At 60.3% G+C, this 57270-nt stretch carries 51 protein-coding genes and 1 pseudogene (1 of these 52 only partly in view); 19 read left to right on the top strand and 33 right to left on the bottom strand.

All coding sequences use genetic code 11. The features are described 5' to 3' along the window. The 5 genes in view from glgX to V7Q10_RS07060 are tightly spaced (at most 32 nt apart) and all read right to left on the bottom strand, a layout consistent with a single transcriptional unit that may run on beyond the window. Window positions 1-1132, bottom strand: partial view of a glycogen debranching protein GlgX gene (gene glgX, locus V7Q10_RS07080; protein ID WP_333868365.1) — the 5' portion only. It extends 953 nt beyond the left edge of the window; only the first 1132 of its 2085 coding nucleotides appear in the window; the start codon lies at window positions 1130-1132; its stop codon lies beyond the left edge, outside the window. Beyond that, window positions 1129-2571 carry a glycogen synthase GlgA gene (glgA, locus tag V7Q10_RS07075; RefSeq protein WP_333868364.1) on the bottom strand — a complete coding sequence of 481 codons (1443 nt, stop codon included), beginning with the start codon at window positions 2569-2571 and terminating at the stop codon, window positions 1129-1131. Before glgA ends, glgX begins: the two co-directional genes overlap by 4 nt. A 25-nt stretch (window positions 2572-2596) precedes the next feature. Next, on the bottom strand, window positions 2597-3868 hold the full coding sequence (gene glgC / locus V7Q10_RS07070; RefSeq protein WP_333868363.1) for a glucose-1-phosphate adenylyltransferase: 1272 nt from the start codon (window positions 3866-3868) through the stop codon (window positions 2597-2599). Between the two features lie 32 nt (window positions 3869-3900). Beyond that, the gene (gene glgB, locus V7Q10_RS07065; protein ID WP_333868362.1) at window positions 3901-6072 is read right to left on the bottom strand and encodes a 1,4-alpha-glucan branching protein GlgB; all 2172 of its coding nucleotides are present in this window, start codon (window positions 6070-6072) and stop codon (window positions 3901-3903) included. A gap of 21 nt (window positions 6073-6093) precedes the next feature. After that, window positions 6094-8502 carry a glycogen/starch/alpha-glucan phosphorylase gene (locus V7Q10_RS07060; RefSeq protein WP_333868361.1) on the bottom strand — a complete coding sequence of 803 codons (2409 nt, stop codon included), beginning with the start codon at window positions 8500-8502 and terminating at the stop codon, window positions 6094-6096. Window positions 8503-8779: 277 nt separating this feature from the next. Here V7Q10_RS07060 and V7Q10_RS07055 point away from each other — a divergent pair, with 277 nt between their 5' ends. Continuing rightward, window positions 8780-9211 carry an RrF2 family transcriptional regulator gene (locus tag V7Q10_RS07055; RefSeq protein WP_333868360.1) on the top strand — a complete coding sequence of 144 codons (432 nt, stop codon included), beginning with the start codon at window positions 8780-8782 and terminating at the stop codon, window positions 9209-9211. On the opposite strand, the gene V7Q10_RS07050 is transcribed toward V7Q10_RS07055, so the two are convergent. Then, window positions 9198-11576, bottom strand: a complete 2379-nt coding sequence (locus V7Q10_RS07050) for a heavy metal translocating P-type ATPase (RefSeq protein ID WP_333868359.1) — start codon at window positions 11574-11576, stop codon at window positions 9198-9200. The two genes, V7Q10_RS07055 and V7Q10_RS07050, sit on opposite strands and share 14 nt — an antisense overlap. Window positions 11577-11704: 128 nt before the next feature. Here V7Q10_RS07050 and V7Q10_RS07045 point away from each other — a divergent pair, with 128 nt between their 5' ends. Next, window positions 11705-11905 carry a heavy-metal-associated domain-containing protein gene (locus V7Q10_RS07045; RefSeq protein ID WP_333868358.1) on the top strand — a complete coding sequence of 67 codons (201 nt, stop codon included), beginning with the start codon at window positions 11705-11707 and terminating at the stop codon, window positions 11903-11905. A 370-nt stretch (window positions 11906-12275) separates the two neighbouring features. Then, a complete protein-coding gene (locus V7Q10_RS07040) occupies window positions 12276-12623 on the top strand; it encodes a TfoX/Sxy family protein (RefSeq protein WP_333868357.1) in 348 nt (115 codons plus the stop codon). On the opposite strand, the gene ndk is transcribed toward V7Q10_RS07040, so the two are convergent. Next, a complete protein-coding gene (ndk, locus tag V7Q10_RS07035) occupies window positions 12620-13042 on the bottom strand; it encodes a nucleoside-diphosphate kinase (protein WP_333868356.1) in 423 nt (140 codons plus the stop codon). The two genes, V7Q10_RS07040 and ndk, sit on opposite strands and share 4 nt — an antisense overlap. A gap of 212 nt (window positions 13043-13254) precedes the next feature. Between ndk and V7Q10_RS07030 the strand changes: the two genes are divergently transcribed. The 3 genes from V7Q10_RS07030 (at window position 13255) to V7Q10_RS07020 (ending at window position 16410) form a co-directional block, all read left to right on the top strand. After that, on the top strand, window positions 13255-15102 hold the full coding sequence (locus tag V7Q10_RS07030; RefSeq protein ID WP_333868355.1) for an ABC-F family ATP-binding cassette domain-containing protein: 1848 nt from the start codon (window positions 13255-13257) through the stop codon (window positions 15100-15102). Window positions 15103-15214: 112 nt separating this feature from the next. Continuing rightward, window positions 15215-15829, top strand: a complete 615-nt coding sequence (locus tag V7Q10_RS07025; RefSeq protein WP_333868354.1) for a MarC family protein — start codon at window positions 15215-15217, stop codon at window positions 15827-15829. A gap of 11 nt (window positions 15830-15840) precedes the next feature. Further along, window positions 15841-16410: a retropepsin-like aspartic protease family protein gene (locus V7Q10_RS07020; protein ID WP_333868353.1), complete on the top strand. Its 570-nt coding sequence runs from the start codon at window positions 15841-15843 to the stop codon at window positions 16408-16410. Window positions 16411-16458: 48 nt separating this feature from the next. Here V7Q10_RS07020 and V7Q10_RS07015 read toward each other — a convergent pair whose 3' ends face one another. Together V7Q10_RS07015 and V7Q10_RS07010 are read right to left on the bottom strand one after the other, a co-directional pair. Then, window positions 16459-16926: a DNA polymerase III subunit chi gene (locus tag V7Q10_RS07015; RefSeq protein WP_333868352.1), complete on the bottom strand. Its 468-nt coding sequence runs from the start codon at window positions 16924-16926 to the stop codon at window positions 16459-16461. After that, a complete protein-coding gene (locus V7Q10_RS07010; RefSeq protein WP_333868351.1) occupies window positions 16926-18398 on the bottom strand; it encodes a leucyl aminopeptidase in 1473 nt (490 codons plus the stop codon). The genes V7Q10_RS07015 and V7Q10_RS07010 overlap by 1 nt, the downstream gene beginning before the upstream one ends. 130 nt (window positions 18399-18528) lie before the next feature. Between V7Q10_RS07010 and lptF the strand changes: the two genes are divergently transcribed. From lptF to V7Q10_RS15620, 7 genes are all read left to right on the top strand, one after another. Further along, on the top strand, window positions 18529-19650 hold the full coding sequence (gene lptF, locus V7Q10_RS07005) for an LPS export ABC transporter permease LptF (RefSeq protein WP_333868350.1): 1122 nt from the start codon (window positions 18529-18531) through the stop codon (window positions 19648-19650). Further along, a complete protein-coding gene (gene lptG / locus V7Q10_RS07000) occupies window positions 19647-20729 on the top strand; it encodes an LPS export ABC transporter permease LptG (RefSeq protein WP_333868349.1) in 1083 nt (360 codons plus the stop codon). Before lptF ends, lptG begins: the two co-directional genes overlap by 4 nt. Continuing rightward, window positions 20729-22861 carry an LPS-assembly protein LptD gene (locus V7Q10_RS06995; RefSeq protein WP_333868348.1) on the top strand — a complete coding sequence of 711 codons (2133 nt, stop codon included), beginning with the start codon at window positions 20729-20731 and terminating at the stop codon, window positions 22859-22861. The genes lptG and V7Q10_RS06995 overlap by 1 nt, the downstream gene beginning before the upstream one ends. A 63-nt stretch (window positions 22862-22924) precedes the next feature. After that, entirely contained in the window at window positions 22925-24124 is a 1200-nt protein-coding gene (locus V7Q10_RS06990; protein ID WP_333868347.1) for a peptidylprolyl isomerase, read from the top strand. Next, the gene (gene pdxA, locus V7Q10_RS06985; RefSeq protein ID WP_333868346.1) at window positions 24121-25092 is read left to right on the top strand and encodes a 4-hydroxythreonine-4-phosphate dehydrogenase PdxA; all 972 of its coding nucleotides are present in this window, start codon (window positions 24121-24123) and stop codon (window positions 25090-25092) included. Before V7Q10_RS06990 ends, pdxA begins: the two co-directional genes overlap by 4 nt. A gap of 18 nt (window positions 25093-25110) precedes the next feature. Next, entirely contained in the window at window positions 25111-25953 is an 843-nt protein-coding gene (gene rsmA, locus V7Q10_RS06980) for a 16S rRNA (adenine(1518)-N(6)/adenine(1519)-N(6))-dimethyltransferase RsmA (protein ID WP_333868345.1), read from the top strand. Window positions 25954-26112: 159 nt separating this feature from the next. Beyond that, window positions 26113-26733 (top strand): pentapeptide repeat-containing protein, encoded by a 621-nt coding sequence (locus V7Q10_RS15620; protein ID WP_442885834.1) that lies wholly within the window; start codon window positions 26113-26115, stop codon window positions 26731-26733. Here the strand turns inward: V7Q10_RS15620 and V7Q10_RS15615 are convergent. From V7Q10_RS15615 to V7Q10_RS06940, 8 genes and pseudogenes are all read right to left on the bottom strand, one after another. Further along, window positions 26716-26898 (bottom strand): annotated as a pseudogene (locus V7Q10_RS15615) (DUF4167 domain-containing protein); the annotation flags it as partial. The gene V7Q10_RS15620 and the pseudogene V7Q10_RS15615 sit on opposite strands and share 18 nt — an antisense overlap. Window positions 26899-27115: 217 nt before the next feature. Then, the gene (prmC, locus tag V7Q10_RS06970) at window positions 27116-27949 is read right to left on the bottom strand and encodes a peptide chain release factor N(5)-glutamine methyltransferase (RefSeq protein ID WP_333868343.1); all 834 of its coding nucleotides are present in this window, start codon (window positions 27947-27949) and stop codon (window positions 27116-27118) included. Then, a complete protein-coding gene (prfA, locus tag V7Q10_RS06965; protein ID WP_333868342.1) occupies window positions 27946-29001 on the bottom strand; it encodes a peptide chain release factor 1 in 1056 nt (351 codons plus the stop codon). Before prfA ends, prmC begins: the two co-directional genes overlap by 4 nt. 54 nt (window positions 29002-29055) lie before the next feature. Next, window positions 29056-29622, bottom strand: coding sequence for a CHAP domain-containing protein (locus V7Q10_RS06960; protein WP_333868341.1), 567 nt, complete (start codon window positions 29620-29622; stop codon window positions 29056-29058). Window positions 29623-29747: 125 nt separating this feature from the next. Next, on the bottom strand, window positions 29748-30179 hold the full coding sequence (locus V7Q10_RS06955; protein WP_333868340.1) for a DUF1499 domain-containing protein: 432 nt from the start codon (window positions 30177-30179) through the stop codon (window positions 29748-29750). Then, window positions 30176-31141 carry an agmatinase gene (gene speB / locus V7Q10_RS06950; RefSeq protein ID WP_333868391.1) on the bottom strand — a complete coding sequence of 322 codons (966 nt, stop codon included), beginning with the start codon at window positions 31139-31141 and terminating at the stop codon, window positions 30176-30178. The genes V7Q10_RS06955 and speB overlap by 4 nt, the downstream gene beginning before the upstream one ends. Window positions 31142-31246: 105 nt before the next feature. Then, window positions 31247-32644 (bottom strand): aminotransferase, encoded by a 1398-nt coding sequence (locus V7Q10_RS06945; RefSeq protein WP_333868339.1) that lies wholly within the window; start codon window positions 32642-32644, stop codon window positions 31247-31249. Window positions 32645-32711: 67 nt separating this feature from the next. Then, window positions 32712-33875, bottom strand: a complete 1164-nt coding sequence (locus tag V7Q10_RS06940; RefSeq protein WP_333868338.1) for a M20 aminoacylase family protein — start codon at window positions 33873-33875, stop codon at window positions 32712-32714. 54 nt (window positions 33876-33929) lie between these two features. Here V7Q10_RS06940 and mazG point away from each other — a divergent pair, with 54 nt between their 5' ends. The 3 genes from mazG to V7Q10_RS06925 all read left to right on the top strand — a co-directional run bounded on the left by mazG (window position 33930) and on the right by V7Q10_RS06925 (window position 36882). Beyond that, window positions 33930-34769: a nucleoside triphosphate pyrophosphohydrolase gene (gene mazG, locus V7Q10_RS06935; RefSeq protein WP_333868337.1), complete on the top strand. Its 840-nt coding sequence runs from the start codon at window positions 33930-33932 to the stop codon at window positions 34767-34769. 79 nt (window positions 34770-34848) lie between these two features. Next, window positions 34849-35856 carry a Fe(3+) ABC transporter substrate-binding protein gene (locus V7Q10_RS06930; protein ID WP_333868336.1) on the top strand — a complete coding sequence of 336 codons (1008 nt, stop codon included), beginning with the start codon at window positions 34849-34851 and terminating at the stop codon, window positions 35854-35856. Between the two features lie 78 nt (window positions 35857-35934). Continuing rightward, the gene (locus V7Q10_RS06925; RefSeq protein ID WP_333868335.1) at window positions 35935-36882 is read left to right on the top strand and encodes a nucleoside hydrolase; all 948 of its coding nucleotides are present in this window, start codon (window positions 35935-35937) and stop codon (window positions 36880-36882) included. A 204-nt stretch (window positions 36883-37086) separates the two neighbouring features. On the opposite strand, the gene phoB is transcribed toward V7Q10_RS06925, so the two are convergent. The 8 genes from phoB to V7Q10_RS06885 all read right to left on the bottom strand — a co-directional run bounded on the left by phoB (window position 37087) and on the right by V7Q10_RS06885 (window position 45377). After that, window positions 37087-37776 carry a phosphate regulon transcriptional regulator PhoB gene (phoB, locus tag V7Q10_RS06920; protein WP_333868334.1) on the bottom strand — a complete coding sequence of 230 codons (690 nt, stop codon included), beginning with the start codon at window positions 37774-37776 and terminating at the stop codon, window positions 37087-37089. Next, on the bottom strand, window positions 37776-38480 hold the full coding sequence (phoU, locus tag V7Q10_RS06915) for a phosphate signaling complex protein PhoU (protein WP_333868333.1): 705 nt from the start codon (window positions 38478-38480) through the stop codon (window positions 37776-37778). The genes phoB and phoU overlap by 1 nt, the downstream gene beginning before the upstream one ends. A gap of 9 nt (window positions 38481-38489) precedes the next feature. Continuing rightward, entirely contained in the window at window positions 38490-39284 is a 795-nt protein-coding gene (pstB, locus tag V7Q10_RS06910; RefSeq protein ID WP_333868332.1) for a phosphate ABC transporter ATP-binding protein PstB, read from the bottom strand. Between the two features lie 15 nt (window positions 39285-39299). Next, window positions 39300-40616: a phosphate ABC transporter permease PstA gene (pstA, locus tag V7Q10_RS06905; protein ID WP_333868331.1), complete on the bottom strand. Its 1317-nt coding sequence runs from the start codon at window positions 40614-40616 to the stop codon at window positions 39300-39302. Then, window positions 40613-42061 carry a phosphate ABC transporter permease subunit PstC gene (pstC, locus tag V7Q10_RS06900; protein ID WP_333868330.1) on the bottom strand — a complete coding sequence of 483 codons (1449 nt, stop codon included), beginning with the start codon at window positions 42059-42061 and terminating at the stop codon, window positions 40613-40615. The genes pstA and pstC overlap by 4 nt, the downstream gene beginning before the upstream one ends. Before the next feature lie 59 nt (window positions 42062-42120). Further along, on the bottom strand, window positions 42121-43176 hold the full coding sequence (locus V7Q10_RS06895; RefSeq protein ID WP_333868329.1) for a PstS family phosphate ABC transporter substrate-binding protein: 1056 nt from the start codon (window positions 43174-43176) through the stop codon (window positions 42121-42123). A 249-nt stretch (window positions 43177-43425) separates the two neighbouring features. Beyond that, entirely contained in the window at window positions 43426-44223 is a 798-nt protein-coding gene (locus V7Q10_RS06890; protein ID WP_333868328.1) for an ion transporter, read from the bottom strand. A 128-nt stretch (window positions 44224-44351) separates the two neighbouring features. Further along, window positions 44352-45377 carry an ATP-binding protein gene (locus V7Q10_RS06885; protein WP_333868327.1) on the bottom strand — a complete coding sequence of 342 codons (1026 nt, stop codon included), beginning with the start codon at window positions 45375-45377 and terminating at the stop codon, window positions 44352-44354. 191 nt (window positions 45378-45568) lie between these two features. Between V7Q10_RS06885 and V7Q10_RS06880 the strand changes: the two genes are divergently transcribed. Beyond that, the gene (locus V7Q10_RS06880) at window positions 45569-45892 is read left to right on the top strand and encodes a hypothetical protein (protein WP_333868326.1); all 324 of its coding nucleotides are present in this window, start codon (window positions 45569-45571) and stop codon (window positions 45890-45892) included. A 3-nt stretch (window positions 45893-45895) separates the two neighbouring features. Here the strand turns inward: V7Q10_RS06880 and iolB are convergent, their stop codons facing one another. The 7 genes from iolB to V7Q10_RS06845 form a co-directional block, all read right to left on the bottom strand. Beyond that, entirely contained in the window at window positions 45896-46711 is an 816-nt protein-coding gene (iolB, locus tag V7Q10_RS06875) for a 5-deoxy-glucuronate isomerase (protein ID WP_333868325.1), read from the bottom strand. A 67-nt stretch (window positions 46712-46778) separates the two neighbouring features. Then, window positions 46779-47675 carry a myo-inosose-2 dehydratase gene (gene iolE, locus V7Q10_RS06870; protein WP_333868324.1) on the bottom strand — a complete coding sequence of 299 codons (897 nt, stop codon included), beginning with the start codon at window positions 47673-47675 and terminating at the stop codon, window positions 46779-46781. Window positions 47676-47687: 12 nt separating this feature from the next. Continuing rightward, window positions 47688-49511, bottom strand: coding sequence for a 3D-(3,5/4)-trihydroxycyclohexane-1,2-dione acylhydrolase (decyclizing) (gene iolD / locus V7Q10_RS06865; RefSeq protein WP_333868323.1), 1824 nt, complete (start codon window positions 49509-49511; stop codon window positions 47688-47690). Then, the gene (locus V7Q10_RS06860) at window positions 49508-51409 is read right to left on the bottom strand and encodes a bifunctional 5-dehydro-2-deoxygluconokinase/5-dehydro-2-deoxyphosphogluconate aldolase (protein ID WP_333868322.1); all 1902 of its coding nucleotides are present in this window, start codon (window positions 51407-51409) and stop codon (window positions 49508-49510) included. Before V7Q10_RS06860 ends, iolD begins: the two co-directional genes overlap by 4 nt. A gap of 89 nt (window positions 51410-51498) precedes the next feature. Then, the gene (locus V7Q10_RS06855) at window positions 51499-52332 is read right to left on the bottom strand and encodes a MurR/RpiR family transcriptional regulator (RefSeq protein WP_333868321.1); all 834 of its coding nucleotides are present in this window, start codon (window positions 52330-52332) and stop codon (window positions 51499-51501) included. A 66-nt stretch (window positions 52333-52398) separates the two neighbouring features. Beyond that, the gene (coaD, locus tag V7Q10_RS06850) at window positions 52399-52899 is read right to left on the bottom strand and encodes a pantetheine-phosphate adenylyltransferase (protein ID WP_333868320.1); all 501 of its coding nucleotides are present in this window, start codon (window positions 52897-52899) and stop codon (window positions 52399-52401) included. Between the two features lie 61 nt (window positions 52900-52960). Beyond that, the gene (locus V7Q10_RS06845) at window positions 52961-53875 is read right to left on the bottom strand and encodes a LysR family transcriptional regulator (protein ID WP_333868319.1); all 915 of its coding nucleotides are present in this window, start codon (window positions 53873-53875) and stop codon (window positions 52961-52963) included. A gap of 98 nt (window positions 53876-53973) precedes the next feature. On the opposite strand from V7Q10_RS06845, the gene V7Q10_RS06840 reads away from it, so the two are divergent. After that, window positions 53974-55473 (top strand): CoA-acylating methylmalonate-semialdehyde dehydrogenase, encoded by a 1500-nt coding sequence (locus V7Q10_RS06840; RefSeq protein ID WP_333868318.1) that lies wholly within the window; start codon window positions 53974-53976, stop codon window positions 55471-55473. A 120-nt stretch (window positions 55474-55593) separates the two neighbouring features. Then, a complete protein-coding gene (locus V7Q10_RS06835; protein WP_333868317.1) occupies window positions 55594-55800 on the top strand; it encodes a YgaP family membrane protein in 207 nt (68 codons plus the stop codon). Between the two features lie 37 nt (window positions 55801-55837). On the opposite strand, the gene uvrA is transcribed toward V7Q10_RS06835, so the two are convergent. Further along, window positions 55838-57270 (bottom strand): excinuclease ABC subunit UvrA (uvrA, locus tag V7Q10_RS06830; RefSeq protein ID WP_333868316.1); only part of this gene is annotated, 1433 nt, incomplete at its 5' end.

Below are 57270 nucleotides of genomic sequence, written 5' to 3'. Positions count from 1 at the left end.
CCGCCAGCACCGGATCTTGGCGCAGCGCATCAAAAAAGCCGCCCTGCGGGTCAAAGCCGCCCCGCTCGCGCCCCAGCACCGTGGCCAGATCAAAGCGAAAGCCGTCGATATGCACCTGTTCCACCCAATAGCGCAGGCTGTCCATCACCAGGCGCAGCACCGCAGGCTGGGTCAGATCCAGCGTGTTGCCGGTGCCGGTGTCATTGACATAGCGCCGCCCACCCTCGGCCAGACGGTAATAGCTTTGGTTGTCGAGCCCGCGAAAACTCAGCGTCGGGCCCCATTCGTCGCCCTCGCCGCTGTGGTTATAGACCACATCCATCACCACCTCGAGGCCTGCTGCATGCAGCGCCTTAACCATGGCCTGCATCTCGCGCAGCGGGTTGGCGCCACCGTAGCGCGGTTCGGGCGCGAAAAAGCCGATGGTGTTATAGCCCCAATGGTTGGACAGCCCCTTGGCCACCAAAAACCGCTCGTCCACAAAGGCCTGCACTGGCAAAAGCTCGATCGTGGTCACGCCAAGCCGGCGGTAATGTTCAATCATCACCGGATGGGAAAGGCCTGCATAGGTGCCGCGCAGCTGTGGCGGAATATCGGGATGCTGCTTGGTCAGGGCTTTGACATGGGCCTCATAGATCACGGTTTCGGCCATCGGCACCTGCGGGCGGGCATCGCGGCCCCAAGCAAAACTGGGGTCCACCACCACCGATTTTGGCACCGCAAAGGCGCTGTCACGGCTGTCAAAGCTTTGATCGGCGCGGCCAGAGCCAACCTTATAGCCCATCACCGCATCCGACCAGCGCATCCGTCCGGCAAGCCCGCGCGCATAGGGGTCAAGCAGCAGCTTATGCGCGTTAAAGCGCAGGCCCTGATCGGGCAGATAGCCGCCGTTGGCGCGATAGCCGTAAAGCTGGCCGGCCTGAAGCCCGCTGATGTGAATGTGCCAAATGTCGCCCTCGCGTGCAGTCAGCGGTAGGCGCGCAACCTCACGCCGGCCGTCATCTGAATAAAGGCACAGCTCGATACCGCTGGCATGGGCGGAAAACACCGCAAAGTTCACGCCGTCATCGGTCAGGCTGGCCCCCATCGGCCAAGCCCGTCCCGCCGAGACCGTGCCAAGCGGATAGCTCACTTGGCAAGCCCTTGATAAATTTCGGCATATCGCGCGGCCGAGGCCGCCCAGCCCACCTCTTGCGCCATGGCGTTTTTCTGCACCCGCGCGAACAGCTTTTTGTCGGCATAAAGTGCGATCAGCCGCTGCAAGGCTTGGCCAAAGGCCAAAGCATCCACCGGATGAAACACAATCCCCGTCGCCACCTTGGCCGAGATCGCCGCAGGGCTTGCGTCGATCACCGTATCGGCCAAACCACCGACAGCCGAGACCACCGGCAGCGTGCCATAAGCCAGCCCGTAGATCTGCGTCAGCCCACAAGGCTCAAAACGGCTTGGCACCAGCACCGCGTCGCCACCGGCAAACATGCGGTGGCTTAGGCCCTCGTCATAGCCGATTTTCACCGAAACCCGCCCCGCAAAGCGCTGGGCAAGCCCCTGCACCGCCGCCTGCAACGCCGGATCACCCGAGCCAAGCACCGCCAGACCGCCGCCCGCTGCGACAAAATCGGGCACCACGGATTCGAGCAGATCAATGCCCTTTTGATCGGTCAACCGGCTGACCAAAATCGCCAAGGGGCCAGGCACCTCGAGGCCAAATTCGGCGCAAAGGGCGGCGCGATGGGCGGCTTTGGCCTGCATCTTTTTGGCAGAATAGGGCATGACCTCGCGCTCTGGCGACCAAACTTCGGTATCAATGCCGTTCAGCACGCCAAAAACCGAAGCTGCACGCGCCGCGATCACGCCCTCCAGCCCCAGCCCAAATTCCGGCCGCACCAATTCGCGGGCATAGTTGGGCGAAACCGTGGTGACCGCGTCGGCAGTCACCAGCCCCGCCTTCAGGCTGGACAGCCCGCCGTAATATTCCAAGGCGGCGGGGTAATACTGATCGGGCGGCAACCGCAAGGCCGCCAGCTGATGCGCAGGCGCCCAGCCCTGAAACGCCATATTGTGGATCGTCATCACCGACGCCACCGAATCCGCGCCGCCATAGCGCAAATAGGCCGGCGCGAGCCCCGCTTGCCAATCATGCGCGTGCAAAACATCGGGCTGCCAGCCCTGCACGCCCTCGCGGGCAAGCCGTGCCGCGATCCACGACAGCGCGGCAAAGCGCTGGGCATTGTCGGGCCAATCGCCCGCAGGCCCCGCATAGGGCCCGCCGTCGCGATCATAAAGATGTGGCGCGTCCAGCAGCAAAACCGACAGGCCCGCGATCTGCCCCGCCATCACCCGCGCAGGGCCACCGAAAAGATTGGGGTCGGCCAGCACTTCATCCATCGCATCAAGATAGCCGCGCAAGGCTCTGTAAGCAGGCAATAAAACCCGCATCTCCCAACCCACAGCCGCCAAGGCAGCCGGCAAAGCCCCCACCACATCTGCCAGCCCACCGGTCTTGATCAGCGGCACACATTCCGAGGCCACCGACAAAACCCGACCGCGCACCGCGCCTGACACCTGCATCCGCCTCTCCTTCTTTTGCGCCGCTTTACGACAGAACCCGCGCCCGCGCATCCAGCATGTTTTGTGTGATCAGCACGATACCCGCATCGGTGCGCCGGAACCATTTGGCATCCATCTCGGGGTCTTGACCAACGACCAAGCCTTCGGGGATCACCACGCCCCGGTCGATCACGCAGTTCGAAAGCTCGGCCTTGCGCCCGACGATCACATGCGGCAGCGCCACGACATAGTCCATGCTGGCAAAGCTATGGGTGCGGCAACCGGTAAACAGCAGCGAATTGCGCACTTCTGACCCCGACACGATACAATCGCCCGAAACCAGCGAAGAAATCGCCATGCCGCGCCGCGTTTCTTCATCATGGATAAACTTTGCGGGCGGTAGAATCTCGGAATAGGTCCAGATCGGCCAAGACCGATCGTAAAGATCCAGCTTGGGCACGAAATCGGTCAGGTCAATATTGGCCTGCCAAAACGCATCAATGGTGCCAACGTCGCGCCAATAGGGCTCGGTTTCCAGACCAGAGGTGACGCAGCTGTCGGCAAACTTATGCGCCACCGCTTTGCCGTGCTTCACAATCTCGGGGATCAGGTCATTGCCAAAATCATGCGAGGAGTTTTCATCGGCCATATCGCGCAACAACAAATCGCGCAAAAACGCCCAATCAAACACATAAATCCCCATCGAGGCCAAGGAATGCAGCGGATCGCCGGGAATGGTCGGCGGATCTTTCGGCTTTTCCAAAAAGCTGGTGATGCGCATGTTCTGATCAACATGCATGACGCCAAATGCGGTGGCTTCGGCGCGCGGCACAGTTAGACAGCCGATGGTGACATCCGCGCCAGAGGCGACATGCTGTTGCAACATCACCTCGTAATCCATCTTATAAACGTGATCACCGGCCAGAACGACAATGTATTTCACGCCATAAGAATCAACGATATCAATGTTTTGCGCCACGGCATCGGCAGTGCCCAGATACCATTTGTTTTCCGCCACACGCTGGCTTGCAGGCAAGATATCCAGATATTCGTTGCGCTCGGCCCGGAAAAACCCCCAGCCGCGCTGCATATGGCGGATCAGACTATGCGCCTTATATTGCGTCGCAATCGCCATTTTGCGAATGCCAGAGTTCAGCGCATTTGACAGCGCAAAGTCGATGATCCGGGTTTTGCCGCCGAAATAGACCGCAGGTTTGGCGCGGGTATCGGTCAACTCGTTCAATCTGCTGCCGCGCCCGCCGGCCAGCACAAAGGCCATGGCTTGCGACGACAGACGGGTATTGGGTCTTGGTTGCATCACGTTCCTCCCTTGGGCGGGCAATCCCCGCCTTATCCCTGCTTAAGCCAGACCGTCGCCAAGGGTGGCAAAACCACCTCTGCCGACTGCGCCCTGCCCTGATGCGCAATGGCCTGCGCCATCACGCCGCCCAGATTGCCACGGTTTCCCCCTCCGTAAACCGCGGCATCCGTGTTCAAAATCTCGCTCCAATGCCCCAAAGCGGGCAGACCGACGCGGTAGCGCCGCTCGACCGGGGTCATGTTCACCAAGGCCACCACGGCCGGATCGCCCGCCGCCGCAAAGCGCGCCCAAGCATAGACACCCGCCTCGGCGTCATTGCTTTCGATCCACTCAAAGCCCTCGGGGCGGGTGTCATTGACATGCAGTGCGGCCAGATCGCAGTAAAGCCGGTTCAGATCACGCACCAGATTTTGCACGCCGCGATGCGCGGGCAGATCAAGCTGATGCCAATCAAGGCTTTGCTTGTGGCTCCATTCCGCGCCTTGGGCGAATTCGCAGCCCATGAACAACAGCTTTTTGCCCGGATGCGCCCACATAAAGCCGTAATAGGCCCGCAGATTTGCGAACTTTTCGTCACCATTGCCGGGCATTTTCGACAACATCGAGCCTTTGCCATGCACCACCTCGTCATGGCTGATCGGCAGCACGTAGTTTTCCGACCACGCATAATTCAGACCAAAGGTCATCTGGTGATGGTGGTATTTGCGGTAAATCGGGTCTTTTTCCATGTAACTTAGGGTGTCGTTCATCCACCCCATGTTCCATTTAAAGCCAAAGCCCAGCCCGCCATGATTAACCGGCCGCGACACGCCCGGAAAAGCCGTGCTTTCCTCGGCCACCGTCATCACGCCCGCCACCTCGCCGTAGCTGGTGATATTCATCTGTTGCAGCAGGGCGATGGCCTCGTAATTCTCGCGCCCGCCATCTTTGTTGGGCACCCATTGCCCCGCCTCGCGGCTGTAATCGCGGTAAAGCATCGAGGCCACGGCATCCACCCGCAGCCCGTCGATGTGATATTCCTCCAGCCAATACAAGGCGTTAGAGATCAGAAAGTTCGACACCTCGACCCGACCATAGTTATAGATCAGGGTGTTCCAATCTTGGTGAAAGCCCTCGCGCGGGTCTTGGTGTTCATAAAGCGCTGTGCCGTCAAAGCGGCCCAAACCATGCGCATCGCTGGGAAAATGCCCCGGCACCCAATCCAGCAAGACGCCCAAACCCTTGGCATGGGCCGCCTGCACAAAGGCGCGAAATTCCGGCGGGGTGCCGTGGCGAATGGTCGGCGCAAACAGCCCCACCGGCTGATAGCCCCAGGATCCGTCAAAGGGATATTCCGAAACCGGCATCAATTCGATATGGGTAAAGCCCATATCGGCGGCATAAGTGACCAATTGTTCGGCCAATTCCAGATAAGACAGCATCCGGTCGCCCGGCGCACGTTTCCAGCTGCCCAGATGCACCTCGTAGATCGAAATCGGCGCGTCAATCTGCTGTTTTGGCCCGCGTGTGGCCATCCAATCGGCATCGCTCCAGACCGCGTTATCAATGCGGCGCACCACCGAGGCATTGGCCGGCGCATGTTCCGAGCCAAAGCCCACCGGATCGGATTTCAGCGGCAAAAGCGCGCCTTGCGGGCCGCGCAGCTCGTAGCGATAGCTGGCGCCTTCGCCAATTGCGGGCAAAAACGTCTCCCAAACGCCGGTGCCACCGCGCCGCCGCATCGGGTGGCGCCGCCCATCCCAATGGTTGAAATCCCCCACCACCGAGACCCGCTCGGCATTCGGGGCCCAGACGGCGAAATGCGTGCCCTGATGGCCTTCATGCTCGATCACATGCGCGCCAAGAACCTGCCACAACCGTTTGTGGCGGCCTTCGCCTAACAGGTATTCATCCAACTCGCCCAAGACCGGACCAAAAGCGAATGGATCTTCACCTTCCCACTCCGCCCCATGCCCCTGCCAATGCAAACGGTAGTCTGATTTCTGCGGCAACTCGGCCACGAACAACCCAGCGCAGCCCGCCACCTGTTGCGCCACAACGCGGGTCTTTGCCAGCACCTGCAAGGCCTCGGCTCCGGGGTCAAAGGCCAGCAAAACCCAGCGCCCGCCGCGCTGATGCAGGCCCAGAACCGAAAACGGATCGCCATGCCGACCTTCGACGATGGCGCGGGCCTCCTCTGGGTGGATCAGCAGATCGGTCATGGCAACCCCTTGATTTCAGGCCTAAACACCCAATGCGGATTCGATAGACCAGATGTCTTTCATATAGCTGCGAATGGTGCGGTCCGAACTGAAGAAGCCCGAGCGCGCGGTATTCAGTGCCGCCATCTTCACCCAACGCGGGCGATCTGCATAGGCCTTATCGACCTCGGCTTGTGCGGCGTCATAGGCATCGAAATCGGCCGCCACGAGGAAATAATCGTGATGCCAAACCCTATGCACCAGCCCGTGATAGCGGTCGGGTTGCTCGGGGCTGAACGCCCCTTCGGCAATCGCCTGCAACACGCCCGGAAGTGCTGCGCTTGCCTCGATCGCCTTGCGCGATTGTTCGGGGTCTTCGCGCCGCTTCATCGCCTCGGCGGTGGTCATGCCAAACAGGAAAAAGTTATCCGCGCCAACCTCTTGCAGGATTTCCACATTGGCCCCGTCCAGCGTGCCAATAGTCGGCGCGCCATTGATCATGAACTTCATATTGCCGGTGCCAGAGGCCTCTTTGCCCGCGGTCGAGATTTGTTCCGACAGATCCGCCGCCGGAATCAGGCGTTCGGCCATCGAGACGTTGTAATTGGCCGGATAGATCACTTTCAGCCGGTCGCCCACCTCGGGGTCATTGTTGATAACCCGCGCCACATCATTGATAAGATGGATGATTTCCTTGGCCACTGCATAGCCCGGCGCGGATTTGCCACCAAAAATTTTGACCCGCGGCACATAATCGGCGCTGGGGTCGGCCTTGATGCGCTGATAATGCGCCACGGTTTGCAGAATGTTCAGCAACTGGCGTTTGTATTCATGAATGCGCTTGATCTGCACATCAAACAGCGCATCAGGCGAGACGGTGACGCCGCATTCGGTGTTAATCCAATCGGCCAAAGCGACCTTATTGGCGCGCTTGGCCGCGTCAAATTCCGCCAAAAACGCCGGTTTTTCGCAATGCGGTTCCAGACCGCGCAGCAGGTCCAGATCGGCCTCCCAGCCTTCGCCAATGGTCTTGGTGATCAGCGCAGAAAGCGGGCGGTTTGACATCTTCAGCCAGCGACGCGGTGTCACCCCATTGGTTTGATTGCAAATTCTGTCAGGATGCAGCGCGTTCAGTTCTGGAAACAGGTTTTTCTTGACCAAATCAGAATGCAGCGCCGAGACGCCGTTGACCTTATGCGCCATCACAAAGGCCAGCTCACCCATCCGCACCTCGTGGTGCTTGACGATGCCGATGTAATGCGGCGGATGGTAGGCGCTGCGGTGCCAGCTGTCGATGCGCTCGACGATCTGCATATGGCGCGGCAGCGTGGTGCCAAAGGTAAAGGTCGCCCACCGCTCCAGCGCTTCGGGCAAAAGCGTGTGGTTGGTATAGCCCAGACAGCCGCGCGCGGTTTCAAGCGCGTCTTGAAAGCTCAGGCCATTTTCATCGGACAACAGCCGGATCAGCTCGGGCCCTGCAATCGCGGGATGGGTGTCATTCATCTGGATGGCGACGTATTTCGGCAGATCCAGCAGGTTGGAATGCACGGTTTTGAACCGGCGCAGAATGTCTTGCAGCGCGGCAGAGGTCAGGAAAAACTCCTGCTTCAGGCGCAATTCCTTGCCCTGATAGGTGGTGTCATCGGGGTAAAGCACGCGGCTTAGGGTGCGGGCCAGTGCCTCGGGTTCGGCGGCGGCGGCATAGTCGCCCCGGTTAAAGCGTTCCAGATCAAACTGTTGCGTCGATTTCGCCGCCCAAAGCCGCAGCGTGTTGGCCCATTTGCCCTGCCAGCCGATCACCGGCGTGTCATAGGCCGAGGCCAGCACGGTTTCCGATGGCAGCCAAACCTCGCGTCCGGCTTCGGTCTTCACCTCGCCCTTAAACGGGATCACATAGGCGCTTTCGGGGCGGGCAAATTCCCAAGGGTTGGTCATGCTGAGCCAATCTTCGGGCATCTCGGCCTGCTGGCCACCCTGAAAGCTTTGCTTGAACAGCCCGTGTTCATAGCGGATGCCGTAGCCATAGGCCGGGCAGCCGACCGTCGCCATGCTTTCCATGAAACAGGCCGCCAAGCGCCCCAAACCGCCGTTGCCAAGCGCCGCATCCGGCTCGCCTTCCACCAGCCCGTGGAAATCTTGGCCAAAGCCCGCCATCACCTCTTCGGCGACCTCGCGCAGCCCAAGGTTGACGGTGGCATCCTCCAAAATCCGGCCGATCAGAAATTCCATCGACAGGTAATGCACCCGTTTGCGGTCTTGCGCCCAAGTTTGGCGGGTCGAGGCGAACCAAGGTTCAACAATCCGGTCGCGCACCGCAAAAGACAGCGCCATGCGCCAATCATAGGGGCTGGCATTGGCCGCATCCTTGCCCAAGGTAAAGGTCAGATGCCGCAGCACATCGGCTTTCAACTGGGTCGGGGTGATCGTCGCTTGCGTCAAGGCTGCTTCCATTCGTTGTTTCTTCCGTCCAAGACCCAGAGCTTGTAGCTTCAAACCGCTTTTATGTTATCGCAAACAAAGAAAATTCAGTGTAAAATCTTTTGTTTAAAAACAATAGCCTTTAAAAATCAAAGCGGTTTAAATTCTGCCCAAACCCCGTCAAGGTATGACTTATGTTGCCAGTTTCGCTGCCAACAGCAAGTCAAAACGCATCGATCTGATCCAAATCAAGGCGCAAAGCCTGACCTGCGCCTAAATTTCGCGCGTCGAGTAGAAAGGATCACCGCCCATGCGTTTGACCATCCGCACCAATCTTGCCATGCGCACGCTGATGTATTGCGCCGCGAACCCCGATCAGATCGTGCAAAAGCGCGATGTGGCCTTGGCCTGTGGCGCGTCTGAAAACCATTTGGCGCAAGTGATCCATCTTTTGGCGCGCAACGGCTTTTTGACCACCCTGCGCGGGCGCAGCGGCGGCTTGCGGCTGGCGCGCGCGCCGCAAGACATCACCGTGGGGCAAGTGTTTCGCATATTTGAAAGCGTGCTGCCCTTTACCGATTGCGCCGAGGCCAGCAGCACCTGCCCGCTTGCGGCGGCCTGTCGGTTGAAATGCGTCTTGGCCGAAGCGGTCGAGGGGTTTTACGCCCGCCTTGACCAATCGCGCCTTTCAGACCTTGTCAGTGATAACGCCGCCCTGCACCGCCTGCTTAGCGCCGCTTAAACCGGCGCAGCCGCAGCGCATTGCCCAGCACAAACACCGAAGACAGCGCCATCGCCCCTGCCCCCAGCATAGGCGAAAGTTGTGGCCCGCCAAAGGGCACCAAAACGCCTGCCGCCACCGGGATAAGTGCGGCATTATAGCCAAAGGCCCAGCTTAGGTTCTGGCGGATATTGCGCATCACAGCCCGGCTGATGGCAATGGCATCGACCACGCCCATCGGATCGCCGCGCATCAGCACCAGATCGCCAGCCTCGATCGCGACATCGGTGCCCGTGCCCATCGCAATGCCCACATCGGCCTGCGCGAGTGCGGGTGCGTCGTTGATCCCGTCGCCAACAAAAGCGGTGCCCGCGCCCAGATCAAGGATGGCGGCGGCTTTGCCTGCGGGCAGGATGCCCGCACGGATGTCCAAGATGCCAATCTCGCCCGCCACCGCCCGCGCTGTGGCCTCGGCGTCGCCGGTGATCATCACAGATCCGATGCCCATCTCGGCCAGCGCCGCCACCGCCTTTTTGGCCGAGGTTTTGACGGGATCTGCGACACATATCATCCCAATGCAGCGCCCGGCCTTTGCGACGTAAAGCACGCCTTGGCCTTGGCTTTGCGCCAGCGCTCCGCGCGCCTGCATCGCGGCCGGAACCTCGATCATCCGCGCGGATCCTACCGCCACCTCGACCTCGCCCAAAAGCGCGCGCGCGCCCTGCCCCGGCACGGCAGCAAAGCCTGTCACCAGGGCCGGCGTCACCCCCAACCGCGCAGCCTCGGCCAGCACAGCGGCGGCCAGCGGATGCTCGGATCCTGCCTCGACGGCAGCGGCCAGCGCCAAAGTCGCCTCGCCTTCAACCGAGACCACCTTCGGCTTGCCTTCGGTCAGCGTGCCGGTCTTGTCAAAGGCCACGCGCTGAACCGCCTCAAGCCGTTGCAAAGCCTCGCCTTTGCGGAACAAAACCCCCAGTTCTGCCGCCCGCCCGGTGCCCACCAAGATCGAGACCGGCGTCGCCAAGCCCATCGCACAGGGGCAGGCGATGATCAGCACCGAAACCCCCGCCACCAAGGCTTGGGCCGCGGTGCCAAACACCAGCCAGACCAGCACCGTCAGCAACGCGAGCGCCATCACCACCGGCACGAACCACGCCGTGATGCGGTCGACCAAGGCCTGCACCGGCAGCTTGCCGCCCTGCGCGGCCTCGACCAATGCGATGATGCGCGCAAGCACCGTGGCCGCCCCCACCTCGCGCAGCTCGACCAGCAGAACGCCGGTGCCGTTGACCGTGCCGCCGGTGACGGCGTCGCCCAGTTGTTTTTCTTGCGCCAAGGGCTCGCCCGTCAGCATCGCCTCATCCACCGCCGAATGGCCCAAGATCACCACGCCATCGGCTGCGATCCGCTCGCCCGGGCGGATCTGAATGCGGTCGCCGACCTGAAGCGCTGCCACCTCGACCTCTTCAAAGCCAGCGGCAGTTTCGCGCCGTGCCACCCGTGGCGCCAATTGCAGCAGCCGCGAGATCGCAGCCCCCGCTTGGCCGCGCGCCCGCGCCTCGAGGGCGCGCCCCAGCAAGATCAGCACGATGATCACCGCCGCCGCCTCGAAATAGACCGCGCGCGAGGCTTCGGGCACCGCCGCAGGCCAGACCAGCACCAGCACCGAATAGCCCCAAGCCGCCAGCGTGCCCACCGCCACCAGCGCGTTCATATCAGGGGCTGCGCGCAGAAGCGCCGGCACGCCCTTGGTGTAAAACCGCCGCCCCGGCCCGATCATCACCAGCGTCACCAGCAGGCATTCGGCCAGCCACAAAGGTTGCAGCGCCACAAAGCCCATCAGCCAATGGTGAAAGCCGGGCAGCAGATGCCCGCCCATCTCGACCAGAAACACCGGCAGCGTCAGCACGGCGGCAAGGCCCGTGTTGCGCCACAGGCTGCGCAGCTCGGCCTTGGGATCATGCGCGCGGGCTTGGGCCAAGGGTTCAGCCGCAAAGCCCGCCTTGCTGACGGCTGCGGCGAGCGAGGCGGCTTCGACCGGCTGCCACAGTTCGACCTCGGCGCGGCGGGTGGCCAGATTGACCGTGGCCGCAGCCACCCCGGTTTGGGAGCGCAAAATCCGCTCGACCCGCCCCGTGCAAGAGGCACAAGTCATCCCCTCGACCGCAAGCGTCACATGGCCGCGCCGCACCGGATAACCCGCACGTGCCAGCACCTGCGACAGCGCCTCGATGCTGGCGGGGGCGGCAAAATCCACCTCTGCGGTTTCGGTGCTAAGGTTGACCGAAGCGCTGGCCACGCCGTCTTGGGCCTGCAAAACCCGCTCGACTCGCGCCACACAAGAGGCGCAGGTCATTCCTTCAAGGCTAAGACGGATCTGGGGCATGGTCGTCTCCTTTGGTCGTCTTTAGGAACCCGTCGCCCAAAAAGGTCAACCCCAAGGGCTGCGACACTTTCGGACTTGACCTTGCCCGCCAAACCGACCGAATTGGCAGCATCAGAAAAGGACATGCCATGACCCTGCTTTCCATTCCCGATATGTCGTGCGGCCACTGCAAAGCCTCGGTGACCGAGGCGCTCACCCCGCTTGCCAGCGAGATCAGCGTTGATCTTGCCAGCCGTCAAGTCAGCCTTACCAGCGCGGCCAGCGCCGAGGTTTTACTGAAAGCGCTGAACGACATCGGCTTTCCTGCAACAGTTTTGTCACAAAACTAAGACAAATCGGCGTTTGAGCCAATAATTTCTGTTGATTTATGTCCGCTTCGGGCCTACTCGGCCGCATCTCGTCGCAAAGGGCCGCAAAATCGCCGCTTTGAAACGTGTAACTACCTTTTGCGGCGCAAATGCCGTGTAACGACCGGAGCAGTCACATGTCTACCATCTCGTCCTCTCAGCAGGGCGGCGCGCAGGCCCCAACCTCGCAACAACAGCAAGGTCAATCGGGCGGATCGACCCAACAACAAGGCGGACGCGTTATCCGCGATTGGGCTTCGATCTAAAGTTTGGATTATCCCATCTGTGCAAATTGATTCCCCCAAGGCCAGCCGCTAGGCTGGCCTTTTTGATTTCCCCCCCAAAGGCGCATATGCCCACATCGCTGCAAACCATCCCCAACCTTGGCCCCGCCTCTGAGGCGGCCTTTGCCAAAGCGGGCATCACCAGCGCCGAAGAGCTGCGCGCGCTTGGTGCCGATGAAGGCTATCGCCGCTTGCTGGCCGCAGGCACCCAGCCGCATTTCATCGGTTATTATGTCTTGCATATGGGATTGCAGGGCCGGCCTTGGAACGATTGCAAGGGTCAGGAAAAGAAAGACCTGCGCGCGCGCTTTGACGCGATCAAGGCAGAGTTTGGCGGCAGTAAAGAAAAGGGCCGCTCCGATCTGGAAGCAGCCCTTCAGTTTTTTGGGGTTCTTGAGAAACCGAAGAAGGCTTAGCCGACCAGTTCCAGACCCGAGAAGAAGAACGAGATTTCGCGGGCAGCCGAAGCTTCCGAATCCGAACCGTGTACCGAGTTTTCGCCCATCGACAGCGCGAACTCTTTGCGGATGGTGCCTTCTGCGGCATTGGCTGGGTTGGTGGCGCCCATCACTTCGCGGTTTTTGGCAATGGCGCTTTCGCCTTCCAGAACCTGCACAACCACTGGCTCGGAAGCCATGAATTCGCACAGCTCGCCGTAAAAGCCACGCTCTGCGTGCTCGGCATAAAAGGCACCAGCCTGTGCCATCGACAGATGGATGCGCTTGGAGGCGACAACGCGCAGGCCAGCGTCTTCGAATTTGGCGACGATTTTGCCGGTCAGGTTGCGCTTGGTTGCGTCGGGCTTGATGATCGAGAGGGTGCGTTCGATGGCCATTTGGCTCTCCATAAGATGGGGCGGGTGCCGCCCTGAATTGATGTGCGCGCCCACTAGCACGGGCATGGCGCGAAGAAAAGCCCGATGAAATGCGCGCCCAAGCTGCGGCGGCGCGACATCCCACCGCCTGCTTAGGAAATTCATGTCGCAAATCCATGACAATGCTGCTTGGGCAGTTGACGCCGCCCAGCACTTAGGGCAAGCCCCGCTGCATGCTTAAAATCGAAGATATCACCTATTCCGTCGAAGGCCGCCCGCTGTTTGAAGGCGCTTCAGCCACGATTCCCACCGGCCATAAGGTTGGTCTTGTCGGCCGCAATGGCGCGGGCAAGACCACGTTGTTTCGGCTGATCCGGCGCGAGCTTGCGCTGGAAAGCGGCGATATCTCGATGCCGCAGCGCGCGCGCATTGGCGGCGTGGCGCAAGAGGTGCCCTCGTCGTCGACCTCGCTGATTGACACGGTGCTGGCCGCCGATACCGAACGCGCAAGCCTGATGGCCGAGGCCGAAACCGCCACCGACCCGCACCGGATTGCCGAAGTGCAGGCGCGGCTTGCCGATATTGACGCGTGGTCCGCCGAAGGCCGCGCGGCCTCGATCCTGAAGGGTCTGGGCTTTGATGCCGCAGCCCAGCAACGCCCCTGCTCGGATTTCTCGGGCGGCTGGCGGATGCGGGTGGCGCTTGCCGGGGTGCTGTTTGCCCAGCCCGACTATCTGCTGCTGGACGAACCCACCAACTACCTTGATCTGGAAGGGGCTTTGTGGCTGGAAAGCTATCTGACCAAATACCCCCATACCGTGCTGATCATCAGCCACGATCGCGGGCTTTTGAACCGTGCGGTCACGGGCATTCTGCATCTCGACAATAAAAAGCTGACCTATTGGAACGGCCCCTACGACCAATTCGCCCGCCAAGTTGCCGAGCGTCGCGCCGTGCTGCAAGCCGAGGCTCGCAAACAAGACGCACGCCGCGCGCATCTGCAAGCCTTTGTCGACCGCTTTAAGGCCAAGGCCTCCAAGGCAGCACAAGCGCAATCGCGGGTGAAAATGCTGGAAAAGATGGAAACCATCACCGCACCAGAAGATGCGAAAAAGGTGGTCTTTACCTTCCCCGAACCCGAAGAGCTGTCGCCGCCGATCATCAATATGGAGGGCGCCGCCGTCGGCTACGATGGCCCGCCGATCCTGAAACGGCTGTCGCTGCGCATCGACCAAGACGACCGCATCGCGCTGTTGGGCCGCAATGGCGAAGGCAAATCGACGCTCTCCAAGCTGTTGGCGGGCAAGCTGAATGCCTGCGAAGGCAAGATCACGCGGTCCTCGAAACTGCGGATCGGCTATTTTGCCCAACATCAGGTGGACGAGCTGTTCATCGACGAATCCCCGCTGCAACACGTTCAGCGCCTGCGCCCCGCCGAGGGCCAACCGCGTCTGCGCGCGCGGCTTGCGGGCTTTGGCCTTGGCGTTGATCAGGCCGAAACCGCCGTTGGGCGGCTTTCGGGCGGGCAAAAAGCGCGGCTGTCGCTGCTTTTGGCCACCATCGACGCGCCGCATCTGCTGATCTTGGACGAACCGACCAACCACCTTGATATGGAAAGCCGTGAAGCCTTGGTCGAGGCGCTGACCGCCTATTCCGGCGCGGTGGTTCTGGTCAGCCACGACATGCACCTGTTGTCTTTGGTGGCCGACCGTCTGTGGCTGGTCAAAGACGGCGCGGTGGCACCTTACGAGCATGATCTGGAAGCTTACCGCAAACAGCTGCTGGCAGGCGATGACGCCGAAAAGCCCGTGAAAGTGGTCGAAAAGCCCAAGCGCGTCAGCAATGACGACCTCAAAGCCCTGCGCGCCGAGGTCAAGAAATCCGAAGAGCGTCTGGCCAAGATCAACGAGATGCGCGACAAACTGGCCAAGAAACTCGCCGATCCCGCGCTTTATGAAGACGGCCGCCGCGGCGAGCTGGAAACATGGAACAAGAAATATGGCGAGGTGATGGAGGCGATGGACCGCGCCGAAGCCATGTGGGTCACCGCACAAGAGAAACTGGAAACCGCCAGCGCCTGAGGGTGCGCGGCAGCCGCGCTGCGGGGGGCTCGATGCCCCCCAAAGCGCGCGCTGGGCTTAAAGCGCTGCCTTTGTCCTTGCAGCGCGGCACCGCCATCCTTAGGTTGCAGCGATGGACACAGCCTTTTTGATCACCGCCTTTGCCACGCTTTTCGTGGTCATCGACCCGCCGGGTCTGGTGCCGATGTTCATCGCGCTCACCAGCGGCATGGACCGCGCTCACCGCGCCACCATGGCGCGGCGCGCCTGTGTGATTGCCTTTGTGCTGCTGACGCTTTTTGGCCTGATGGGCGAGGCTTTGCTGGGCTTTATCGGCATCTCGATGCCGGCCTTTCGCATCGCAGGCGGGATTTTGCTGTTTCTGACAGCGCTTGATATGCTGTTTGAACGCCGCACCCAACGCCGCGAGGGCCAGACCCCCGATGCCGATCACGACCCATCGGTGTTTCCGCTGGCGACACCACTAATCGCAGGGCCGGGTGCGATTGCCACCATGATCCTGCTGATGGGTCAATCGGGCAACAGCTGGCTTGGCGGCGCTGCGGTGCTGGGGCTTTTGGCGGCGATGATCTTGGTGACTTATGTGTTTTTGCTGGCCTCCCCGCCGCTGGAGCGGCTTTTGGGGCGCACCGGAACCGTGGTGATCACCCGCCTGCTCGGCATGCTTTTGGCAGCGCTTTCGGTGCAATTTGTCATCGACGGCGTCAAGGGCACCGGGCTGATCTAAGGGGTTTTGCGATGGACGAAAGCTACGGCCGCGCGCTTTATCTGGTGCTGATCCTGATTTCGGTCAGTGGTTGGGTCTTTGTCGAATACCGCAGCCGTCTGGGCCAAGCCGCGCGCAGCCTGCTGGCTTGGGGCTTGATCTTGTTGGGGATCTTGGCCGGCTATGGCATCTACCGCGACAATGGCTTTGGCTTGCGGCCTGCGATGACGGTCATGGGCGATCAGGTCGAGATTCCGCGTGCCGAGGATGGCCATTACTATGTCACGCTGCGCGTCAACGGGCAAAATCTGATGTTTCTGGCAGATACCGGCGCCACCACGATCGTGCTGTCGCCTGACGATGCGCGACGTTTGGGAATTGATCCGGCCAGCCTGTCCTATTTAGGATCGGCCAATACTGCCAATGGGGTGGTGCGCACGGCGCGGGTGACGCTGCCATTGCTCGAGCTTGGCCCCTACCGCGATCAAGATGTAACCGCCTATGTGAATGAAGCCGCAATGGAGGGATCTTTGCTGGGCATGGCCTATCTGGGACTTTATGACATCAAGATTACCCAAGACCGGATGATCTTGCAGCGTTAAAGCCCAATATCAAAATCGCAGCGCAGTCGGTTGATTTACAACGAAAAATCAGATTGTCCGCGCAGGCTTTTCGGTCTTCTTCTCCCAACGGCCAGTTTCCTCTGACCAATATTGCGCGGCAAGCCCGGCGGCGGTCAGCCGTGTCCAAAGCCCGCGTGCGGCGTTCAGCGCGGCCTCGTCATAGCCGTCAAACAGCACCCAAACCCGTTCCAGATCTTTCGCCTCTTCGGGCGTGGTCTCGGCACCGTCTACCAGCATCAAAGCCTGCGCCGCGTTGCCGATTGCGCCAGTGCCAATCAAAATTGGCTGGTCGCTATCTTGCGCCCCGCCCTGCAACCCATGCGGCAAAAAGCTGTCCTCACCGTCCCAAAGCGCCAGATCCAAGGCCTGCAAGCCCGCCAGATCACGCCCGCGCAGCATCACCCGCCACGAAGCGGCATAGGCGCGCGGCAGGATCGTCGCCGCCGTCTGCCCCACGCTGGATTGCGTCAGATGATAGAACACAGCGATGCCCATTATTTTGGCTCGAACTGGTCGCGGATCAGCCGGTTCAACGCCATTACCCCCCAGCCCGTCGCGCCCTTGGGTGCCAAGGCAGAGTCCGATTTTAACAGCGCTGTGCCCGCAATATCCAGATGGATCCAAGGCATCTCGTCTTTGACAAAGCGCTGCAAGAATTGCGCAGCGGTAATCGAGCCACCATCGCGGCCACAGGAATTGACGATATCGGCGATCCGCGATTTCAGCTTAGCGTCATAGCCCGCCCCCAGCGGCATCCGCCATGCGCCTTCGCCCTCGGCTGCCGCCGCTTTCAGGAAAGCATTGCACAGCGCGTCATTGTTGGAAAACACGCCAGTGTTTTCATGCCCCAGCGCCACAATCACCGCCCCTGTCAAAGTGGCAAGATCGATCACGCCTGAGGGCTTGAACCGCTCTTGCGCATACCACAGCACATCGGCCAGCACCAAACGGCCTTCGGCATCGGTGTTGATCACCTCGATCGTCACGCCGCGCATAGATTTCACCACATCGCCCGGACGCTGCGCACGCCCGTCGGGCATATTCTCGACCAGACCGACCAGGCCTACGACATTGGCCTTGGCGCGGCGCAGCGCCAAAGCGCGCATCACCCCGGCCACCACGCCCGCGCCGCCCATATCCATCGTCATCTCTTCCATACCTCCCGCGGGTTTGATGGAAATGCCGCCGGTGTCAAACACCACACCCTTACCCACCAGCGCCAAGGGTGCCTCGCCCTCGACCCCGCCGCGCCACTGCATTACCACCACCTTTGACGGGCTTTCCGAGCCCTGCCCCACCCCCAAAAGCGCGCGCATGCCCAGTTTGGCAAGCTGCTCTTCCTCCAGAATTTCCACCTCCAGCCCCAGATCCTGCATCGCGGCAAGTCGGGCGGCAAAGTCATCGGTGGTCAGGATATTGGCGGGCTCATTGACCAGATCGCGGGTGAAAAACACGCCTTCCACGACAGCGGCCATCGGGGCTGCAAGTGCTGCCACCTTTTCTGGCTCGGCAAGCGCAATTGCCACACGGCCAATTGCTTTGGCAGCGGTGGATTTATGCGGCGAGAAATCATAGGCCCGCATCGCCAGCCCAAAAGAGATGTCTGCGGCGCGCGGATGTGCCTCGGCGATCAGCGTGGTGCAATGCGGGTGCAAACCGCGCGCGACGGCTGCCCCTGCAAGGCGCGCAGCCTCGACACTGGCTTTTTTCGGCAAGGCGATCAGCTGCACCGCTTGGGCGGCAAGCCCCACGGGATAGGCAAGCTCGAAACTCTCGCCCGGTTTCATCTGCGCGCAATCGTTCGAACCCATTGCCCGGGCCAAAGCACCCTTGGTCAGCCGATTAAGCGCACGCGCCGCTGGGGTGGCAGGTTTGTCGCCATCAAAAATCAGCGCAATCCGGCCTTCAAGCTGGGCCAGCCCCTCAAGATCAAGCTGTTGAAACTGCACTTCTACGGGACGCGACATTGGGCTCTCCTCGGACCGGCGGGATTTGGGTCAAGGCTAGCGAAGGGGGGACGGAAAGGCCAGATATCAGTTTTCCCCGCGCGCGTTTTCAGCTAGCCTCTGCCAACACTTGATTAAGGTTTTCGCGCGCGTGACGAAATTTGACAAATATCTTCTGTCACAGTTGCTTACCCTTTTTGGATTCTTCTCGCTTGTGCTGGTGGCGGTCTATTGGATCAATCGGGCGGTGGGCCTGTTTGATCAATTGATCGGGGACGGGCAATCTGCCTTGGTTTTCTTGCAGTTTTCTCTGCTGACTCTGCCCAATGTCATTCGCTTGGTGCTGCCGGTCTCGGCCTTTGTGGCAGCGGTCTACTGTGCCAATCGGTTGATTTCGGACAGTGAATTGGTGGTGATGCAGGCGACGGGATTTTCCTCGTTTCGGCTGGCGCGGCCGGTGTTTGGCTTTGGGGTGATTGTGGCGGGGATGATGCTGATTCTGATGAATTGGCTGGTTCCGGCCAGCAGAACCGTCTTTGAAGAGCGCAGCGCCGAGATTTCCCAAGACTTAAGCGCGCAATTTCTGAAAGAGGGCGCGTTTTTGCATCCTTCGGCGGGGCTTACGCTTTATATTCGCGACATCAGCGCGCGGGGCGAACTGTTGGATCTGTTTCTAACCGATGAGCGCAGCAAGACCGAGCGGACAACCTATACCGCGCGGCGGGCATTGTTTTTGCGCGCCTCCGAAGGACCAAAGCTGCTGATGTTTAACGGCATGATGCAGACGCTTGATACCAAGACCGGACGGCTTTCGGTGACGCATTTTAGCGATTTCACCTATGATATGGCGGCGATGATCGCGCCGGCACAAAGCCGAAACCGGTCGCGGGCCGAGTTGTCAACGCGCGAGCTTCTTTATCCCACGCCGGCGGTTTTGCAAGAGACCCAATCCAGCGCCGCGGCCCTGCGCTTTGAGGGACACAGCCGCTTTGCCCAACCGTTGCTGGCGCTCTCTTCGGCGATGATCGGCTTTGCGTCGCTGTTGCTGGGGGCGTTTTCGCGCTTTGGGCTTTGGCGTCAGATTTTGGCGGCCACGGTGCTGCTGTTGGTGGTGCAATCGATCTCGACGGTGGCCACCAGTATTGGCGGCACAAGCGAAGATGGCTGGATCTTGGCATACGCCGCGCCAATGCTGGGGCTTTTGCTGGCGGGCGGCGAGCTGTGGGTCAGCCAAGCGCCGCGCCGCCTGCGCAGGTTGGGGGGGGCAGCATGATCCTAAGCCTGTATTTTGCACGCCGGTTTCTGGCGGTTTATCTCTTGGTCACGGCTGTCTTTACCGCCGTATTGCTGATGATTGATGTCATCGAGCAGCTGCGCAAAACCGGTGTAACCCTGACGATTGCGCTGTACCTTGCGCTGTTGAACGCGCCAGAAAGCCTGTATCAGATCCTGCCCTTGATCATTATCATCACCTCGATCGCGGTGTTTCTTGGCCTTGCACGTTCGTCCGAATTGGTGGTGGTGCGCGCCTCGGGCCGCTCGGGCCTGCGATTTTTGCTGGCCCCTGTCATCACGGCGCTGCTGATTGGCATGCTGTCGGTGGCGGTGTTCAACCCTTTGGTGGCGGCGACCTCAAAGCTTTATGATCGGCTAACAACCTTTGGCGCGGATTCGGGTTCGGTGCTGTCGATATCAGAGAATGGTCTGTGGATGCGGCAAGGCATGGGGCCGTTGCAATCAGTGATCAATGCCGCGCGCAGCAATCGCGATGGCAGCCAGTTGCAGCAGGTCAGCTTTCTGACCTTTGACGCAAGCGGCACCCCAACCCGCCGGATCGAGGCAAAACTTGCCAGCCTAGAGCCAGGGGCTTGGGCGCTGCAAGGCGTCAAGCAATGGGATTTGCAGGCCACAAACCCCGAGCAAAGCGCGCAGAGCCTCGCCACGCTTTCGCTGCCGACCGATCTGACCCTTGCCAAGATCAGCGAAGGCTTTGGCGCGCCCTCGACCGTGGCGTTTTGGAACCTGCCGCGCTATATCGCGGCGCTGCAACAGGCTGGATTTTCGGCGCGCAGCTATCAGGTCTGGTATCAGATGGAATTGGCACTGCCGCTTTTGTTGGCGGGGATGGTGCTGTTGGCGGCGGGCTTTACCATGCGACCGGCGCGCTTTGGCAAAACCGGACAGATGGTGCTTTGGGCGCTTTTGGGGGGATTTTTGATTTTCTTTCTGCGAAACTTTGCGCAAGTCTTGGGCGAGACTGGGCAGATCCCGATTGCACTTGCCGCCTGGGCCCCGCCCATCGCCACGGCCTTTCTGGCCCTGGGTCTGGTGCTGCATTTGGAGGATGGCTGATGCTGCGGCGTCTTTGGCTTTGCATCGGCCTTTTGGGCTTTGCCTCTGCGGCGGTGGCGCAAGATCAAGTGCGGCTGATTGCCGACAGCTTGCAGATCACCGATGCCCAAACGCTGGTGGCCCAAGGCCATGTCCAGGTGTTTTACCAAGGGAAAACCCTATCAGCACAATCGCTTGTTTATGATGAGACCGCGGATCGACTGCTGATCGAGGGCCCGATTGTGCTGTCTGACGGCAGTGCCAATAAGGTTTTGGCCAGCCAAGCCGATATGGCAGCCGATCTGACCGAGGGCATTCTGACTTCGGCGCGCTTGGTTTTGGCCGAGCAATTGCAGCTTGCTGCGGCCAATCTGCAACGGGTTGAAGGCCGCTATAGCGTGCTGAACAAGGTCGTCGCCTCGTCTTGCAAGATCTGCAAAGCCGGCGCCACCCCGCTGTGGGAGATCCGCGCCAAGCGGGTTGTGCATGACGCGCAAGGACAGCAGCTTTACTTTGACAACGCCCAGCTGCGCTTTGGCGGCATTCCGGTGTTCTATATCCCGCGCCTGCGCATGCCCGACCCGAATTTGCAGCGCACCACCGGTTTTCTGATGCCCTCGCTGCGCAGCAGCTCGCTTTTTGGCACCGGCCTGCGCCTGCCCTATTTCATCACCATCGGCAAAAGCCGCGATTTGACGCTGACGCCGTTCTTTTCCACCAAGGGCACCAAAACGCTTGAGTTTCGCTATCGCCAAGTCTTCAACAAGGGCAGCATCAGCCTGACAGGCAGCGGCAGCCGCGACTCTTTGCTTGAGGGGCGAAATCGCGGCTATATGCAGGCCACGGGCAATTTTGCTTTGCCGGCTGGGTTTTCGCTTGGCCTGCGTGGCGAGATCGTCTCGGACCCCGCCTATCTGCTGGACTACGGATATCCCGCAATCGACCGATTGGACAGCCGCGCCGAAATCAGCCGCACCAAGCGCAACGAATATATCTCGGGCCGTTTTATCAGCCTGCATTCGATCCGCGAAAGCGATTATAACGCCTCGCTGCCCTCTTTGGTTGGCGACATGACCTTTGCGCGGCGGTTTTCGCTGACACCGACCGGCGGCATGGGCAAGTTTCAGATCCAAGCCCATTCTCACGCCCGCAGCTCGACCGTCATCACCGACACCTATGCTGACGGCATCGCCGATGGCCGCGACCTAAGTCGGATTTCGCTGCGTGCCGATTGGCGGCGCAATTTCTACCTGTCAAACGGTCTGCAATTGGCGGTGCTGGGCGAGACGGCTGCCGATTTCTATACAATCTCGCAAGATGCGCTGTATCAGGGCTCGAAAACCCGCCTCCACGGCGCGGTGGCGACCGAGTTGCGCTGGCCTTGGGTGAAATCGCAAAGCGCGGGCGCAAGTCATCTGATCGAGCCGGTGGCGCAATTGGTTTTGGCCTCCAACAGCCGCAGCTCGATCCTGAATGAGGATTCGGTGCTGGTGGAATTTGACGAAGGCAACCTCTTTGCCCTCAGCCGCTTTCCCGGATCGGATGCGGTCGAGGATGGTGCGCGGGCGAATTTGGGGCTGAATTATCTGCGCAGCGATCCAAAGGGCTGGAGCCTTGGCGTTACCGCCGGCCGGGTGGTACGCGCAGATGACCCGCATCTGTTCAGCCCAGGCTCGGGTCTGAATGGGCTGCGCTCGAACTGGATGTTAGCCGCCCAGCTTGACACCTCCAAGCTCAAGCTGACCAATCGGCTGCTGTTCAACGATGATTTTGGCGTCACCAAGGCCGAGCTTGCCGCCCAACTGGCGGTGGCAAAACTGGGGCTGACGGTGGGCTATGTTCATACCGTCGCCGACCCAAGTGAATCGCGCAATATCCCCATTCGCGAAGCCACTCTGGCCTCGAGCTATGCACTGACCCGCAATTGGACCGGCAGCCTTGGCAGCCGCTATGATTTTGAAAGCAAGCGCATGGCCAATGCCAATGGCAGTTTGGTTTTCCGCAATGAATGTCTTTTGGTTGATCTTTCTCTCTCGCGTCGCTTCACCTCATCGACTAGTGTATCCCCAACAACGGATTTCGGCCTTTCGGTTGAACTTTTGGGATTTGGAGGCAGCTCTGCGGTGGGACCGGCACGCCAATGTCGCCGCTAGGGCTTTGACTGAAACCAATCCACGGTCAAAGCCGTGGTGCAAAGAAACGGATAACAGCAGGCGATGACACATTCTCGCGCAGTTTTTCGCAAGGTAACGCTGGCTTCGGCCTTGGTGCTGACAGCCTCTGTGGCGCAGGCGGGGCCGTTTTCGGCGGTAAAAATCGTCAACTCGCGCAGCGTGACGCAGTTTGAATACGATCAGCGGGTACAGTTCATGACGCTGCTGAACCAGCCGGGCGACCTGGCGCAGTTGGCGATGGAGACCTTGATCGACGACCGGCTGCGGCAAACGGCGGCGGCTGAATTCGGCATCAAACTCTCGACCGCCGATATCCAAGCCGGCATGGAAGAATTCGCTGGCCGTGCCAATCTTGACGCCGCCCAATTCACGCAAATCATCACGCAAGCTGGCATCGAGCCGCAGACCTTCCGCGACTTTGTCGAAACCGGCCTGTCGTGGCGCGAGGTGGTGCGCAGCAAATACGGGCCGCAGATTGCCATCTCTGAGGCAGCCATTGACCGCGCCATGGCCAGCTTTACCCCCTCGACCACGCTGATGCTGCGGATGTCTGTGATCGAAATTCCTGCGCTGGGCGAAAGCCGCGAGACCGGTTTGAAAGCCGCGCAAGACCTGCTGTTGCAGCTGAAATCCGGTGTCGATTTTGCCACTTTGGCGCGGGCAAACTCTAAAGGTCGCACGGCCGCACAGGGCGGCGCGCTAGACTGGGTCAAGCTTTCCGATCTGCCCAATGATGCCGCCGTTGCCGTACGCAGCTTGGGCGCGGGCAAGGTCTCGGATCTGGTGGTCTTGGACGATAAGGTGCTGATTTACCGTGTCGAAGAGCAAAAGCAAGATCTGCTGACCCCGAAGACCGAGGTGCTGGATTACGCCGAATTGCTGGTGGCGGATGACGCCGCAGCACTTGGCGCAGTGCGGGCCAATACCAGCAGCTGCAATGATCTTTATGCACTTGCCAAGGGTCTGCCCGAAGATCGGCTAAGGCGGCAAACCTTGCCGCTGGGCCAAGTGCCCAAGGACGAAGCCGCAGCCCTGTCTTTGCTGGATGCGGGCGAAAGCTCGACCGATCTGATGCGCAACGGCTATCGGGTGTTTTTAATGCTCTGCCGGCGTGGCCCTGCCGAAAGCGAACTGCCCTCGCGCGATGAGGTCAGATTGCAGCTGACCAACCAGCAATTGGGCGCACAGGCGCAAATCTATCTGGAAGAGCTGCGCAGCGAAGCCATTTTGCGCACGCCATGACTGCGGCAATCGCGCTAACCTGCGGCGAACCTGCGGGCGTGGGGCCAGAACTTGCGGTGGCCGCGCGACAGGCTTTGGGCGACAGCCTGCCGCTGTTCTGGATCGGCGACCCGCGGCATTTGCCCAAGGGCGCGGATTTCACCATCATTGACAGCCCCGCTCAGGCGGCCAAGGTGGCGCCCCGTTCTTTGCCGGTGCTGCGCCACGACTTTGCCTCAAAAGCCCAGTTTGGCCAACCCCAGCCTGAACACGCCAAGGATGTGATCGCGGTGATCGAACGTGCGGTGGCTTTGGTGCAATCGGGTCAGGCGGGCGGGGTTTGCACCGCACCGATCCACAAAAAGGCGCTGAAAGACGGCGCGGGCTTTGCCTTTCCCGGCCATACCGAATTTCTGGCGCATCTGGCGGGCGGCGTGCCTGTGGTGATGATGCTGGCAAGCCCTCTGCTGCGGGTGGTGCCGGTGACGATCCACATAGCGCTTGCCGATGTCGCCCAAGCGCTGACGCCTGATCTGCTGGAACAGACTCTGCGCATCACCCAAGCCGGTTTGCAGCGCGATTTCGGCCTGAAACACCCGCGCATTGCCGTGGCAGGGCTGAACCCACATGCAGGCGAAGGCGGCGCGATGGGGCATGAGGAAATCGCGCTGATCGCCCCTGTTCTGGACCGTTTGCGCGCCCAAGGCATGGATCTGATCGGCCCCGCCTCTGCCGATACGCTGTTTCACGCCCGCGCGCGGGCAGGCTATGATGTCGCGGTCTGCATGTATCACGACCAAGCCCTGATCCCGATCAAGACGCTGGATTTTGACGGCGGGGTCAATGTCACGCTGGGCCTGCCCTTCGTGCGCACCTCGCCCGATCATGGCACCGCCTTTGACATTGCGGGCAAGGGGCTTGCCAAGCCAGACAGCCTGATCGCGGCCTTGCGGCTTGCGGCCGAGATGGCGCAGGCACGGGCAAATTAACCGACAAAAGGAAGACCGATGGCGACGATAGACGGATTGCCGCCTCTGCGCGAGGTGATCAATACCCACGATTTGGTGGCCAAGAAACAGCTTGGGCAGAACTTTTTGCTGGATCTGAACCTGACCGCAAAGATCGCGCGCTGTGCGGGCGATCTGTCGGCCTGTGATGTGCTGGAAATCGGCCCCGGCCCCGGCGGTCTGACGCGCGGTCTGCTGGTCGAGGGGGCGCGGCGCGTGCTGGCGATTGAAAAAGACCCGCGCTGCATGCCCGCCTTGGCCGAGATCGCCGCCGCCTACCCCGGCCGTTTGCAAGCGCTGAACGCGGATGCGCTAGAGGTCGATGTGATGGCGCATCTGACCCCACCCGTGCGGGTGGTGGCCAATCTGCCCTATAACGTCGGCACCGAGCTGTTGATCCGCTGGCTGACGCCGCAAATCTGGCCGCCGTTTTGGCAAAGCCTGACGCTGATGTTCCAAAAAGAGGTGGCCGAGCGCATCGTTGCCAAGCCGCGCAGCGATCACTACGGCCGCTTGGCGCTGCTGGCGCAGTGGCGCTGCGATGCCAAGATCGTGATGCATCTGCCGCCCGAAGCCTTTACCCCGGCGCCAAAAGTGCATTCCGCCGTGGTGCATCTAACCCGCCTGCCCGAGCCGCGCTTTCCCGCCGATGAGGCGATTTTGCAGCGGCTGACCGCGATGGGCTTTAACCAAAGGCGCAAGATGCTGCGATCAAGCCTGAAGGGCATCGGCCCGCAGATCGAGGCGCAACTGCTTGAAGCAGGCATCCCGCCCACGGCGCGAGCCGAGGAAATCTCGCTGGAAAAATTCTGCGCGCTGTCGTTGATCGTGGCACGCGGCTAAAAGCAAAAGGCCCGCGATTTGCGGGCCCTTTGTTTATTCTACACTCTCTGATGCGCCTTCGACCTTGGGCTTGCGCGCACGCGGCGCGCGGGTGGTCTTGGCGGCATCGCCCTCGGGCTTGGGCGCGCGTGGCTTTGGCGCTGCGGTTGCCGTTGCGGCTTGCTCGACCTGTGCAACCAATTGCGCGGGCGATTCAAAGCGCAAAGGCTCTTGCACCTGCGCTGCGGCCACCGGCTGCTCGGCCGGGGTTTCGCTGCGCGGCTGCTGGTCGCGGCGGTTGTCACGCGGGCGGTCTTCGCGGGGTGTATCTGCGCGGGGACGGTCCTCACGCGCACGATCTTCACGCGCACGATCTTCACGGGGGCGGTCCTCACGCGGGCGATCATCCCGCGGACGCTCTTCGCGGGGGCGGTCATCGCGGCGGTTATCTTGACGGCGCGGCTGACCCTCTGGGCGCGGTTCGCGGCGGTTTTCATCGCGGCGAGGCTGCTGCTGCGGGCGCGGCGATTCTGGCAGATCGACCAAACCGGTGTCGCCATCGCCAATAAAGCCGCCAGCATAGGGCTGATCGCTGTCGCCTTGATCGTGCCGTTCGGCGCGGTAGTCATTGCGGTCATTGCGGTTTCCGCCATTGCCGTTGCCGTTGCCGTTTTGCGGCGCAGGCTGGCTTTGCTGGCGCTGCTCTTGCTCGGCGGCCATCTCGCGCTGCGCTTCGGCCAGCATGCGGGTGTAATGCTCGGCATGCTGCGAGAAATTCTCAGCCGCGACGCGGTCGTTTGAGCGCTGCGCATCGCCTGCCAGCATCTGATATTTTTCGATAATCTGCTGCGGAGTGCCGCGCACCTTGCCTTCGGGGCCAGAGCTGTCGAAGACGCGGTTGATGATATTGCCGAGGGTGCGCGGGCGGTTCGCCTTTGAACGCGAGCGTGACTTGGAAGATCGCATCTTGTCCTTTGATCCAGATTATCCGGTTTTGCTTACGCCTGATCCTTGCAAGATCGTGGGCCCGAAGGGCACAAGCGGTAATGACCGGGGTTGCGCGGTTCAGCGCCGAATGGCGCGGCTGCCGCGTGAGAACGACTAATCATATGGCAGCACGGCTGACAAGGAAAAACTTCTTAAAACCCAATCGAGCTGTACAAAAGCAGGGCAAAACCGCCCGTTATTGCGGCTTTAGGGCCGCAACAACACGGTCGCGGCCATCCAGATCTTGCAAAACCGCGACCTGATCAAAGCCGTGCTGGCTGAAAAAACCCGCAACGGCTGTGGCTTGGGTTGGGCCGATTTCCACCATCAGCCGCCCGCCTGCGCGCAGATGCGGCCCGGCTTTTGCGGCGATAATGCGGTAGGGCTGCAAGCCATCGCCGCCAGGTGTCAGGGCCAGATGCGGCTCCCAGTCGCGCACATCGCGCGCAAGATCAGCCATCTCGGCCGCAGCAATATAGGGCGGGTTCGACACGATCAGATCAAACTGCCCCTGCACGGCAGAAAACCAATCCGAAAGCTGAAAACTGGCGCGGCTTTGCACACCAAGGCTTTGCGCATTGCGCGCGGCAACGGCTAAAGCCGCGACCGAAATATCACACCCCACGCCTTGCGCTTCTGGTCTATCTGCCAGCAAAGACAACAAGATACAGCCCGTTCCTGTGCCCAGATCCAAGACCGTTTCAAACGGCTGCGCCAGTGCCGTTTGCACCAAAAGCTCGGTTTCCGGGCGCGGGTCCAGCGTGTCGCGGCTGACCGCAAAGCTGCGCCCCCAAAACAGCCGCTGGCCGGTGATCTGCGCAATCGGCTGATGGGCTGCGCGCGCGCCAAGCGCAAGCTCCAGCCGCGCCATGGCGTCGGGCGTCATCGCATCGGGCAGATGCAGCGTCACGCGGTCGGGGGCGATTTGCATGGCATGGGCCAGCAACAGCCTTGCGTCGCGCGCAGCCCCCGCGATGCCTGCCGCTGTCAGCTGCACCACCGCCGCGCGCAAAGCCTGCGCTGCGGTCATCCTTCCATCTCGGCCAATTTGCTGGCCTGATCATGGCTGACCAAGGCCTCCACCACCTCGCCCAGATCGCCCTGCATGATCTGCCCCAGCGAATAAAGCGTGAGGTTGATGCGGTGATCGGTCATCCGGCCTTGGGGGAAGTTATAGGTGCGGATGCGTTCCGACCGGTCGCCCGAACCAACCTGCGATTTCCGCTCGGCGGCGCGGGCATCATCGACGCGGGCGCGCTCTAGATCGAACAGCCGCGCGCGCAGCACCTGCATGGCAATCTCGCGGTTGCGGTGCTGTGATTTTTGCGCCGAGACCACGATAATGCCGGTGGGCAAATGGGTGATCCGCACCGCCGAGTCGGTGGTGTTAACGTGCTGCCCCCCCGCGCCAGAGGCCCGCATGGTATCAATACGGATGTCCGACTGCGGGATCACCAGATCGACCTCTTCGGCTTCGGGCAGCACGGCGACGGTGGCGGCAGAGGTATGCACCCTGCCCTGCGCCTCGGTTTCCGGCACCCGCTGCACGCGGTGCACGCCCGATTCGAACTTTAGCTTCGAGAACACGCCAGCGCCCGCGATATGCACCGAGACCTCTTTGATACCGCCCAGCTCGCTGTCTTGCTGCTCGAGGATCTCAAAGCTCCACCCCATCCGCTCGCAATAGCGCTGATACATCCGCAACAGATCGCCGGCAAAAAGCGCTGCCTCATCGCCGCCGGTACCGGGGCGAATTTCCAAGATCGCAGGGCGCGCGTCGGCTGCATCTTTCGGCAACAGCGCGATTTGCAGCCTTTGTTCCATTTCAGGAATGCGTGCGCGCAGCTTTGGGATCTCGTCTTCGGCCAAGGCGCGCATTTCGGGATCGGCCAGCAACAGCTCGGCCTCGGCCAAATCATCCAAAGCGCGGCGATAATCCACAATCTCATCCGCAACCGGCTTAAGATCGGAATATTCGCGGCTTAGGGTTGCGATTTCAGCAGGCGAGGCGCCGGCATTCAGCTTTGCTTCGAGAAACTCGAAACGCTGGGTGATTTGGGCAAGTTTTTCTAAAGGAACCATGGCGTGGGTTTGAAGAAATCCGCGCCTCTGGTCAAGGCCTCAGACGCGCTGGCCTTACTGCACGCGGCTGGAGCGGATAAAGCCATCCACTGGATAGACGCGGCCCAGATCTTCGCCGTTGCTGGCCACCCGCACCGCCGACCAATCGCCCTTGGACGAGACATCAATCACCTTCATGCCCAGCGAGATTTTGCTGCGGTTCCAATTGGCATGATCGACCAAAATCTCACGATCCGACAGCACCTGCGAGACCACAGCAACATGGCCCATCGGCAGCTTGCGCGTGGATTTAAACGCCATGACCGAGCCCACCAACGGATCGTGGCCGCGCGCATAGGTATTATGCGCCTGCCGCCACCAAGTGCCTGCATTGCCGCGCAAATCTACCCCGCTTGCATCGCGTGCAAAGGGCACGCACCACAGACGTTTTCCTTGCGACTTCAGCGCTTTGGCATTGCTGATTGCAGTTGCAAGCAAGGGCGCTTCTGGCTGGCTTGCAACGGGCGAGGTGTCGAACATATTCATCTGCTTTGGCGCCGCACAGCCCGAAACAAGCACGCCGCAGCCCAAAAGCACTGCAAACCGCAGGGCCGATTTGGATTTGAAAAGACCTTGGACCATCTACCACCCTAAGTATCGCAGCCGACAAAACACCGTTTTGGCCGCTTCACATTGGAGTGATATTCCCTGTTGCGTGACTTATGGCAACAGAGTGAAATATTTCGTGGCAAAAATCCGCCCAAAGCCTAAAGCTGCGCGATCCATTGGCGCAGACGTTTGGCATTAACCCCCAGATCAGAGCTGCCAAAGCGCAGGCGGGCAAAGATCACCAGACCCTCGCCCTGCACTTGTGCGGTGGTGTAATCGGGAAAGCCCCAGATCAGGCTGCGGGTCTCCCAGGTGATCCGCCCTTCGGCGAGGGATCCCGCAAGACGGCGGGTGCGCGGGGTGGCCATGGCAATCGCGTCCAGTTGCGCCAAATCGCCGTGGCGCAGGTCGATATAGGCGCCGCCTTCCAGCACCGCCACCTGATCAGGGCTCAGGGCTGCCATCGCCTGCGGCCGCTCTGAAAGATCAATATTCCAATCTGCCGCCTTGGTCGGGGCAAAGCGCACATAGGCCATAAGCCCCAAACCCAATACAGCAACAACGCCCAGCAACCACATGAATTTGCTCATCTTTGTGTCTTGGCCCAATGATAAAGACAGATCAGCTCATGCGCCACATGTGCCCCGGCAATCGCGGTCGCGCCGCTGGTGTCATAGGCGGGCGAGACCTCGACAATATCGCCGCCAACCATATTGATGCCCGCCAGATCGCGCAGCGCAGCCGCCGCCTGCCAGCTGTGCAAGCCCCCCCAAACCGGCGTGCCCGTGCCCGGCGCGGCAGAGGGGTCCAGACAGTCGATGTCAAAGGTCACATAGGTCGGATTTTGCCCGACAATCGCCTTGGCCCGCGCCACCGCATAGGCGACGCCCTTTTCATGCACCGTGCGCGCGTCGATGAATTCCACCCCCAGATAATCGTCGCAATGGGTGCGAATGCCGATTTGCACGCTGGTTTTCGGGTCAATAATCCCCGTCTTGACCGCCTTGTAGAAAAACGTGCCGTGGTCGATCCGCTCCATATCATCGTCTTGCCAGAGGTCAGAATGCGCGTCGAAATGGATCACCGACATCGGGCCGAATTTCTCGGCATAGGCGCGCAGGATCGGCAGGGTGATGAAATGATCGCCCCCCAAAGTCACCGTGCCCGCGCCTGCGGCCAGAATGCCGCGGATATGCGCGGTCAAAAGCCCCGGAAAGCTGGGGGTATGGGCGTAATCAAAGGCGCAATCGCCGTAGTCGATGATGTTCATCGCCTCCAGCGGGTTGGTCGGCCAGCCGTAGGGCGGATCAAAGGGCTGCAAGGCGCTGGCCTCGCGGATCGCCCGCGGGCCAAAGCGGGTGCCCGTGCGGTGGGTGACGGCTTGGTCAAAGGCCACCCCGGTGATCGCCAGATCAACGCCGGTCAGATCCTTGGTATAGCTGCGCCGCAAGAAAGAGGTCGCGCCCGAAAAGGCGTTCTCAAAGGCAAGCCCGCGCTGTGATGTGCGGGTGAAAGCGGTGTCGATTTCGGTCTTTGCGTCTTCTAAGGCCATCATGCTCTCGGATGTCAGTCAGCGTCGTCCTTATCCGCAAACGGGCCGGAGACGCAGCAGATCCGGTGGCCTCACGATCCTTTTGCCGCCCGGCTTTGTCAAGCCTTAGCCAAGCCGCAGGCCCTCGCGCACCAGATCATCGGTCACTTGGGTGATGGCGGCCGACAGGGTTTCGGCAATGAAATCGACATCGCTTTCGCTGATGATCAAGGGCGGCGACATCACGTTCAGATGCCCCATCGGCCGCACGATCAGCCCCATGCTTTCCGCCACATCCGAAATGCGCTTGGATTCGTTCACCCCCTCGGGCAGCGGCACTTTGGTACGCTTGTCCGAGACACTTTCGACACAAAGCATAAGCCCACGCCCACGCACATTGCCGATCAGCGGCAGATCTTCCAGCGCCTTCATCCGGCTTTGGAAATAGCTGCCAACCTTGGTGGCATTGGCCAAAAGCCCCTCGCGCTCCATGATCTCGATGTTCTTCAGGCCGGCGGCGCAAGACACCGGATGGCCCGAATAGGTCAGCCCGGTGGTGAACCACCGCTGCCCGCCTTCGGCCATCACCGCCCAAATCCGGTCCGACAAAATCAGCGCCCCCAAGGGCAGATAGCCCGAGGTCAGCCCCTTGGCCGAGGTGATCATATCAGGCTGCACGCCAAATTCGGCAAGGCTTGCAAACCAATGGCCAAGCCGGCCAAAGGCGGTGACAACCTCGTCGGCGATGAACAAAATCTCGTGCTGCTGGCAGATTTGCCAGATGCGAAACAGATAGCCTTCGGGCGGAATGATAATGCCGCCAGAGGCTTGGATCGGTTCGGCAATAAAGCCGCCGATGCGATCGGCGCCGACACGCGCAATCAGCGCCTCGAATTCCGCCACCAGATCGTCGCAGAACTGCGCCTCGGTCATGCCTTCGGGGCGGCGATAGGGGTTGGGGCAGCGCAGATGGTGGATGCCTTCGGTTTTATAGCGAAACTCTTCGATGCGGTCGCCGTCGCGCTTGCCCACCGATTGCGTCAGATAGGTCGAGCCGTGGTAGGATTGCTCGCGCGCGACGATATCGGTTTTGTGGGGATAGCCGCGCGCGTGCTGGTAATAAGACACCACCCGCACCGCAGTATCCACCGCCGTCGAGCCGCCAGTGGTGAAATGCACCCGGTTCAGATCGCCCGGCGCCAGCTCTGCCAGCCTGCCCGCCAGCCGCGCCGAAGGATCGTTGGTCATATCGACAAAGGTGTTAGAGAAGGCCAAACGCTCGGCCTGTTCGGCAATCGCATCAGCCATTTCGCGCCGCCCAAGCCCGATATTGGTGCACCACATCCCGCCCACGGCGTCAAAATACTGCCGCCCCTCGGCATCCCAAAGCTGCGCGCCCTGCCCGCGGGTGATCACCAAAGAGCCGGTCTTCTCGAAAGGGCCAAAGTTTGCCCAAGGGTGCAGCACATGCGCGCGGTCAAGCTCGAAGGCGGATTGGTTGGCACCGGCGGCAGCGGTCTGCATGGCATACTCCCTTGGATTTTGCCAAAGGATAGCCATTCACAGCGAAAACGCCAGAGTTTTGATCAAATTAAGCCAGCGGCTGCGCCTGTTCCACCAAACGCGCAAAGAAAGACGCGCCAATCGGGGCGGCCTCGTCGTTGAAGTTATAGGCGGGGTGGTGCAGCCCTGCGTTCGGGCCGATGCCCATAAACAGATAGGCCCCCGCCCGTGCTTCAAGCATATAAGAGAAATCCTCGGAGCCCATTTCGCGCCCTGCATTGGCGTTTACGGCATCGGGCCCCGAAATCTCGGTCGCCACGCGCGCGGCAAAGGCCGCATTGGCGGGATGGTTGATCGTGGCCGGATAGCCCCAGTCATAGTCGATCTGCGCCTGCACGTTATAGGCCAGCGCATGACCTTCCACGATCTCGTAGATCCGGCGTTTCAACAGCGCGCGCACCTCGGGTTTAAAGCAGCGGATGGTGGCGCAGAACATCGCCTCTTCTGGAATGACATTCGAGGCCGTGCCCGCATGCACCATGGTGACCGAGATCACGGCTTCATCCATCGCAAAGACATTGCGCGGGATGATGGTCTGCACTGCGGCAACCATCCCCACCAAGGCCACCACCGGATCAATACATTCATGCGGATTGGCCCCATGGCCACCCTTGCCCACCAGCCGCACGGTCGCGGTGTCAACCGAAGCCATCAGCGCGCCGGGCGTGGTCAGAAAATGCCCAAGCGGAATATTGGGCGCATTGTGAATGCCGTAGACGCTGGCAATCGCAAAGCGGTCCATCATGCCCTCTTGCACCATCACCATGCCGCCCGCGCCGTCTTCCTCGGCGGGCTGAAAGATCAGCGCCACCCGCCCTGCAAAGCGCCGCGTCTCGGCCAGATATTTCGCGGCCCCCAGCAGCATGGTGACATGGCCATCATGGCCGCAAGCATGCATCTTGCCCGCCACCGTCGAGGCATAGTCAACCCCGGTGATTTCCTGCATCGGCAGCGCGTCCATATCGGCGCGCAGGCCAATGGTTGGCCCCTCGCCCTGGCCGTTGATGATCGCCACGATGCCGCTTTGCGCGATGCCGGTGTGGATCTCATCGACCCCAATCTCGCGCAGACGCTCCGCGATATAGGCGGCGGTCTGGTGACAATCGAAGGAAAGCTCTGGATGCGCGTGCAAATACTGCCGCCAGCCCTTCATTTCCTCGGCATAAGAGGCGATACGATTAAGGACGGGCATAGGGGTCTCCTGTTAACTGCTCTTTGATCAAATCTTATCTTGAAAGGATCAGCAATGCCCTTTTCGAAAACCGCTTCTGATGCGCTGATCCAAGATGCCAATGGCGGCATGCCGCGCCTGCTTGAGATCATGCGGCGGCTGCGCGACCCTGCCAGCGGCTGCCCTTGGGATATTGAACAAACCTTTGACAGCATCGCGCCCTATACGCTGGAAGAGGCGCATGAGGTCGCCGATGCGATTGCGCGCAGGGCCTATGACGAGCTGCCGTCGGAATTGGGCGATCTGCTGTTTCAGGCGGTGTTTCACGCCCAGATGGCGCAGGACGCGGGGCTGTTTGGCTTTGACGATGTGGTTCGGGCGATTTGCGACAAGATGGTGGCGCGGCATCCGCATGTCTTTGGCGACGCCTCGCGCGATAAATCTGCCGAACAGCAGACCCGCGATTGGGAACAGATCAAGGCGGCCGAGCGCGGGGCTGCGCGGGTGCTGGACGGTGTCGCCCTTGGCCTGCCCGCGCTGACCCGCGCGGTCAAGCTGCAAAAGCGCGCGGCTCGGGTGGGCTTTGACTGGCCCAGCACCGATGAGGTTCTGGCCAAGCTGATCGAAGAGGCCGCCGAATTGGTCGAGGCGCGCGACAGTCTGACCCAAGCCGAAGTCGAGGAAGAATTTGGCGATCTGATGTTCGTGATGGCCAATCTGGCGCGGCATCTGCAGATCGACCCCGAAGCGGCGCTGCGGGCGACAAATGCCAAATTCAGCCGCCGCTTTGGCCGGATCGAGGATTTTCTGGCCGAAGCCGGTCGCAGCCCATCGCAAAGCGATCTGGCCGAGATGGACGCGCTTTGGAACCGCGCCAAGGCCGAGGAAAAGGCGGCTAAGGCAGGCAAAAAGTAAAAAGTGTTTTAGTCAGGTATTGACAGACCCCCACCAAGCGGGTCTAACAGCGCCATAACCTGACCAAAGGACTCAACAAATGACTTTTCAGCGCCCGCTCTTCGCCCTTGCCCTTGCGGGCTTTGCCCTGCCCGCCTGCGCCGAAGAGGTGAACATCTATTCCCACCGCCAGCCCGAATTGATCCAACCGCTGCTGGATGCCTTTACCGCCGAAACCGGCATCGCGGTGAATGTGGCCTTTGTCGATAAGGGCATGGCCGAGCGTCTGACAGCGGAAGGCGACCGCTCGCCCGCCGATCTGATCCTGACGGTGGATGTGGCGCGGCTGATCGATGTGGTGGGCGCGGGCGTGACGCAAGCTGTCAGCTCGGCCACGCTTGACCAAAACATTCCAGCCGCGTTTCGCGACCCGCAAGGCCAGTGGTTTGGCCTGACCAGCCGCGCACGGATCGTCTATGCCAGCAAAGATCGGGTAAACCCCGCCGAAATCACCAGCTATGAGGATCTGGCCGATCCGAAATGGCAGGGCCGGCTGTGCATGCGCTCGGGCACCAATGATTACAACCTTGCCCTGACTGCCGCTGTTCTGGCGCATCACGACGCGGATTATACCAAGGCTTGGCTAGAAGGCGTCAAGGCCAATCTGGCGCGCAAACCCACCGGCGGCGACCGCGATCAGGTCAAGGCGATCTGGGCCGGCGAATGCGACATTGCCATTGGCAATACCTATTACATGGGCGAAATGCTGGCGGATCCTGCGCAGGCCGAATGGGCCAATGCAGTGCAGATCTTGTTTCCAACCTTTGCAGCGGGCGGCACGCATCTGAACATCTCTGGCGTGGCGATGACCAAGGCAGCCCCGCACCGCGCCGCGGCCCTCCAGCTGATGGAATGGCTGTCTTCGGATGCCGCGCAACAGATCTATGCCGAGACCAACTATGAATTTCCGGTCAAGGATGGGGTTGCGCGCTCGGCTCTGGTGCAAAGCTGGGGCAGCTTTACGCCTGATGACATCCCGCTTGCCGAAGTTGCCGCCAAACGCCCCGAAGCACTGCGCCTGACCGAAGAGGTCGATTTCGACAACTAACACCCGCAGATTTTGATTTTGACCGGATGGACAAAGCTCCTGCAATGGCGTTTGCTGATGCCAAAGCAGGAGCAAAACATGATCCCTCATCCGCGTAAAATCATCATCGACACCGACCCCGGTCAGGACGACGCCTTTGCGATTTTGCTCGCGCTTGCCAGTCCGGCCGAGGTCGAGGTGCTGGGCATTGTGGCGGTGGCGGGCAATGTGCCGCTGGCGCTGACGCAAAAGAACACCCGGATGATCTGCGAGCTGGCGGGCAAGCCGCAGACCAAGGTTTTTGCCGGTTGTGATCGCCCCTTGCAGCGCAAATTGGTCACCGCAGAGCATGTGCATGGCAAAACCGGCCTTGATGGCCCGATCCTGCCCGAGCCGGTGATGGCGCTGCAAGACCAACACGGCGTTGATTTTATCATTGAAACCCTGCGCCGCGAACCTGCGGGCACGGTGACGCTCTGCCCGCTTGGGCCGCTGACCAATATAGCGCAGGCGTTTTTGCAGGCCCCCGATGTGATCGCGCGGGTGCAAGAGATCGTGCTGATGGGGGGCGCCTATTTTCAGGTTGGCAACATCACCCCTGCCGCCGAGTTCAACATCTATGTCGACCCCGAGGCTGCGGCGATTGTTTTCAAATCTGGCGTGCCCTTGGTGGTGATGCCGCTGGATGTGACGCATAAGGTGCTGACCACCCGCGCGCGGGTCGAAGCCTTTCGTGCCATCGGCAGCCCTGTGGGCCGCGTCGCCGCAGATTGGGCCGATTTCTTTGAACGCTTTGACAAAGAAAAATACGGATCCGACGGCGGCCCGCTGCATGACCCGACAGTGATCGCCTATCTGATCCAGCCCGATCTGTTCAAAGGCCGCCATATCAACGTCGAGATCGAAACCCAATCCGAGCTGACGCTTGGCATGACCGTCGCCGACTGGTGGGGGGTAACGGATCGGCCTGCCAATGCCTATTTCATAGGAGATGTCGATGCGCAGGGCTTTTTTGATCTTTTGACCGAAAGGCTGGCGCGGCTGTAGGCTTTATGCTGGCGGATTTGCGCTACGAGCGCGGCGCTGCACTGCCACGCCCGTAGCGGCCCCTTTGACCCAGCGCAACGCGAGGCTGGGTGAACCCGCGCGCAACAGCCATGAAGCAGCGATAGATAAACGCAGCTGCCTTACGCCGGTTGCACGCCATATTTACATATTTGTAAGAAAACCGCTGGCGCTGGGGTCCAGATCCTAGCCAAGCGCATAGCCGGCGCCGCGCACGGTGCGCAGCACATCTTCGCCGCCCTGCGCGCAAAGCGATTTGCGCAGGCGCCCGATATGCACATCGACCGTGCGGGTATCGACATAGATGTCGCGGCCCCAAACCCGGTCCAGCAGGGTCTCTCGGCTAAACACCCGTCCGGGTTTTTCCATAAAGGTGGCCAGCAGGCGAAATTCGGTTGGCCCCAGTTTCAGCAGATCCTCGCCGCGATGCACGCGGTGGGTTTCGGTATCAAGCCGTATGTCCTGCCATTCCAACACCAGCCCTGCAGTTGCAGGCCGGGTGCGGCGCAGTTGTGCGCGCAGACGCGCCATCAGCTCTGAAACTGAATAGGGTTTGATGACATAATCATCAGCGCCAGTTTCCAAACCGCGCACTTTATCAACATCTTCCGAGCGCGCCGACAGCATGATGATCGGGATCGACCGCGTCTCGGGGCGGGCTTTCAGACGGCGGCAAACCTCGATACCCGATACATGCGGCATCATCCAATCCAGCAAGATCAGATCGGGGGCGCCTTCGGCAATCAGCGCCAAAGCGTCTTCGCCATTATCGGCAGCCTGCACCTCGAAGCCTTCGGCTTCAAGGTTATAGGTCAAAACCGCGCGTTGCGCCGGTTCATCCTCGACCAAAAGTACGACGGGAACCGGACCAGCCATCAGTCTTCGCCCCCAGCAAGCCCAGCCTTGGGACGCATATCTTCGGGCATCGAGCCTGTGGTCAGATAGATCACCTGCTCGGCAATCGTGGTGGCATGGTCGCCCACACGTTCAATATTCTTGGCAATAAAATGCAGATGCATACAGGCCGAGATATTGCGCGGGTCTTCCATCATAAAGGTCAGAAACTCGCGAAAGAGCGCGTTGTACATCTGATCCACTTCTTGGTCGCGCAGACGCACATCGGCGGCCAGACCCGCATCGCGGGTGACAAAGGCATCCAGCGCGTCTTTCAGCAAGATGCTGACCTGCCGCGCCATCCGCCGCACCGAGCCAGAGGCACCCGGGATCGGCGACATCGCGGTCAACACAGGCGTGCGCTTGGCAAGGTTCTTGGCGTAATCGCCGCAGCGTTCAAGGCTGCCTGCGATCTTCATCACCGTCAGCACCGTGCGCAGATCGGTGGCAATCGGCGCGCGCAGCGCAATCACCCGCGCACATTCGGCGTTGATCGATTCTTCCAGCGCGTCAATGGCCGCATCGCCGCGCCGCACCTGTTCGGCCAAAGCGTCGTCTTGGGTATCCAGCGCTTGGGCGGCATCGGCCAGCGCCTGTTCGACCAGACCGCCCATCCGCATGATAAGGGCTTGCACGGCCTCGAGGTCGCGGTCAAAGGCGCTGGCGATATGGGGATCTTTGATCATGGTCGCTCCTTAGCCGATCCGGCCGGAAATATAGGATTCAGTGCGCGGGTCTTGCGGATTGGTGAAAATCTGGCCGGTTTCGCCAAATTCAACCAGGTTCCCAAGGTGGAAAAACGCGGTGCGCTGCGACACGCGCGCGGCCTGCTGCATCGAGTGGGTGACGATCACCACCGAAAACTGGCTGCGCAGCTCGTCGATCAGCTCTTCGACTTGCGCGGTGGCAATCGGGTCAAGCGCGGAACAAGGCTCGTCCATCAACAGCACTTCGGGGCTGGTGGCGATGGCGCGCGCAATGCACAGACGCTGTTGCTGACCGCCCGAAAGCCCGGTGCCAGGCGAGAGCAGCCGGTCTTTGACCTCGTTCCACAGCGCCGCCTTGCGCAGACAGGATTCGACGATCTCGTCCAGCTCGGCCTTGTTGCGGGTCAGGCCGTGGATTTTGGGGCCATAGGCGACATTGTCATAGATCGACTTTGGAAACGGGTTCGGCTTTTGAAACACCATGCCGATGCGGGCGCGCAATTGCACCGGATCGACGCGCGGATCGTAGATATCCTCGCCTTCCAGCGTGATCGAGCCTTCAACGCGGCAGGAGTCGATGGTGTCATTCATCCGGTTGATGCAGCGCAGAAACGTTGATTTGCCACAGCCCGAGGGGCCGATGAAGGCGGTGACGGTCTTGTCAAAAATATCAACATCGACGTCTTTGATGGCGTGGTTGCTGCCATAATAGACCTGCGCCTTGCGGGCCTGAATTTTGATGGTGTGACTGTCCACGCGGCTCTCCAATCTTTGGTCTTTCATTTTGGTTTCCTGACCTTACCAGCGGCGTTCAAATTTGCGACGCAGGTAGATCGCAACCGCGTTCATCGCGATCAAGAACACCAACAGCACGATAATAGCCCCCGAGGCACGCTCGACAAAGCCCGGATCGCCGCGGGTGGTCCAGTTGTAGATCTGCACCGGCAAAGCGGCGGCTGGGTCAAACAGGCCCGCAGGTGGGGCTTCGGGAAAGTCGCGCACAAAGGCGACCATGCCGATCAGCAAAAGCGGCGCGGTTTCGCCCAAGGCTTGCGCAAGGCCGATGATGGTGCCGGTCAAGATCCCCGGCATTGCCAGCGGCAAAACGTGATGGGTGACGGTCTGCAACCGGCTTGCACCGACGCCAAGCGCCGCATCGCGGATCGACGGCGGCACGGCTTTCAGCGCGGCCCGCGTTGGAATGATGATGCGCGGCAGGGTCATAAGCGTCAGCACCAAACCGCCGACAATCGGCGCCGAGGTCGGCAGCCCGACGATGTTGATAAAGATCGCAAGCCCCAAGATGCCGTAAACAATCGAGGGCACAGCCGCCAAATTGGCGATATTCACCTCGATCAGATCGGTGAATTTGTTCTTCGGCGCGAATTCTTCCAGGTAAACCGAGGCCGCAACCCCGATCGGCAGCGCCAGCAGTAAAACCACCGCCATCATGTAAAGCGAACCGATGATCGCAATGCCCAAACCCGCCGCTTCGGGGCGTTTGTCAGACGCATCGGGCATGGTCAGAAACCCGGGGTTCAGCCGCATCTCAAGAATGCCCGCCGCCTTCAGATTATCAGCCAACGCCAATTGCTCGGGCGAGGTGTTTTTATCCAAGGCGGCACTTTCCATCGTGACGCGGCCTTTGAAATAGCCGTCAATCCGACCGCCGGCCAGCACGTTGACAACCACGGTCTGCCCGATCAGTGAAGGGTCCGCCAGCACGCGCGAACGCAGGGTTGCAGGCGCCTCACCCGAGATCAGATTGCCCAGCTTTTTCGGGTTTAGTTCACCCACATCAATGCCGCGCGCTTTGATTTCAGCATCCAGCGATTGCAGCAAGATCTTCTCATAGGTCATCGTCGTGGCTTTCGCCAAAACCTCTGGATCGCGCGCGCCGGTCTTGTCCAAAATCGCCGCATCCAATGTGACGGGATAGGTCAGAAAAGTCTGTTTGAAAGCCGGCAAGCCATTGGAAAAGATCGAGATCAGCAGCCACACCAAGGCAAGCAACGCAATGATGATCGCCGTCAGGCCATAGGCACGAAAGCGTTTCTCGGCGGCATTGCGCGTCGCGGTGCGTGGGTCTTGTTGGTAAAGCGAGACACGGCTCATTCGTATTGCTCCCGATATTTCCGCACGATCACCAGTGCAATCACGTTCAATCCAAGCGTCAGAGTGAACAGAGTCAGCCCCAGCGCAAAGGCCACCAGCGTCTCGGGGCTAGCAAATTCGGTATCGCCGGTCAGCTGGCTGACGATCTTGACGGTGACGGTGGTCATCGCCTCAAGCGGGTTCAGCGACAGTTTTGCCGCAGCCCCTGCCCCCATCACCACGATCATCGTCTCGCCAATCGCGCGGCTGGCGGCCAAAAGCACCGCGCCAACAATGCCGGGCAGCGCGGCAGGCAGCACCACTTGCCGCACAGTTTCCGAAGGCGTCGCCCCCAGCCCCAAAGAGCCGTCGCGCAACGATTGCGGCACCGCGTTGATGATATCGTCCGACAGCGAGGACACAAAAGGGATCACCATGATCCCCATCACCAGACCCGCCGTCAGCACCGAAGACGAGGAATTGCCCAGACCCAAGGGTTGCGCAAAGTAATCGCGCAACAAGGGGCCAACGGTGACCAGCGCAAACAGACCGTAAACAATCGTCGGAATACCGGCCAAAATCTCGATCGCCGGTTTCACCCAAGACCGCGTGGCGCGGCTGGCATATTCGGCCAGATAAATCGCCGACAACAGCCCAATCGGCACCGCCACCAGCAGCGCAATCGCCGAGACATAGAGCGTGCCCCAAAGCAAAGGCAAAATCCCCAGCGAACCGCCACCGCCAAACTTTGGCGACCAATTTGTCGAGAACAGAAAATCTGTGATCGGATAAAGCCGGAAAAAGTGGATCGATTCCACCAAAAGCGAGCCTACGATGCCGATAGTGGTCAAGACCGCAATCAAAGAACACCCCATCAGCAGCCACATCGCAAAGGCTTCGGTGGCATTGCGGGCGCGAAACTCTGGGTTGATGCGGCGCAACCCAAAGATCAGACCGGCCAGAGACAGCGCCAAAGCCGCAACCACCAAACCAAGCCGCGAGGTCGATCCCGCCTCGCGCAGCGCAAGGCTTGCAGCCAGCGTCGACGGCGTGGGCTCGTTTTGCAGCACAATGCCGCCCTCGTTCAGGGCGGTCTTTAGGCTTGTCGCATCTGTCAGCAGCTGCGCTACATCCGCCCCGCGCGCTTGTAGCAGATCCAGCCCCGCCGCAACACGCCGCACATCTGACATCACCAGATCAGCCGATTGCCCCTGCGGAATTTCCGCAGCATCAATCAAAGACAGCGCATGGGTTTCCAGAACCAGTGGCTCGACCAAAAGCCAAGCGATCACTAAAAAAAACGCCGGGACCGCGGTCATCAGCGCCGTGATGCGGCCATAAAACGGCGGAAGAGAATGAAGTTTGCGAATATCGCCAGACACTTGCCCGACTGCGCGGGCTTTGCCGATACTATATCCCAATGCCGCAAGGATAAGGATGATCAGGGAAAGAAGGCCAATGCTCATGTTTATCCTGCCAGACAAAAGATCAAGGGCGCGACCAAAGCCGCGCCCTTAAGGTTAGCTTAGTTCAAAGGCGCCATTGGCGTTTCAGCCTCAACAGCGGCTTGGGTCGCTGCCAATTCTGGATCTGGAACCAGACCGTAGTCTGCCAATTTGCCACCAGGGCCCGCCATCTCATCCGAGACGAAGAACTGGATGTACTCTTTCAGGCCAGGGATCACGCCGATATGGGCTTTCTTGACGTAGAAGAACAGCGGACGCGACACCGGGTATTCGCCCTTTGCGATGGTTTCGACCGAAGGCACAACGCCGTTCATCGAAGCCACTTTCAGCTTGTCGGTGTTGTTCTCATAGAAGGACAGACCGAAGACGCCCATTGCATTGGTATTGGCCGCAATGCGCGACAGGGTCTCGGTATAGTCGCCGTCGATGTCAACCGAAACGCCATCGGTGCGCACAGCCATGCACTTGCCAACAGCCTCTTTTTTCTTTGCATCGTCATCAGCGCCGGTCGAGGCAGCCAAGAAGGCATCATAGGCGCCCGAGTCTTTGCAGCCAGCTTCCAACACGTTGATGTCAAACACTTCGCGTGTGCCGTGCTTGGTACCAGGGATGAAAGCCAGAATGTCTTGCGCGGGCAAAGCTGCGTTTACATCAGCCCAAGTTTTGGCAGTGTTCGCCACAACTGCGCCGTCTTTTGCCACTTCAGCTGCCAAAGCGCCGAACAAATCAGCAGGCGTCAGCACAAAGTCAGGACCGTTGATGTCGGTTGCGAAAACCACGCCATCGTAACCGATGCGGACTTCCATGACGTCTTTCGCGCCATTTGCGGCGCAAGCGTCAAGGTCAGATTGCTTGATGCGCGAGGAAGAGTTCGCGATGTCGATGGTGCCTTCGCCAACGCCTTCGCACAGCTTCTTCCGACCAGCACCCGAACCGCCACCCTCGACAACGGGGGTTTTAAAACCGGAATTTTCGCCAAAAGCCTCGGCAACGATGGTTGAGTAGGGCAGAACGGTGGAAGAGCCTGCGATTTGCAGCTGATCACGGGCCGAAGCCACAACGGTCGAAGCTGCCAAGATTGCGATGGCCGAAGGAATGAGTTTCATCAGAGACATAATGCTCTCCTGTTTTAACACTGAGGCTGCCCCGCATGGCCAACCTTCGCCGCTCCGTCTAAGCCGCTTAGACATAGCTTTTGTGACGTTTGTGTAACAGTTTTATGACAGACGCCAGCCAAAACTCGGATCTGGCGTAATATCAGCAGTTATCCACAAGCTTTTCGCCCAGACCCGACGCAAAAACCGCAGGGGTCGTGCAAAAAGTCCGCCCAGCCCGCACGATTCGAGCCCGTTTTGTGACGAAAGTTAACGCGGCGGCGGCGGGGCCAACCGCTTCATGGCGGCTTCAATCTCGGTTAAACGCGACAAAACATCATCCCGATAGCTATCGGTTTGCTGGCGCGCCTCGGCTTGATGCGCGTCTTGCATCGAATTCACCATCAAACCGACAACAAGGTTCACCACAGCAAAGGTTGTGACCAAGATAAAAGGCACAAAAAACAGCCAAGCATAGGGGAAAACCTCCATCACCGGACGCACAATACCCATCGACCAGCTTTCCAAGGTCATGATTTGAAACAGCGAATAGGCCGAGCGACCAAGCCCGCCGAACCATTCAGGAAAGGCCGCGCCAAAGAGTTTCGTCGTCATCACCGCGCCAATGTAAAAAATCACCCCCATCAGCAAAAACACCGACCCCATCCCTGGCAAAGCGTTCAGCAACCCCTCGACCACCCGCCGCAGCGTTGGCGCAACCGAGATCACCCGCAGCAACCGCAGCACCCGCATCGCACGCAACACCGTAAGCCCCCCCGCCCCGGGCATCAACGAAATCGCCACGATGCTAAAGTCGAACAAATTCCAGCCATCGCGCAGATAGCCCCAGCGCAGCGCAAAAACCTTCACCAGCAACTCTGCCACAAAAAAGCTTAGGCACAGCCGGTCCAGCAACACAATCACTCCCCCCGCCCGCGCCATCACGCTTTGCGATGTTTCAGCCCCCAGCAAGGCCGCGTTAAACAACACGACACTCAGCACAGCAGTTGAAAACAAATTATGGGAAATCAAGGCTATAGCACGGCTTTGCAGCGAGGGGCTCGACATTTACGCAGTCTCCAATCTTTACGCGCACCACTGGGAAAATTGGGTTTATGCAAAGCATTTGGCGCGTATTTTTGCAAGCTGGCGCAACAACGCTCGGCGCAAATTAGGCGGCCTCATCGATGCCGGTGCTAGGCCAAAGGCAAAAGCACCGAAAAGCGGCTGCCCTTGCCCTTTTCGCTCTCGATCACCAAGCGGCCGCGATGGCGATTAACGATATGCTTTACAATCGCAAGCCCCAGCCCCGTGCCGCCCTTTTCGCGCGAGCGGTGACCATCGACGCGGTAGAACCGCTCGGTCAAGCGCGGAATATGCAGCGAATCAATGCCTTCGCCCTGGTCAATCACCCGCAGCACAATCTGCTCACCGCGCGGCGCGATCTCTTTGCCCAGCGTGACCCGCACCACCGCCCCCACAGGGCTGCCGTATTTGATGGCATTTTCGACCAGATTGTTCATCACTTGCGTCATCTGATCGGCATCCGCGCGCAGCATCAGCGGTGCGTCACAGCCCTCCAACACAAGCCCCACCCGCGCGGTTTCCGCAACCGTGCGCAACCCGCTCGCCACCCCGCGCAGCAGGGCTGCCAGATCGACGGCTTCGGTCGGGCGGCGCAGCTCTTCGGCCTCCACTCGGCTTAGATGCAACAGATCACGCACAAGCCGACTCATGCGTTCCGCCTCACGCGCCATGATCGCCAAAAACCGCTCACGCGCGGCAGCATCATTACGCGCAGGGCCCTGCAAAGTCTCGATAAACCCCAAAAGCGCTGTCAGCGGCGTGCGCAATTCATGGCTAACATTGGCAACAAAATCCCGCCGCATTTGCCCCATCTGCTCCAGGGCCGAGTGATCTTCAAACACGCAAAGCGCCCCCGAGGGCAGCGGGCTGACAGTGACCTGATAGATCACATCCTGCGCCACCGCTGAAATCGCCAGCCGCACTTTCGAGCCGCCCCGCCCCGTTAAGGCTGCCTCGATCGCGCGAATAAAATCCGGCTGACGAAAGCTGATGCCATGGTGACGCCCCAGCAGCGCCTGCCCAAAAAGCGCCAGCGCGGCGTCATTGGCAAGCGTGATCCGCGCATCTGGATCAACCACCAAGGCCGCCAAAGGCAGACCCTGCAACACCGCCAAAGTTTCGATCCGGCTTTCCATTTCTGCGGCCCCGCTGCGGTGACTTTCTTGCTGCCCTCAGACCAGTTCTGACTTGATCGAGCAACAGCAATGTGAAAAATTTAACCCTCAAGCGCGGGTTTATCCGCACCAATAAGTTGATTCTCTATATTTATGAAATTCTTAGACATAGCCCATTTTCAAAAGACATATTTCTTTCAAGGTGACGCTCCGTGTATCAAACCAATGGCTCCTTATTGTTTATCAGCCAGACAACCGCAAATTTGACCGCAGATCTGCAAGCGGGGCACCACATCGGCTTTACAGAACTGAGCGCCGAAAAACTGCATCAGCTTGCCCCGGAAATCGTGGTCTGCCCGCTGGTCAGCGCAGATTTTGACGCTGTCATCGTATTGGAGCGGCTAAAATCGCTTGGCTTTGCCGGCCAATGTCTGGTGCTATCGGCCAAATTGCCGCAACAAGCGCTGGTGCTGGCCGAACTCAGACGCATCGCAGGCCCAATCGTGGTTCGACTGATCGACAGCGCGTCGCTCTAGGCCTTAGACTGCCGCCGTATCGCGTTGATAGATCCAGTCATGGTCAGGATCATTCTGAAACCGCCAATTGCGCCGCGGCCCTGCCATGACGTTCAGATAATACATCTCATAACCATAAGGCGCACCGCAAGGATGATGGCCCTTGGGCACCAAAACCACATCGTGGTTTTTCACGGCCATGGTTTCATCCAGACTGCCGTCTTCGGTATAGACCCGCTGCACCCCAAAGCCCTGCGCCGGATTCAAGCGGTGATAATAGCTCTCCTCCAGATAGGTCATGCGCGGAAAATCATCCTCATCATGACGATGGCTTGGATAAGACGACCAATTGCCCGCAGGCGTGAACACCTCTGTCACCAACAGGCTGTCTGCCACATCCAAGGCCTCCATGGCGATGTTGTTGATATAGCGGGTATTGGCGCCGGTGCCGCGCGGGGTCAGCGTAATTCCCTCTGGCCCCAAGCGCCGCGCGACATGGCCCGATTTGCCGGGCGCAGAACAAACCGCAAGCGTGCAATCGCTGCTGGCAGTGGCGCGCCAATCGCTGTCATTGGGCAGATAAAGACAATGCGGAGGGGTGCGCTCGAACACATCCATCCGCGCGCCCATCACTCCCCAATCCTGCCCCGCGGCCTCGATATGCGCCAGCCCCTCGACCAGCACCAAGATCACCTCGCGCGACCCCGTCACCTCGGCCACGCTCTCGCCTGCCTTCAGCCGGTAAAGTCCAAAGCCGACATAGCCCCAGCCCGCGCTTTCAGGCGTGATGTCATGCACCTTGCCCGACACCCCCAGTGGTTTTCGCAGCAAATCAGCCATCTTCGCGCCTTTCATCTGTCTAAAAATATCCCGGGGGTGCGGGGGCTGGCCCCCGCTGCCGCCAGTTTCAGCCGTCCAAGCCTGCCCGCTTGGCAAAAGCCTTCAAACTGCGCAAACCCAGACTTTGATACTCAAACGGCAGCCGCACCGAAGGGTCCTGCTCGGCCTCGATCACCAACCAGCCCTGATAGCCATGCAGCGCTGCCACTTCCAAAACGCTGACAAAATCCACCGCCCCTTCGGCATCGCCCGGCACGGTAAACGCGCCCCGCCGCACGCCTTCCAAGAACGACAACCCCTGTTCGCGCACCTGTGCGGCAATCTCGGCCCGCACGTTTTTGGCGTGAATATGCCCCACCCGCGCCATATGCTTTTTCGCCACCCGCAGCGGATCGCCGCCGCCGTAATAGCAGTGTCCAGTGTCCAAAAGCAGATGCGTATGCGGGCCGGTTTCGGCCATCAGCCGGTCAATCTCCCATTCGGCCTCGACAATCGTGCCCATGTGATGGTGATAAACCAAGGTCACACCTTGGGCTGCCGAAAACGCCGCCAGCGCCTCGATGCCCTGACCAAAGGCCTTCCAGTCTGCATCAGCCAGATGCGGGCGATCGTTCACCGCTTTGCTGTCGTCGCCGTGAATGGCGTTCGAGGTCTCGCAAACGATAATCACCTTGCAGCCCATGGCTTTCAGCAGATCCAGATAGGGCTGCATCGCGGCCTTTTCGGCCTCGACCGAATTGACCAGCAAATTGGTCGAATGCCAGCCCGAGATATAGGAAATCCCGCGCGGCTGAAACAGCGCCGTCAGCCCCTCGGGCGTCAGCGGCATTTTATGGCCCTTCTCAATACCGTCAAAACCGATGGCTGCGGTCTCATCCAGACATTGCTCCAGGCTGATATGCGCGCCCAAGCTGCGGTCGTCGTCGTTGGTCCAAGCGATTGGATTGGTGCCGTATTTGATCATGATGTCACACGTTTAGTCAGCAAGACGCTGAAGTTTCTGATGTTTTTCAAAGGCTGCGCGGGCTGCCGTCACCTCGGCGCGGGTCGAGACTTCGGGCACGCCGACCTCCCACCACGTACCGCCAGCCTCGGTTCCGGGCCAAGGATCGGTGTCGATCACGATGACCTGCGGAATTTTAGCCCCTTTGGCGGCGCGCAAGGCGGCCTCAAGCTCGGCAATCGTCGCCACTTTCACCGCATGCGCACCCATAGCGCCCGCATGGGCGGCAAAGTCGATATGGCTGGGGTTCACATGATAGCTTTGGTCCAAAAGGTTGTTGAACCCTGCGCCACCGGTGCCTTTTTGCAACCGGTTGATGCAGCCATAGCCCCGGTTATCGGTGATCACCACGGTAAAGGCCAGACCCATCATCACAGCGGTGGCAAGTTCGGAATTGGCCATCATATAGCTGCCATCGCCCAGCATGCAGATCACATCCGCATCAGGCCGCGCCATTTTGATGCCCATGGCGCCTGCAATCTCATAGCCCATGCAGGAAAAGCCGTATTCCATATGATACCCGCCGACAGGCGCGTCCCAGATCTTGTGCAATTCGCCCGGCATGGTGCCCGCAGCCGACATCACCACGGTATCGGGCCCCGCACTGCGCTGCACTGCCCCAATCACCTGCATATCGGTGGGCAAACCAGCCGCCTTTGGCGCGGCCTTGACGCCTGCCGTCACTGCGGCCCAATCGTCTTGCAACCACAAGGGCTTGGGCCAGATGCGGTTGTGCAGGGCCTTGCTGATTGCGCTAAGCGCTGTGCGCGCATCCGAGACAAGGTTCAGCGCGCCATGCTTATAGGCGTCATAGGCGGCGACGTTGATCGACAAGATCCGCCGCTCGGGGTTCTTGAACAGCGACCACGAGCCGGTGGTGAAATCTTGAAACCGCGTGCCAACCCCAATCACCAGATCCGCCGCCTCGCAAACCGCATTGGCCGAGGCCGCCCCCGTCACGCCCACGGGGCCAAAATTCAGCGGATGATCAAAAGCAAGGCTGGATTTGCCGGCCTGCGTTTCTACAACCGGGATCACATGGGTCGAGGCAAAGGCCGCAAGTGCGGCTTCCGCGCCCGAATAGATCACACCGCCGCCTGCCACGATCACCGGGTTCTTCGCCGCCTTGATCGCCGCAATCGCTTCGGCCAATTCATCAGCATCCGCCTCGGGACGACGAATTTTCCAGACCTTGGGCGTGAAGAACGAGGCCGGATAGTCATAGGCCTCGGCCTGCACATCTTGGCAAAACGCCAGCGTCACTGGGCCGCAATCGGCGGGATCGGTCATCACCCGCAGCGCACGCGGCAACGCCGTCATGATCTGTTCAGGCCGCAGGATGCGGTCAAAATAGCGGCTGACGGGCTTAAAGCAATCATTGGCGCTGACGGTGCCGTCGTTAAACACCTCTAGCTGTTGCAGCACCGGATCGGGGGCGCGGTTGGCAAAGACATCGCCCGGAATAATCAACATCGGCAGGCGGTTGGCAAAGGCCACACCCGCAGCCGTCACCACATTCAGCGCGCCCGGCCCGATCGAGGTGGTCACCGCCATCGCACGGCGGCGCTTTTGCGCCTTGGCATAGGCAATCGCCGCATGCGCCATGGTTTGTTCGTTATGGCCGCGCCATGTCGGCAAAACCTCGCGGTGGGCGTAAAGCGCCTCGCCCAGACCTGCGACATTGCCATGGCCAAAGATCGCCCAAACGCCTTCGATAAAGCGGTTGCCGTCTTCGGTCATCTGCACCGACAGCCAGCGCACCATGGCTTGGGCGGCGGTCAAACGGATGGTGGTCATGGCTGTGCTCCTTTGCGTGCGGCGTCCCAGATGCCGCACAAGCGGCGGAAACCCTCGGCCATTGTGGCGGTTGTGCTGGCATCGTCAATCCGCCCTGCGATCCAATCGGCATAGGGCTGGGCGAAAATCGTGCGGCCCACGGCAAAGCCTTTGACCAGCGGGAATTCTGCCGCCAAGCGGAACGAGGCGGCAAGCTCGGCTTCTGATTGCCCAAGCCCCAGAATAACAATGCCTTGGGTATGGGCGTCGCGGCTGGTGATCGCCTCGCAGGTGGCGGCCCAAGCAGCCCGGCTTTGCATCGGCTCCAACTTCCACCAATCGGGGTAAATGCCGATGTCATAAAACCGCGAGATCAGCTTGGCCGTGGTCAGATCATCGACAGGGCCAACCTTGGAAGGGATGACTTCCAGCAGCATTTCCAAGCGGTTGCGACGGCAGGCATGGAACAGCCGCGTGATCGTCGCCTCTTGCTCGGCCTGCATCTGGGGCTGATCATCGGGGTGGCAAAAGCACAAAACCTTGACGGTGTTTTCCAGCGCCCATTCCGACAGGCCGCCAAAATCAGGCCCCAGTTCGGGTTCAAGCGTCAGGGGGCGCGAGGCCGGCCATTCCACCGGCCGCCCGATCCAAAGCCCCTGCCCGGCCGCGCGGTGCAGCGCCGATTTGCCCAGCCGATTGTCACAAAGCAGACCGTAGCCCGCCTCGCCTCGTGAAACCTGCAAGACCGCGTCCAGACACAGCTCTTTGAAGGCCGCCATCTTCTCGGGCGTCGAGCCCGCCACCTCTTCCAATTGCAGGCGGTGATCAAAGGCAAAGGCGCGCACCTGCGACCAGGTTTTGCGCCGATTGGTCGACCAATGGATCTGTTCCAATTCGGCATCTTTGCGCAGCGCAGGGGTTTTCACCCCGCGTTCCAGGAAAAACTGCAGCTCCGTAAGGCTTGGATAGGCCGGGGTGCAGCCATGCCGCGACACCGCAAAAGCCCCGCAGGCATTGGCGTATTTCAGCGCATTCGGCCAGCTTTCGCCATCCAGCCAGCCCTTGGTCAGCCCCGACATAAAGCCGTCGCCCGCCCCCAGCACGTTAAACACCTCGATCGGAAAGCCGGGGCCGGTCTGGCCCTGATCCAATGTGTCAGGGATCGCGCCTTCAAAGGCCGCAGCCCCCGCAGCCCCGCGCTTGCACACCAGCGTGGCCTTCGAGACCGCGCGCACCGCCCGCAAAGCCTCGATGGTATTGGTCGAGCCGCCTGCGATGTGAAACTCTTCTTCGGTGCCGACGATCAGATCGAAATAATGCAGATGCGCCTGCAACTTAGCCGTGACGCCCGCAGATTCGATAAAGCGGCTTTCGCCGTCGCCATGCCCCGCAAGCCCCCAAAGATTGGGGCGGTAGTCGATATCCAACGCCGTCTGCGCACCATGTTTGCGCGCCAGTTTCAGCGCCTTGATCACCGCGGCTTCGGTGCGGGCATGCGACAAATGCGTGCCGGTGGCGATCACTGCGCGGGTGCTGGCGATGTAATCCTCGGCGATATCATCTTCGCACAGCGCCATATCGGCGCAGTTTTCGCGATAAAAAATCAGCGGAAACTGATGCTCGTCGCGGATGCCAAGGATCACCAAGGCCGTCAGCCGCGCAGGGTCGGTGACCACGCCTTGGGTATCAACGCCTTCGCGCGCCAGCTCTTCGCGGATAAAGCGGCCCATATGCTCGTCGCCGACCCGCGTGATCAGCCCCGATTTCAGCCCCAACCGCGCCGTGCCCGCCGCCATATTGGTGGGCGAGCCGCCGATATATTTCTGGAATGACCCCATATCTTCCAGCCGACCGCCAATTTGCGCGCCATAAAGATCGACGGAAGACCGCCCGATCGTGATCACATCCAAGGTTTTCATCTACATCCCCAGCAATACGGCGCGGAATCACAGCTGACGCCCGCGTTTTGGAACATTTATTCCAAAAATCCGTGCGGCGAAAGTGTTTTCTACGCGGTCTCGTCGCGGCGCGCGCCAACGGCAACCGCAAGCGTCAGCGCCAAGGCCAAGGTCGCCGAAAGCGAGCGAAAGGCACCGAAATCCACCTCGGGCACCGTCAAAACCGCATCGGCCGAGCGGGCAAGCGGGCTGGTCAACCGATCCGTCAGCGCCACCACACTTAGACCACGGCCATGCGCTTCGGCGGCAAGTGCTATGGTTTCTTCGGAATAGGGCGCGAAAGTAATCGCCAAAACCGCATCGCCCGCGCGCAGGGCATGGCGATGATCCAGCTTGCCAACGCTGTCATGCAGCATCGCGGGCACGGCCATTTTCTCGAAGACATAGGCCAGATAGCTGGCAATCGGAAAGGCGCGGCGCAGACCCACGACATGCAGCGTATCGGCCTGAGCCAAAAGCTCGACCGCCGTCGTCAGCGCCGCTTCGTCAGTGGATTTCACTAAGGATTCAAGGGAGATCCGCCCCGCGTCCACAAATTCCGCCAAAAGCGCCGAGGCGGTGCCCGACCCTGCTTGTTTCAGGTTTTTCAGACGCGTGGCATAATCGGGAAAGCCCGGCGCATAGGCCTCGCGGAACATCTTTTGCATCTCGGAAAACCCCGAGTAGCCCATGATCTGGCAAAACCGCATCAGCGCCGAGGGCGGCACATCGGCCCCCGTCGCAAGTTCAGCCACGGTCGAGACCGCGATCCGGTCAACATTGGCGGCAATATGATCGGCGCATTGACGCAAGCGGCGCGGCAGCCCCTGCGAGATCTGCGTCAGACGCGCCAAAAAGGCCTCGACGCTTTCGGGCGCGGTCACGGGCAGATCATCAACTTCCATGGGGCGTTCTTTTCCAACTTCTTCGTACCAAATCTACGTCAGTGGAACAAAAATTCCAATGATTTTTTACACAGGCTTGGCATAGCGCTGGATCAGCGCAGTGTTCACCGCCGGGGTGACGAATTTCGAGACATCGCCACCCAGACGCGCGATCTCTTTTACCAGCTTGGAAGCAATCGCCTGACGGCGTGCGTCGGCCATCAAAAACACGGTTTCAATGGTGGCATCCATCGCACGATTCATCCCAACCATTTGGAATTCATACTCAAAATCTGCAACCGCTCGCAGGCCGCGCACAATCACCGTCGCACCAACATCATTGGCGCAATCAATCAGCAGGTTTTCAAACGGATGCACGATAATCTCGCCCCCCGTCTTGGCGATGATGCCTTCGCATTCGGCCTGAACCATCGCAACGCGCTGCTCCAAACCAAAGGCTGGGCCCTTGTCGCGGTTGATGGCCACACCAATCACCAGCCGATCCACCAAGGCCATCGCGCGCTGAATGATGTCAACATGGCCCAGCGTGATCGGATCAAACGTTCCGGGATAAAGTCCGATGCGCATGAAGCCCTCCTGCTGTGCGTCTGCCTACGCAACAATATTGCGCCCGCCGATGCAAGGGCTTTCATGCGCGCTGAGGCTGCACCGCGTTTTCGGCAACAGCCTCTAACCGCTGCATTTCCTTACGAATCTCGGCCAAAAGCTGCTGGGCAAAACGGTTCAGGCGCGCCACGCGGCCGTCGTCGGCATGGCGGATCAGCCAAAAGCTGCGGGTCAGACTGATCTGATCGGGGATCACCCGCACCAGTTCGGGGGCGGCTGGCAAGGCAAAGTCATGCACAACCCCAACCCCCGCAGCGTGGCGCAGAAAGTTCAACTGAACCGAGACCGAATTCGAGGCCAAAGGCGGCGCTTTCACCCCAATCTCGGTCAGATAATCCAGTTCCTTGTCAAAGATCATGTCGGGAATATAGCCGACAAAGCGGTGCGCTTGCAGATCAGCGGGGGTTAAAATCGCGGCATGACGAGCAAGATAGTCGCGCGAAGCAGCAAGGTGCAGGCGGTAATCGGTCAGCTTTTGCACCGTCAAGCGCCCCGCTTCGGGCCGACTGACGCCAATCGCCATATCGGCTTCACGTTTGGAGAGGTTAAACACCCGCGGCAGCGCCACCACCTGCACCTCGAGCCCGGGATTGGCGTCGCAGATCCGCGCCAAAACCTGCGGCAGCAGATAGTTGGCGCAGCCATCGGGCGCGCCCAGCCGGATCTGGCCGGTCAGCCGCTCTGGCCCCTCTGCCGCATCGCTTGCCCCCAGCACCGCAGCCTCGGCGCGCTCGGCATGGCTTTGCAGCCGCGTGCCCGCTTCGGTCAGCGCATAGCCCTGTGGGGTTTTGGTGAACAGCCGCGCGCCGACGGACTCCTCCAGCCGCGCCACCCGCCGCCCAACCGTGGCGGGGTCAATCTTCAACCCCCGCCCTGCCCCAGACAGGCTTTCCGCCCGCACCACGGCCAGAAAGATCCGCAAGTCATCCCAATCCATCGCCGCCCCTTTGCAAAAATGCAAAACCTGTTTGAGATATTGCCTCTGTTCGCAGCAATTTCGCAAGGGTATAACATCCGCAACTTAGGGAGAATACCATGCAAGAAATCGGTCATTGGATTAACGGGAAAACTGTCGCGGGCACTTCGGGGCGGTTTGCCGATGTGTTCAACCCAGCCACCGGCGAAGTGCAGGCAAAGCTTGCGCTGGCGTCAAAAGCAGAGCTGGATGCGGCCACCGCAGATGCAGCGCTTGCGCAAGTGAAATGGGGGGCCACCAACCCACAGCGCCGCGCGCGGGTGATGATGGCGATGGTTGGCCTGTTGAACCGCGATATGGACAAGCTGGCCGAAGCGCTGTCGCGCGAGCATGGCAAGACCATTCCCGATGCCAAGGGCGACATTCAGCGCGGTCTGGAAGTGATCGAGTTTTGCATCGGCGCGCCGCATTTGCTGAAGGGCGAGTTCACCGACAGCGCCGGCCCCGGCATTGACATGTATTCGATGCGCCAGCCGATCGGCGTGGCCGCTGGCATCACACCTTTCAACTTTCCAGCAATGATCCCGCTGTGGAAAATGGGGCCGGCTTTGGCCTGCGGCAATGCCTTTATCCTGAAACCCTCCGAGCGCGCGCCAAGCGTGCCGATGATGCTGGCCGCCCTGTTTAAAGAAGCGGGCCTGCCCGACGGCGTGTTGCAAGTGATCAACGGCGACAAAGATTCGGTCGACGCGATTTTGGACAATGAGACGATTTCCGGCATCGGCTTTGTCGGCTCGACCCCGATTGCGCAATATATCTATGCGCGCGGCACGGCCAACGGCAAGCGCGTGCAGTGTTTTGGTGGTGCGAAAAACCACATGATCATCATGCCAGACGCAGACCTTGACCAAGCCGCAGATGCGCTGGTGGGTGCGGGCTACGGCGCTGCGGGCGAACGCTGCATGGCAATCTCGGTTGCGGTGCCGGTTGGCAAGGCGACGGCAGATGCGCTGATCGCACGGCTGATCCCGCGGATCGAAAAGCTGAAGGTTGGCCCCTACACTGCGGGCAATGATGTTGATTACGGCCCGGTTGTCACCGCTGCCGCGAAAGCCAATATCATGAAGCTGATCGAGACCGGCGTGGCACAGGGCGCAGATCTTGTCGTCGATGGCCGCGATTTCAGCCTGCAAGGCTATGAGGAAGGCTTCTTTGTTGGCCCTCACCTGTTTGACAATGTCACCACCGATATGGACATCTACCGCAAAGAGATTTTCGGGCCGGTTCTGTCGGTTGTGCGCTCGGAAAGCTATGAGGCCGCGCTGAAAATGGCGATGGATCACGAATATGGCAACGGCACCGCGATCTATACCCGCGACGGCGACACCGCGCGCGACTTTGCCGCCCGCGTCAATGTCGGCATGATCGGCATCAACGTGCCAATTCCGGTGCCTTTGGCCTATCACACCTTTGGCGGCTGGAAAAAATCCTCTTTCGGCGATTTGAACCAGCACGGGCCAGACGCTTTCCGCTTTTACACCCGCACCAAGACCATCACCTCGCGCTGGCCTTCGGGGATCAAAGAAGGCGGCGAGTTTAACTTCAAGCAGATGGAATAATAAAAGCGGGGCCGGTCATCCGGCCCCGTTTTCCTTGATCAAGATCAAGAGAGATACATTCAAGATGTGGTATATTCGGGAAAGGCAGCAAAAGCGGTCCCCCATAAAAGGAATACACCCATGCTGAAAACCAATGTCGGATCGACGGACCGCATCCTGCGGGTTGTGCTTGGCGCAGGTCTGCTGATCTGGTTCTTTTTGGACAATGGCAGCGGGCCTTGGCATTATGCCAAGCTGATCGGCCTGGTGCCACTGCTGACCGGCCTGATGTCGTCTTGCCCGCTTTACAGCCTGTTTGGCATGAACACCTGCCCGATGAAACGCTAAGCAAAACCGCCCCCAAAGCCTTTGGGGGCGCTTTTTTTCAGCGCGGCCGCAACAGATCTTTCAGATAGCGGCCGGTGTGGCTGGCCTCGATCTTGACGATGTCTTCGGGGGTGCCCACGGCGACAATCTCGCCGCCGCCATCGCCGCCTTCGGGGCCAATGTCGATCACCCAATCGGCGGTTTTGACCACATCCAGATTGTGTTCGATCACCACAACGGTATTGCCCTGATCGACCAATTCATGCAGCACTTCCAACAGCTTGCGCACATCTTCAAAGTGCAGGCCGGTGGTGGGTTCATCCAGAATGTAAAGCGTGCGACCGGTGGCGCGGCGCGACAGCTCTTTTGACAGCTTGACCCGCTGCGCCTCGCCGCCGGAAAGCGTGGTCGCCTGCTGGCCAACCTTGATATAGCCAAGACCCACCTGACACAGCGCATCCATCTTGTCGCGGATCGAGGGCACGGCTTGGAAAAAGCCCAGAGCCTCTTCACATGTCATATCAAGAACGCCAGCTATGCTTTTGTCTTTAAACTTAATTTCCAATGTCTCGCGGTTATAGCGCTGACCCTTGCAGGTCTCGCAGGTCACATAGACATCGGGCAGAAAGTTCATCTCGATCTTCAAAACGCCGTCACCCTGACAGGCCTCGCAGCGCCCGCCCTTGACGTTAAAGCTGAAGCGTCCGGCCGCATAGCCGCGGGCTTTGGCTTCGGGAAGGCCTGCAAACCAATCGCGGATCGGGCCAAAAGCGCCGGTATAGGTGGCAGGGTTCGAGCGCGGGGTGCGGCCAATCGCGCGCTGATCAATGTCGATCACCTTGTCCAGATGCTCGAACCCCTTGATGGTTTCGCAAGGGGCTGGCGTTTCATGCGCGCCGTTCAGGCGGGTGGCGGCGGTCTTGAACAGGGTTTCAATCGTCAGCGTCGACTTGCCGCCGCCCGACACACCGGTCACGCAGATGAACTTGCCCAAGGGGAATTCGGCGGTGACGTTTTTCAGGTTGTTGCCGGTGGCCCCCACCACCGTCAGCTTTTTGCCCGAACCCGCGCGCCGTGTGCGTGGCACCGCAATCGCGCGCGCGCCGGACAGATATTGCCCGGTCAGGCTGGCCGGATCGGCCATGATCTGCGCAGGCGTGCCGTGACTGACCACCGCACCGCCATGCACCCCCGCCCCCGGCCCCATGTCAAAGACGTAATCGGCAACCCGAATGGCGTCTTCGTCATGCTCGACCACCAGCACGGTATTGCCCGCATCGCGCAGGTTTTTCAGCGTCAACAACAGCCGGTCATTGTCGCGTTGGTGCAGGCCGATCGAGGGTTCGTCCAGCACATAAAGCACCCCCGTCAGGCCCGAACCGATTTGGCTGGCAAGCCGGATGCGCTGGCTTTCGCCGCCCGAAAGCGTGCCCGCCGCGCGCGACAGCGTCAGATAGTTCAGCCCGACATTGACCAAGAAACCCAGCCTTT

Source organism: Cypionkella sp. (assembly GCF_036782355.1).
Classification (GTDB): domain Bacteria; phylum Pseudomonadota; class Alphaproteobacteria; order Rhodobacterales; family Rhodobacteraceae; genus Cypionkella.
Note: the sequence above shows the minus strand (reverse complement) of the source record. Positions and strands in the feature narration are given on the sequence as shown.

Bases quoted from the DNA above. Each gene is read 5' to 3' on its own strand.
- V7Q10_RS06835 (WP_333868317.1), top strand. From the start codon at position 55,594: ATGCTGAAAACCAATGTCGGATCGACGGACCGCATCCTGCGGGTTGTG.
- V7Q10_RS06885 (WP_333868327.1), bottom strand. From the start codon at position 45,377: ATGGAAAGCCGGATCGAAACTTTGGCGGTGTTGCAGGGTCTGCCTTTG.
- glgA (WP_333868364.1), bottom strand. From the start codon at position 2,571: ATGCAGGTGTCAGGCGCGGTGCGCGGTCGGGTTTTGTCGGTGGCCTCG.
- iolE (WP_333868324.1), bottom strand. From the start codon at position 47,675: ATGATCAAATACGGCACCAATCCAATCGCTTGGACCAACGACGACGAC.
- V7Q10_RS07050 (WP_333868359.1), bottom strand. From the start codon at position 11,576: ATGCCCCAGATCCGTCTTAGCCTTGAAGGAATGACCTGCGCCTCTTGT.
- V7Q10_RS06855 (WP_333868321.1), bottom strand. From the start codon at position 52,332: ATGGAAGTTGATGATCTGCCCGTGACCGCGCCCGAAAGCGTCGAGGCC.
- V7Q10_RS07020 (WP_333868353.1), top strand. From the start codon at position 15,841: ATGGACGAAAGCTACGGCCGCGCGCTTTATCTGGTGCTGATCCTGATT.
- V7Q10_RS06990 (WP_333868347.1), top strand. From the start codon at position 22,925: ATGACACATTCTCGCGCAGTTTTTCGCAAGGTAACGCTGGCTTCGGCC.
- V7Q10_RS07015 (WP_333868352.1), bottom strand. From the start codon at position 16,926: ATGGGCATCGCTGTGTTCTATCATCTGACGCAATCCAGCGTGGGGCAG.
- prfA (WP_333868342.1), bottom strand. From the start codon at position 29,001: ATGGTTCCTTTAGAAAAACTTGCCCAAATCACCCAGCGTTTCGAGTTT.
- V7Q10_RS06895 (WP_333868329.1), bottom strand. From the start codon at position 43,176: ATGTCTCTGATGAAACTCATTCCTTCGGCCATCGCAATCTTGGCAGCT.
- rsmA (WP_333868345.1), top strand. From the start codon at position 25,111: ATGGCGACGATAGACGGATTGCCGCCTCTGCGCGAGGTGATCAATACC.
- lptG (WP_333868349.1), top strand. From the start codon at position 19,647: ATGATCCTAAGCCTGTATTTTGCACGCCGGTTTCTGGCGGTTTATCTC.
- ndk (WP_333868356.1), bottom strand. From the start codon at position 13,042: ATGGCCATCGAACGCACCCTCTCGATCATCAAGCCCGACGCAACCAAG.
- V7Q10_RS06930 (WP_333868336.1), top strand. From the start codon at position 34,849: ATGACTTTTCAGCGCCCGCTCTTCGCCCTTGCCCTTGCGGGCTTTGCC.
- V7Q10_RS06960 (WP_333868341.1), bottom strand. From the start codon at position 29,622: ATGGTCCAAGGTCTTTTCAAATCCAAATCGGCCCTGCGGTTTGCAGTG.
- V7Q10_RS06860 (WP_333868322.1), bottom strand. From the start codon at position 51,409: ATGAAAACCTTGGATGTGATCACGATCGGGCGGTCTTCCGTCGATCTT.
- iolB (WP_333868325.1), bottom strand. From the start codon at position 46,711: ATGGCTGATTTGCTGCGAAAACCACTGGGGGTGTCGGGCAAGGTGCAT.
- speB (WP_333868391.1), bottom strand. From the start codon at position 31,141: ATGGCCTTAGAAGACGCAAAGACCGAAATCGACACCGCTTTCACCCGC.
- iolD (WP_333868323.1), bottom strand. From the start codon at position 49,511: ATGACCACCATCCGTTTGACCGCCGCCCAAGCCATGGTGCGCTGGCTG.
- mazG (WP_333868337.1), top strand. From the start codon at position 33,930: ATGCCCTTTTCGAAAACCGCTTCTGATGCGCTGATCCAAGATGCCAAT.
- V7Q10_RS06890 (WP_333868328.1), bottom strand. From the start codon at position 44,223: ATGTCGAGCCCCTCGCTGCAAAGCCGTGCTATAGCCTTGATTTCCCAT.
- V7Q10_RS07060 (WP_333868361.1), bottom strand. From the start codon at position 8,502: ATGGAAGCAGCCTTGACGCAAGCGACGATCACCCCGACCCAGTTGAAA.
- V7Q10_RS06940 (WP_333868338.1), bottom strand. From the start codon at position 33,875: ATGCCCGTCCTTAATCGTATCGCCTCTTATGCCGAGGAAATGAAGGGC.
- glgC (WP_333868363.1), bottom strand. From the start codon at position 3,868: ATGCAACCAAGACCCAATACCCGTCTGTCGTCGCAAGCCATGGCCTTT.
- V7Q10_RS06945 (WP_333868339.1), bottom strand. From the start codon at position 32,644: ATGCAGACCGCTGCCGCCGGTGCCAACCAATCCGCCTTCGAGCTTGAC.
- V7Q10_RS07045 (WP_333868358.1), top strand. From the start codon at position 11,705: ATGACCCTGCTTTCCATTCCCGATATGTCGTGCGGCCACTGCAAAGCC.
- pstC (WP_333868330.1), bottom strand. From the start codon at position 42,061: ATGAGCATTGGCCTTCTTTCCCTGATCATCCTTATCCTTGCGGCATTG.
- V7Q10_RS07025 (WP_333868354.1), top strand. From the start codon at position 15,215: ATGGACACAGCCTTTTTGATCACCGCCTTTGCCACGCTTTTCGTGGTC.
- V7Q10_RS06840 (WP_333868318.1), top strand. From the start codon at position 53,974: ATGCAAGAAATCGGTCATTGGATTAACGGGAAAACTGTCGCGGGCACT.
- glgB (WP_333868362.1), bottom strand. From the start codon at position 6,072: ATGACCGATCTGCTGATCCACCCAGAGGAGGCCCGCGCCATCGTCGAA.
- V7Q10_RS06845 (WP_333868319.1), bottom strand. From the start codon at position 53,875: ATGGATTGGGATGACTTGCGGATCTTTCTGGCCGTGGTGCGGGCGGAA.
- pstA (WP_333868331.1), bottom strand. From the start codon at position 40,616: ATGAGCCGTGTCTCGCTTTACCAACAAGACCCACGCACCGCGACGCGC.
- V7Q10_RS06925 (WP_333868335.1), top strand. From the start codon at position 35,935: ATGATCCCTCATCCGCGTAAAATCATCATCGACACCGACCCCGGTCAG.
- V7Q10_RS06995 (WP_333868348.1), top strand. From the start codon at position 20,729: ATGCTGCGGCGTCTTTGGCTTTGCATCGGCCTTTTGGGCTTTGCCTCT.
- V7Q10_RS06955 (WP_333868340.1), bottom strand. From the start codon at position 30,179: ATGAGCAAATTCATGTGGTTGCTGGGCGTTGTTGCTGTATTGGGTTTG.
- V7Q10_RS07055 (WP_333868360.1), top strand. From the start codon at position 8,780: ATGCGTTTGACCATCCGCACCAATCTTGCCATGCGCACGCTGATGTAT.
- coaD (WP_333868320.1), bottom strand. From the start codon at position 52,899: ATGCGCATCGGACTTTATCCCGGAACGTTTGATCCGATCACGCTGGGC.
- pdxA (WP_333868346.1), top strand. From the start codon at position 24,121: ATGACTGCGGCAATCGCGCTAACCTGCGGCGAACCTGCGGGCGTGGGG.
- pstB (WP_333868332.1), bottom strand. From the start codon at position 39,284: ATGAAAGACCAAAGATTGGAGAGCCGCGTGGACAGTCACACCATCAAA.
- V7Q10_RS07010 (WP_333868351.1), bottom strand. From the start codon at position 18,398: ATGTCGCGTCCCGTAGAAGTGCAGTTTCAACAGCTTGATCTTGAGGGG.
- V7Q10_RS07030 (WP_333868355.1), top strand. From the start codon at position 13,255: ATGCTTAAAATCGAAGATATCACCTATTCCGTCGAAGGCCGCCCGCTG.
- phoB (WP_333868334.1), bottom strand. From the start codon at position 37,776: ATGGCTGGTCCGGTTCCCGTCGTACTTTTGGTCGAGGATGAACCGGCG.
- prmC (WP_333868343.1), bottom strand. From the start codon at position 27,949: ATGACCGCAGCGCAGGCTTTGCGCGCGGCGGTGGTGCAGCTGACAGCG.
- phoU (WP_333868333.1), bottom strand. From the start codon at position 38,480: ATGATCAAAGATCCCCATATCGCCAGCGCCTTTGACCGCGACCTCGAG.
- V7Q10_RS07040 (WP_333868357.1), top strand. From the start codon at position 12,276: ATGCCCACATCGCTGCAAACCATCCCCAACCTTGGCCCCGCCTCTGAG.